The sequence below is a fragment of the Streptococcus oriscaviae genome, assembly GCF_018137985.1.
Taxonomy (GTDB): Bacteria; Bacillota; Bacilli; order Lactobacillales; family Streptococcaceae; genus Streptococcus; species Streptococcus oriscaviae.
This window is the reverse complement of the sequence record NZ_CP073084.1, coordinates 1,903,161-1,960,831: the sequence shown is the minus strand read 5'-3', so window position 1 is coordinate 1,960,831 and position 57,671 is coordinate 1,903,161. Positions and strand designations below refer to the sequence as shown.

Annotated in this window: 57 protein-coding genes (2 of these 57 cut by a window edge); 12 read left to right on the top strand and 45 right to left on the bottom strand. The window is 45.4% G+C overall.

The window, feature by feature from the left end; genetic code table 11:
• Window positions 1–563: the 5' portion of a TrmH family RNA methyltransferase gene (locus INT76_RS09835; RefSeq protein WP_212570361.1), read on the bottom strand. It extends 178 nt beyond the left edge of the window; the window shows 563 of its 741 coding nt (coding positions 1–563); the start codon lies at window positions 561–563; the stop codon falls past the left edge of the window.
• A gap of 95 nt (window positions 564–658) precedes the next feature.
• Between INT76_RS09835 and INT76_RS09830 the strand changes: the two genes are divergently transcribed.
• Window positions 659–940: an acylphosphatase gene (locus INT76_RS09830; RefSeq protein WP_212570359.1), complete on the top strand. Its 282-nt coding sequence runs from the start codon at window positions 659–661 to the stop codon at window positions 938–940.
• 65 nt (window positions 941–1,005) lie between these two features.
• Window positions 1,006–1,917, top strand: a complete 912-nt coding sequence (gene yidC / locus INT76_RS09825) for a membrane protein insertase YidC (protein WP_249116149.1) — start codon at window positions 1,006–1,008, stop codon at window positions 1,915–1,917.
• 153 nt (window positions 1,918–2,070) lie between these two features.
• On the opposite strand, the gene greA is transcribed toward yidC, so the two are convergent.
• From greA to rsmH, 25 genes are all read right to left on the bottom strand, one after another.
• Window positions 2,071–2,553, bottom strand: a complete 483-nt coding sequence (gene greA, locus INT76_RS09820) for a transcription elongation factor GreA (RefSeq protein WP_212570355.1) — start codon at window positions 2,551–2,553, stop codon at window positions 2,071–2,073.
• 82 nt (window positions 2,554–2,635) lie between these two features.
• The gene (gene mltG / locus INT76_RS09815) at window positions 2,636–4,477 is read right to left on the bottom strand and encodes an endolytic transglycosylase MltG (protein WP_212570353.1); all 1,842 of its coding nucleotides are present in this window, start codon (window positions 4,475–4,477) and stop codon (window positions 2,636–2,638) included.
• Between the two features lie 71 nt (window positions 4,478–4,548).
• Window positions 4,549–5,034, bottom strand: coding sequence for a GNAT family N-acetyltransferase (locus INT76_RS09810; RefSeq protein WP_212570351.1), 486 nt, complete (start codon window positions 5,032–5,034; stop codon window positions 4,549–4,551).
• Between the two features lie 66 nt (window positions 5,035–5,100).
• Window positions 5,101–6,432, bottom strand: a complete 1,332-nt coding sequence (gene murC / locus INT76_RS09805; RefSeq protein ID WP_212570349.1) for a UDP-N-acetylmuramate--L-alanine ligase — start codon at window positions 6,430–6,432, stop codon at window positions 5,101–5,103.
• A complete protein-coding gene (gene zapJ / locus INT76_RS09800) occupies window positions 6,432–7,127 on the bottom strand; it encodes a divisome accessory protein ZapJ (protein WP_212570347.1) in 696 nt (231 codons plus the stop codon). The genes murC and zapJ overlap by 1 nt, the downstream gene beginning before the upstream one ends.
• A 108-nt stretch (window positions 7,128–7,235) precedes the next feature.
• The gene (locus tag INT76_RS09795) at window positions 7,236–7,940 is read right to left on the bottom strand and encodes a B3/B4 domain-containing protein (RefSeq protein ID WP_212570345.1); all 705 of its coding nucleotides are present in this window, start codon (window positions 7,938–7,940) and stop codon (window positions 7,236–7,238) included.
• A gap of 140 nt (window positions 7,941–8,080) precedes the next feature.
• Window positions 8,081–11,188, bottom strand: coding sequence for a pilus expression-regulating Snf2 family helicase (locus INT76_RS09790; protein ID WP_212570343.1), 3,108 nt, complete (start codon window positions 11,186–11,188; stop codon window positions 8,081–8,083).
• Window positions 11,189–11,384: 196 nt separating this feature from the next.
• A complete protein-coding gene (locus INT76_RS09785) occupies window positions 11,385–11,705 on the bottom strand; it encodes a hypothetical protein (protein ID WP_212570341.1) in 321 nt (106 codons plus the stop codon).
• Between the two features lie 164 nt (window positions 11,706–11,869).
• Window positions 11,870–13,180, bottom strand: a complete 1,311-nt coding sequence (gene der, locus INT76_RS09780; RefSeq protein ID WP_212570339.1) for a ribosome biogenesis GTPase Der — start codon at window positions 13,178–13,180, stop codon at window positions 11,870–11,872.
• A 16-nt stretch (window positions 13,181–13,196) separates the two neighbouring features.
• On the bottom strand, window positions 13,197–13,910 hold the full coding sequence (locus tag INT76_RS09775; RefSeq protein WP_212570330.1) for a nitroreductase family protein: 714 nt from the start codon (window positions 13,908–13,910) through the stop codon (window positions 13,197–13,199).
• On the bottom strand, window positions 13,907–14,803 hold the full coding sequence (gene dnaI / locus INT76_RS09770; RefSeq protein WP_212570328.1) for a primosomal protein DnaI: 897 nt from the start codon (window positions 14,801–14,803) through the stop codon (window positions 13,907–13,909). Before dnaI ends, INT76_RS09775 begins: the two co-directional genes overlap by 4 nt.
• On the bottom strand, window positions 14,800–15,963 hold the full coding sequence (locus INT76_RS09765) for a replication initiation and membrane attachment family protein (protein WP_212570326.1): 1,164 nt from the start codon (window positions 15,961–15,963) through the stop codon (window positions 14,800–14,802). Before INT76_RS09765 ends, dnaI begins: the two co-directional genes overlap by 4 nt.
• A gap of 3 nt (window positions 15,964–15,966) precedes the next feature.
• On the bottom strand, window positions 15,967–16,440 hold the full coding sequence (nrdR, locus tag INT76_RS09760; protein WP_212570318.1) for a transcriptional regulator NrdR: 474 nt from the start codon (window positions 16,438–16,440) through the stop codon (window positions 15,967–15,969).
• A 93-nt stretch (window positions 16,441–16,533) separates the two neighbouring features.
• Window positions 16,534–18,066 carry a hypothetical protein gene (locus INT76_RS09755; RefSeq protein WP_212570316.1) on the bottom strand — a complete coding sequence of 511 codons (1,533 nt, stop codon included), beginning with the start codon at window positions 18,064–18,066 and terminating at the stop codon, window positions 16,534–16,536.
• A 157-nt stretch (window positions 18,067–18,223) separates the two neighbouring features.
• Window positions 18,224–19,336: an AI-2E family transporter gene (locus INT76_RS09750; protein ID WP_212570314.1), complete on the bottom strand. Its 1,113-nt coding sequence runs from the start codon at window positions 19,334–19,336 to the stop codon at window positions 18,224–18,226.
• A gap of 87 nt (window positions 19,337–19,423) precedes the next feature.
• Complete coding sequence (locus tag INT76_RS09745) at window positions 19,424–20,113, bottom strand: response regulator transcription factor (RefSeq protein WP_212570312.1); 690 nt, start codon at window positions 20,111–20,113, stop codon at window positions 19,424–19,426.
• Window positions 20,114–20,116: 3 nt separating this feature from the next.
• On the bottom strand, window positions 20,117–21,541 hold the full coding sequence (gndA, locus tag INT76_RS09740) for an NADP-dependent phosphogluconate dehydrogenase (RefSeq protein WP_212570310.1): 1,425 nt from the start codon (window positions 21,539–21,541) through the stop codon (window positions 20,117–20,119).
• A 115-nt stretch (window positions 21,542–21,656) separates the two neighbouring features.
• Window positions 21,657–22,199: a YceD family protein gene (locus INT76_RS09735; protein WP_212570307.1), complete on the bottom strand. Its 543-nt coding sequence runs from the start codon at window positions 22,197–22,199 to the stop codon at window positions 21,657–21,659.
• Between the two features lie 10 nt (window positions 22,200–22,209).
• Complete coding sequence (gene trxB, locus INT76_RS09730; protein WP_212570305.1) at window positions 22,210–23,127, bottom strand: thioredoxin-disulfide reductase; 918 nt, start codon at window positions 23,125–23,127, stop codon at window positions 22,210–22,212.
• A 13-nt stretch (window positions 23,128–23,140) separates the two neighbouring features.
• The gene (locus tag INT76_RS09725) at window positions 23,141–23,365 is read right to left on the bottom strand and encodes a DUF4059 family protein (RefSeq protein ID WP_212570303.1); all 225 of its coding nucleotides are present in this window, start codon (window positions 23,363–23,365) and stop codon (window positions 23,141–23,143) included.
• Between the two features lie 15 nt (window positions 23,366–23,380).
• The gene (locus tag INT76_RS09720; protein ID WP_212570301.1) at window positions 23,381–24,724 is read right to left on the bottom strand and encodes a DEAD/DEAH box helicase; all 1,344 of its coding nucleotides are present in this window, start codon (window positions 24,722–24,724) and stop codon (window positions 23,381–23,383) included.
• Window positions 24,725–24,936: 212 nt separating this feature from the next.
• Window positions 24,937–25,935 (bottom strand): phospho-N-acetylmuramoyl-pentapeptide-transferase, encoded by a 999-nt coding sequence (mraY, locus tag INT76_RS09715; protein ID WP_212570299.1) that lies wholly within the window; start codon window positions 25,933–25,935, stop codon window positions 24,937–24,939.
• A gap of 1 nt (window position 25,936) precedes the next feature.
• The gene (gene pbp2x / locus INT76_RS09710; protein ID WP_212570297.1) at window positions 25,937–28,186 is read right to left on the bottom strand and encodes a penicillin-binding protein PBP2X; all 2,250 of its coding nucleotides are present in this window, start codon (window positions 28,184–28,186) and stop codon (window positions 25,937–25,939) included.
• On the bottom strand, window positions 28,186–28,509 hold the full coding sequence (gene ftsL / locus INT76_RS09705) for a cell division protein FtsL (RefSeq protein WP_212570295.1): 324 nt from the start codon (window positions 28,507–28,509) through the stop codon (window positions 28,186–28,188). Before ftsL ends, pbp2x begins: the two co-directional genes overlap by 1 nt.
• Window positions 28,510–28,519: 10 nt before the next feature.
• The gene (gene rsmH, locus INT76_RS09700) at window positions 28,520–29,470 is read right to left on the bottom strand and encodes a 16S rRNA (cytosine(1402)-N(4))-methyltransferase RsmH (protein ID WP_212570293.1); all 951 of its coding nucleotides are present in this window, start codon (window positions 29,468–29,470) and stop codon (window positions 28,520–28,522) included.
• 205 nt (window positions 29,471–29,675) lie between these two features.
• Between rsmH and INT76_RS09695 the strand changes: the two genes are divergently transcribed.
• From INT76_RS09695 to INT76_RS09675, 5 genes are all read left to right on the top strand, one after another.
• Window positions 29,676–29,864 carry a helix-turn-helix transcriptional regulator gene (locus INT76_RS09695; protein WP_212570291.1) on the top strand — a complete coding sequence of 63 codons (189 nt, stop codon included), beginning with the start codon at window positions 29,676–29,678 and terminating at the stop codon, window positions 29,862–29,864.
• Window positions 29,865–29,879: 15 nt separating this feature from the next.
• Window positions 29,880–30,080: a hypothetical protein gene (locus INT76_RS09690; RefSeq protein WP_212570289.1), complete on the top strand. Its 201-nt coding sequence runs from the start codon at window positions 29,880–29,882 to the stop codon at window positions 30,078–30,080.
• 12 nt (window positions 30,081–30,092) lie between these two features.
• Window positions 30,093–30,614, top strand: a complete 522-nt coding sequence (locus INT76_RS09685; protein WP_212570287.1) for a DUF3278 domain-containing protein — start codon at window positions 30,093–30,095, stop codon at window positions 30,612–30,614.
• Window positions 30,615–30,623: 9 nt separating this feature from the next.
• Window positions 30,624–31,133, top strand: coding sequence for a DUF3278 domain-containing protein (locus INT76_RS09680; RefSeq protein WP_212570285.1), 510 nt, complete (start codon window positions 30,624–30,626; stop codon window positions 31,131–31,133).
• Between the two features lie 76 nt (window positions 31,134–31,209).
• Window positions 31,210–31,629: a NusG domain II-containing protein gene (locus tag INT76_RS09675; RefSeq protein WP_212570283.1), complete on the top strand. Its 420-nt coding sequence runs from the start codon at window positions 31,210–31,212 to the stop codon at window positions 31,627–31,629.
• A gap of 36 nt (window positions 31,630–31,665) precedes the next feature.
• On the opposite strand, the gene INT76_RS09670 is transcribed toward INT76_RS09675, so the two are convergent.
• From INT76_RS09670 to INT76_RS09650, 5 genes are all read right to left on the bottom strand, one after another.
• Entirely contained in the window at window positions 31,666–32,643 is a 978-nt protein-coding gene (locus INT76_RS09670; protein WP_212570281.1) for a 1,4-dihydroxy-2-naphthoate polyprenyltransferase, read from the bottom strand.
• The gene (locus INT76_RS09665) at window positions 32,606–33,664 is read right to left on the bottom strand and encodes an FAD:protein FMN transferase (protein WP_212573060.1); all 1,059 of its coding nucleotides are present in this window, start codon (window positions 33,662–33,664) and stop codon (window positions 32,606–32,608) included. The genes INT76_RS09670 and INT76_RS09665 overlap by 38 nt, the downstream gene beginning before the upstream one ends.
• A gap of 107 nt (window positions 33,665–33,771) precedes the next feature.
• Window positions 33,772–34,251: an FMN-binding protein gene (locus INT76_RS09660; protein ID WP_212570278.1), complete on the bottom strand. Its 480-nt coding sequence runs from the start codon at window positions 34,249–34,251 to the stop codon at window positions 33,772–33,774.
• A gap of 143 nt (window positions 34,252–34,394) precedes the next feature.
• A complete protein-coding gene (locus tag INT76_RS09655) occupies window positions 34,395–35,390 on the bottom strand; it encodes a polyprenyl synthetase family protein (RefSeq protein ID WP_212570276.1) in 996 nt (331 codons plus the stop codon).
• Between the two features lie 47 nt (window positions 35,391–35,437).
• The gene (locus tag INT76_RS09650) at window positions 35,438–37,318 is read right to left on the bottom strand and encodes an NAD(P)/FAD-dependent oxidoreductase (RefSeq protein WP_212570274.1); all 1,881 of its coding nucleotides are present in this window, start codon (window positions 37,316–37,318) and stop codon (window positions 35,438–35,440) included.
• 166 nt (window positions 37,319–37,484) lie between these two features.
• Between INT76_RS09650 and INT76_RS09645 the strand changes: the two genes are divergently transcribed.
• From INT76_RS09645 to INT76_RS09630, 4 genes are all read left to right on the top strand, one after another.
• A complete protein-coding gene (locus INT76_RS09645) occupies window positions 37,485–38,030 on the top strand; it encodes a Gx transporter family protein (RefSeq protein ID WP_212570272.1) in 546 nt (181 codons plus the stop codon).
• 144 nt (window positions 38,031–38,174) lie between these two features.
• Window positions 38,175–39,524 carry a TrkH family potassium uptake protein gene (locus INT76_RS09640; RefSeq protein ID WP_212570270.1) on the top strand — a complete coding sequence of 450 codons (1,350 nt, stop codon included), beginning with the start codon at window positions 38,175–38,177 and terminating at the stop codon, window positions 39,522–39,524.
• 11 nt (window positions 39,525–39,535) lie between these two features.
• Window positions 39,536–40,204: a potassium channel family protein gene (locus INT76_RS09635; RefSeq protein ID WP_212570268.1), complete on the top strand. Its 669-nt coding sequence runs from the start codon at window positions 39,536–39,538 to the stop codon at window positions 40,202–40,204.
• 102 nt (window positions 40,205–40,306) lie between these two features.
• Window positions 40,307–41,644 carry an MATE family efflux transporter gene (locus INT76_RS09630; RefSeq protein WP_212570266.1) on the top strand — a complete coding sequence of 446 codons (1,338 nt, stop codon included), beginning with the start codon at window positions 40,307–40,309 and terminating at the stop codon, window positions 41,642–41,644.
• Window positions 41,645–41,665: 21 nt separating this feature from the next.
• Here INT76_RS09630 and INT76_RS09625 read toward each other — a convergent pair whose 3' ends face one another.
• The 14 genes from INT76_RS09625 to INT76_RS09560 all read right to left on the bottom strand — a co-directional run bounded on the left by INT76_RS09625 (window position 41,666) and on the right by INT76_RS09560 (window position 55,648).
• Window positions 41,666–42,022 carry a hypothetical protein gene (locus tag INT76_RS09625; protein WP_212570264.1) on the bottom strand — a complete coding sequence of 119 codons (357 nt, stop codon included), beginning with the start codon at window positions 42,020–42,022 and terminating at the stop codon, window positions 41,666–41,668.
• A gap of 80 nt (window positions 42,023–42,102) precedes the next feature.
• Window positions 42,103–43,176 (bottom strand): site-2 protease family protein, encoded by a 1,074-nt coding sequence (locus tag INT76_RS09620; protein ID WP_212570262.1) that lies wholly within the window; start codon window positions 43,174–43,176, stop codon window positions 42,103–42,105.
• 79 nt (window positions 43,177–43,255) lie between these two features.
• A complete protein-coding gene (locus INT76_RS09615; RefSeq protein WP_212570260.1) occupies window positions 43,256–43,513 on the bottom strand; it encodes a DUF896 family protein in 258 nt (85 codons plus the stop codon).
• 9 nt (window positions 43,514–43,522) lie between these two features.
• Window positions 43,523–45,559 carry a glycine--tRNA ligase subunit beta gene (glyS, locus tag INT76_RS09610; protein WP_212570258.1) on the bottom strand — a complete coding sequence of 679 codons (2,037 nt, stop codon included), beginning with the start codon at window positions 45,557–45,559 and terminating at the stop codon, window positions 43,523–43,525.
• Window positions 45,559–46,476, bottom strand: coding sequence for a glycine--tRNA ligase subunit alpha (glyQ, locus tag INT76_RS09605; protein ID WP_044687729.1), 918 nt, complete (start codon window positions 46,474–46,476; stop codon window positions 45,559–45,561). The genes glyS and glyQ overlap by 1 nt, the downstream gene beginning before the upstream one ends.
• Before the next feature lie 515 nt (window positions 46,477–46,991).
• The gene (locus INT76_RS09600) at window positions 46,992–47,636 is read right to left on the bottom strand and encodes a hypothetical protein (RefSeq protein WP_212570257.1); all 645 of its coding nucleotides are present in this window, start codon (window positions 47,634–47,636) and stop codon (window positions 46,992–46,994) included.
• 377 nt (window positions 47,637–48,013) lie between these two features.
• Window positions 48,014–48,568 carry a ClbS/DfsB family four-helix bundle protein gene (locus INT76_RS09595; RefSeq protein ID WP_212570255.1) on the bottom strand — a complete coding sequence of 185 codons (555 nt, stop codon included), beginning with the start codon at window positions 48,566–48,568 and terminating at the stop codon, window positions 48,014–48,016.
• Between the two features lie 220 nt (window positions 48,569–48,788).
• Complete coding sequence (locus tag INT76_RS09590) at window positions 48,789–49,688, bottom strand: helix-turn-helix transcriptional regulator (protein WP_212570253.1); 900 nt, start codon at window positions 49,686–49,688, stop codon at window positions 48,789–48,791.
• Between the two features lie 102 nt (window positions 49,689–49,790).
• A complete protein-coding gene (locus tag INT76_RS09585) occupies window positions 49,791–50,627 on the bottom strand; it encodes an aldo/keto reductase (RefSeq protein ID WP_212570251.1) in 837 nt (278 codons plus the stop codon).
• A gap of 68 nt (window positions 50,628–50,695) precedes the next feature.
• Window positions 50,696–51,388 carry a methionine ABC transporter permease gene (locus tag INT76_RS09580; protein WP_212570249.1) on the bottom strand — a complete coding sequence of 231 codons (693 nt, stop codon included), beginning with the start codon at window positions 51,386–51,388 and terminating at the stop codon, window positions 50,696–50,698.
• Window positions 51,389–52,453 (bottom strand): methionine ABC transporter ATP-binding protein, encoded by a 1,065-nt coding sequence (locus INT76_RS09575; RefSeq protein WP_212570247.1) that lies wholly within the window; start codon window positions 52,451–52,453, stop codon window positions 51,389–51,391.
• Entirely contained in the window at window positions 52,446–53,813 is a 1,368-nt protein-coding gene (locus INT76_RS09570) for a M20/M25/M40 family metallo-hydrolase (protein WP_212570245.1), read from the bottom strand. The genes INT76_RS09575 and INT76_RS09570 overlap by 8 nt, the downstream gene beginning before the upstream one ends.
• A 138-nt stretch (window positions 53,814–53,951) precedes the next feature.
• The gene (locus tag INT76_RS09565; RefSeq protein ID WP_212570242.1) at window positions 53,952–54,806 is read right to left on the bottom strand and encodes a MetQ/NlpA family ABC transporter substrate-binding protein; all 855 of its coding nucleotides are present in this window, start codon (window positions 54,804–54,806) and stop codon (window positions 53,952–53,954) included.
• Between the two features lie 152 nt (window positions 54,807–54,958).
• Window positions 54,959–55,648, bottom strand: coding sequence for a gamma-glutamyl-gamma-aminobutyrate hydrolase family protein (locus INT76_RS09560; protein ID WP_212570240.1), 690 nt, complete (start codon window positions 55,646–55,648; stop codon window positions 54,959–54,961).
• Between the two features lie 298 nt (window positions 55,649–55,946).
• Here INT76_RS09560 and metE point away from each other — a divergent pair, with 298 nt between their 5' ends.
• A protein-coding gene (gene metE / locus INT76_RS09555; RefSeq protein ID WP_212570238.1) for a 5-methyltetrahydropteroyltriglutamate--homocysteine S-methyltransferase crosses the window boundary here: on the top strand, window positions 55,947–57,671 show its 5' portion. The gene runs 525 nt beyond the window's last position; the window shows 1,725 of its 2,250 coding nt (coding positions 1–1,725); its start codon is at window positions 55,947–55,949; its stop codon lies beyond the right edge, outside the window.

The following is a 57,671-nucleotide window of genomic DNA, read 5'->3' as shown; positions in this document are numbered from 1 at the left end:
TCAACTGATTGTTTTGACAAACTGGTAGCTAATATAGGAATCTGATTGTTCTTTAATAGGTAGAGAATCTCCTCTGTCGGAAAACGGTAGATTGGTAGATGAAAATGACTCCCTTGCATTGAACGAAGAACCTTGGCGTTATAAATATCAGCTGATTTATCAGATAGAAAAACTCCATCGCAGCCGGCAGCATCCGCTGTTCGAATCATGGTCCCTACATTACCCGGATCCTGAACATCTTCTAAAATCAGGTATTTTCCTATCAGTTTTTCAGGAAGAACCTGTTTCGGAAGAGCCAATTGCGCAACAACTCCTTGCGGGCTCTTGCTATCTGTCAAATCCTGAAGAATATCTGGACTAACCATGGAAACAGGAAGATTGTCTGGTAGGCGCTCAGCCTGTTCTGCCAAGACAAAAATATGCTCCACTTGCGCTCCTGATTGAAGAGCTTCTTCCAGTAAATGCCAACCTTCTATGAGATAAGAAGAATGCCGGTGTTTTTTCTGCTGAAGTTTCTTGGCCTGCTTGATTGTTTTATTGGTTTTAGAGCGGATTATTTCCATGTGTTCCTCGTTTTCTTTCAATACCAACCATGATATAATAAAGTTAGATTCTTGTCAAAATGAACGCTGGAAAATGGGTGAAAAAGGAGTTTACCATGAGAAAAGTACGCATGATTGCCTCTGGTCGAGTACAAGGTGTCGGTTTTCGGTGGTCTGTTCAGTTTTTAGCTGCCGAAATTGGAGATATTTATGGCCGGGTTTGGAACAACGAAGATGGGACTGTGACGATTTTGGCTAATTCTGACTCCTCTGAAAAACTGAGTCAGTTTATCCACGAGATTCGTAAGGGCCCATCGCGGGCAGCCAAGGTGTCCTACTTGGATGTTACCCTAGGAAGTTTTGAACCCTTTACTGATTTTCAGGTCAAACATATGTAAGACTTGTATATTTCCTTTAAAAAAAGTAAAATAGAATGTATCATGTAAAAAGGAATTTAGTAAACGTGAAAATCAAAAAACCTATTGTATTATCTACTCTTGCTCTTTCTGCCTTACTATTTTTGTCCGGATGTGTGGAAACAAAAAATGGTGTTCCTACTGGTGAAGGTTGGGTCTACCAATGGTTGGTGCAGCCGATGGGCAACCTTATCCAATACTTTGCCGAGAATCAAGGTTTGGGATTCGGTGTAGCCATTATTATCGTAACCTTGCTGGTTCGCTTCATCATCCTACCACTAGGAATCTACCAAACTCGTAAGACAACCTATCAATCTGAGAAAATGCACTATCTCAAGCCGATTCTTGCTCCGATTCAGGAACGGATGAAGAATGCAAGTTCTCAGGAAGAGCAACTAGCTGCCCAGCAAGAACTTTTTGCAGCCCAAAAGGCTTACGGTGTTAGTATGTTTGGCGGTCTTGGTTGCTTGCCTCTCTTGGCCCAAATGCCTTTCTTTACGGCTCTCTTCTATGCAGCTCGCTATACAGAAGGAATTGCAGAAGCTAGTTTCCTGGGAATTGATCTGGGTTCTCCAAGCTTGATTCTAACCGCTCTTGCGGGTATTCTCTACTTCTTCCAATCTCTCTTTATGCAGGTCGGTATGGAAGAAGAACAAAAGAAACAGATGCGCTCAATGATGCTGATGAACCCCTTGATGATTGTTTTCTTCTCTTGGAGTTCTCCTGCAGGGGTAACCCTTTACTGGGTTGTCGGAGGTTTCTTTGGAATTATCCAACAAGCCATTACAACCTTTATCATTAAGCCAAAAGTCCGCAAGCAGATTGAAGAAGAATTCAAAAACAATCCGCCAAAAGCGTGGAAATCAACTGCCAAGGATGTTACACCAACAGCGTCGGCTATTATTGAGGAAAAACCTAAGAAAAAGAACCGTAATGCTGGCAAACAGCGTTCTCGTTAATTTACTAACAATTGGGAACACCTTCCCATTCACAAAAGACTCCAAACCATTGTTCTTAATAAGACGGTTTGGAGTCTTTCTTTTTACTGACAAAAAGAACCTCTCCTTATAGAGCAGGTTAGACTGCCTATTCTAGGGAGGTTCGTTTGGATTTTATTTGGTCTTTTCAACCTTCAAAATTTTGACATCGTAGCTACCGACTGGTGTTTGAACAGTTGCTACATCACCTGTTTTCTTGCCGATAAGAGCTTGGCCAATCGGGCTTTCGTTGGAAACTTTGTTAGCAAAAGCGTCAGCTCCTGCTGCCCCAACAATGATGTAGACTTCTTCTTCACTTTCACCCACTTCTTGGATGGTAACTGTTTTTCCGATAGCCACTTCATCAGCTGCTACTGCATCGCTATTCACAATTTCTGCATAGCGGATTTTGGTTTCGATGGTTGAAATCTGGCCTTCAACAAAGGCTTGTTCATCTTTAGCCGCCTCATACTCGGAGTTCTCAGACAAGTCACCGTATGAACGCGCAATTTTGATGCGCTCGACAATTTCAGGACGACGAACTAATTTTAGTTCTTCTAATTCTTTCTCCAATTTCTCTTTTTCTTCGATGGTCATTGGATATGTTTTTTCTGCCATTTTTTAATTCATTCCTCTATGTTCATTTTTAATGAAAACAAAATTATGTGGAAAACCACATAATTTTGCCTCGGGTATTCCCCTAGTTGTTTATTTTACTATTAACGTATTTCTCAACGTTTTCATTGTGTTCTTCTATTGTTGTGGAGAAGTAGACCGTTCCAGTTGTTACATCTGCTACAAAGTAGAAGTATTCTGTTTTGTTTGCATTAAAAGTTGCTTCAATAGCGGCAAGACTCGGGCTGTCTACCGGACCTGGCATCAAACCAGTATTTTGATAAATATTGTAAGGTGAAGCGATTGATGTATCGATTGCTGCATCTTCTGCCAGGGTTGTTTCTTGACCCAGTTTGCCCATAGCGTAAAGAATTGCAATGTTAGACTGAAGCGGCATACCGTTGTTGATGCGGTTGTAGAAGACACTTGCAATGTTGCGACGGTCTTCATCGGTCGAACCTTCTTTTTCAACCAAGGAAGCCAAGGTTAGGAGTTCGTTGACGTTTAGGCCTTTTGCTTCTAGTTGTGAGTAGTAGGGTTGAAGGCGATTGTCCATGGTCGCAATCATCTGCTCAACCAAATCTTCGATAGTTGTTTCTTTGGTGTAGTCGTATACCGCTGGGAAGAGATAGCCTTCCAATTGGTAGAGAACACCGCTGTCTGCTGCCGGTAGGGTAGCAAAGAGATTTGGATAAGTCGCAACCATTCGATTGATGAATTCCGGATTCTTCACTGTTGCCAAGAAATCCTCTGCCTTAAATGGTGTTTTGTCATTCTTGTCCGTTGTGTTGGAATTCAGGGTGATTGCTTCTGCAATTTGGTTAATGGTATAGCCTTCCACAATCAAGACTTTTCCTGCAATTGGGTCAACTGCCGTAGCTGTACCTGCTTCTTGAAGTGTTTTTGCAATATCATCAAGCGACATGGATTGGTTAAGATTGTAGAAACCGCTTTGGTAGTTGTTGTAACTCTTTAATTTGGAATAATAGTTAAAAACTGTTGCATTTTTTATCAACTTGTTATCAACCAATATCTGACCGATTTCCAAGGTAGAAGAACCTTCTGGTATCTCAACTTGAACATTCTCAGTAGACTGAGCATTGATTGGATCCAGGCAAGATTTTACATAGGTGTAACCAACAAAGCCTGTAACAGACAGTGCTATGATCACGATAGCTACTACCACCGCAACAATTCGCTTGGCTGTTTTGTCTTGTTTCTTGCGACTGTGTTTTTTCCCTGAACGCCTTCTCGGTACTGATGAACCGGTTGCTTCCTGCTTATCGCTCGTTGTTTGCGGTGCGATAATCGTATCATCCAGCACTTCTTGACTCTCTTCTTCAGGTGTCAAGATCAACTCTGGAAGATCCTCTTCAGCCACTTCTTGCTCCACAGCCTCTTCAACCGGAGTTTCCTCAAGCGGCAGCTTCTCGACAAGCATGGTTTGTTCTTCAGAAGACTCTTCAAACGGTGTGGATTCCACAGGTGGAAGGGCAGCTTCGGCTGCTGCTGCGAGGTTACGCAACTCAGCTAAATTCCGCTCAACTGTATTGTCAAATTCTTCTTCAATCTGCGGTTCAACCTGCTGAACCACGGGTTCTTCAGAAAATTGGGAAGAACTGTCAAGATGAGATGCTTCTTGCTCCTCGACAGAAGCTGTTGTTTCTTCTGCTAGGTACTCTCCTGGAAAGTCTAGTCCATCAATTTTTAGGGTTTGTTTGGGAATAGCGAAGCTTTCATCAACTGTTGACGACGGCGCTGTTCCCTCTGCTTCTTCCATAGCCTTTAAGCTGGCTCGGATTTCTTCATTTGTTTCTGCAAGTGGTTCTTCTTGTAAGCGTTGATTTTTCAACTCTTCCAAATCTCGAAGAATCTGATCGCGAAAACTCGAAGATTGTGTGTCTTTTTCATTCGAATCTTTTGTCACGATTAAACTCCTTTCACACAATTACTAACTATTATATCTTAAAGCGCTTTAAAAAGCAAGTTTTTCCTTATTTATAAGGCTTTCCAGTACATATCATACCATACTTGCCCGCCAAATTGGGATTGTGAAACTCCCAAATCCGTAAATTGGTTCATTTGGTAGTAGGAAAGCAGGTAGTCTTTGCAGGTTAGACTGATGCCCTGATAGCAGTCGGCTGTCGCTATTTCCTTGAGAGCGGCCAGTAATAATGTCCCGATTCCCTGGCCTTGGTAGCTGTCTGAAATAGACAAGCTGGCGATGGCCAAATGGGTCTGCTGTCCGCTTGCAGGCTTTGTCCGGCTAAAGATTTCATCTGTTACCACACCACTGCTACTAGGAAGGGCTAGGAGAAAGCCTGCTATGGTTCCTGCGTCTTCCATGACCAAACAGGTACGCCACTCCTCCGCTACATAGTAGGCTAATACCTCTTCTGCAATCTGTTCTTCGAGTTGAAAATTTGCCTGCTCCAACGCTACAATACTGGCTAAATCTTCTAGATTGGGATGTCGAATTTGCATGGTATTCTCCTTGATATGAAAGGAAAGATAGCACACGAGGCGCTATCTCTCTTGTAGATGTATGATTTATTGAACATTGCTAGAAAGTCTGGAGAGGAGGTGCTCAAATGAGTACTCATACGACTGAATATCTCCTGCTCCCATGAACACATAAACGGCATTGCTGTGGTCAAGAAGAGGTGACGTGTTCTCCACTGTAATGATTCCGCCTTTTTTCTCAATCTTGGCAGCTAAATCTTCTACTTTGACCTCGCCATTGTCAGTTTCACGAGCCGAGCCATAGATTTGTGCAAGGTAGACCGCGTCCGCACCGTTGAGGGCTTCTGCAAATTCATCCAAGAGGGCAATGGTACGGGTAAAGGTGTGGGGTTGGAAAATAGCCACCAGCTCCTTGCTTGGATATTTCTGTCTTGCAGCATCGATCGTTGCGATAATTTCTGTCGGATGATGGGCAAAGTCATCAATGATGACTGTATCGTTGACAATTTTTTCTGTGAAACGACGCTTCACTCCGGCAAAGGTTTTGAGGTGTTCTGCAGCCAGTTTCAAATCGAAACCTGCCACATATAGGTTGGCAATAACTGCGGTTGCATTCATCACATTGTGACGGCCGAAGGTTGGAATTTGGAAAGAGCCAAGCTCTTCTTCGCCATGACGAACCTTAAATTGCGAGCCGGTTGTAGATGGTTTGAGATCGTAGGCCACAAAATCGTTTGTATCGCTAAAACCATAGTAATAGATTGGAGCATTGGCCGTGATGCGACGTAGTTGCTCATCTTCCCCATAAAGGAAAAGACCTTTTGTCACCTGTTTGGCATAGTCATTGAAGGCATTGAAAACATCTTCTAGACCGGTAAAGTAGTCTGGATGGTCAAAGTCAATGTTGGTAATGATGCTGTATTCTGGATGGTAGGGCATAAAATGGCGCTCGTATTCATCCGATTCAAAGACAAAGTATTGGGCATGGGCTGAACCACGACCTGTTCCATCTCCAATCAGGAAACTGGTATCCGTAATGTTGCGCATAACGTGAGCTAAAAGTCCTGTTGTTGAGGTTTTCCCGTGGGCACCTGCCACTCCCATACTGGTGAAATCCTTCATAAATTCCCCAAGAAATTCATGGTAGCGCTTATAGGAGAGGCCTTTGGCATCAGCGTAGGCAATCTCTACGTTATTATCCGGACGAAAGGCATTTCCTGCGATGAGTTCGACATCTGCTGAAATGTTCTTTTCATCAAAGGGAAGGATAGGAATCCCTGCCTGTTCCAAACCACGCTGCGTGAAGTAATATTTTTCAACATCGCTTCCTTGCACCTTGTGTCCCATTTGGTGCAACATCAGTGCGAGGGCACTCATACCTGAGCCTTTGATTCCGATAAAATGATAGGTTTTTGTCATTAAATGTCCTCTTCTATATGTGTCAAATTTAATTCTTGTGCCATTTGGCGCTCCCGTTGAACCTTGCGTTCGGGATAGTTATAGACCTGACTTTTGCGCAAGAAATCATAAGAATTCTTTTGCTGGGCTTGGCCTTGTTGTCGGTCTTCTTTCTTTAGCGAGTAAACCGCTGGCAACTCTGCCAAGATATAGTGGTCTTGCCGTAAACGATTGGCCAGTCGGTTCATCCGCGCTGCTTCCCCAGCAGGCTGTTGAGTCACTGTTTTAGCACTTGGTGCAGCTGCCAAAACCGGCCGTTTATATACCTGAGCCGGTGTAGGTTTTTCATCTCTCAAATAAGCGGCAGAACGCTTGCGTTTCAAATCTTCACGAGCCGCCTCGCGAGCCAGTTGCCCCTGTGTTTTTATCTCTGGATGATGAACCTGGGCTGGCGGTTTACGCAGACGCTCCCTACGAGAATACGGACTAACCGTCGGCTCAAAAAGAGGCGGAAGCAGGTCTTCTGCTAAATCGTGTTTGGCCTGTTCATCAAAGTGAAGGTCACTTGGTTCAGTATCGCCATAATCCTTGTCCTGATAAGGCCCTTGGATATTGCTGATAAGATCTGACTCTTCATATAAGTTCATTCTCGGGATTTTTCCAATGATTGTTTCATTGTCTGCCACAAGGGGAAATCGGGTGTGCTTTCTCATCATAAAGATAATCCTTTCAACAGCCTATTATACCATACCTTCTTTTCTTTGACTATTCCTTACCCCTATTAGCGCAAGAAGGCACTGGTTGACCAGCACCTTCTCCGTAGTTTATAAGTCAAGGCAAGGCTGATTGACATCCAAAATAAATTGGCTGGTTTTAGCTTGCAGGTAGTCTTGAGCGTGTTGCTCAATAAAATCAAGTGCTTCCTTGAGAGCAGGCAGGCGATTCGTATCTAACAATTCAATAACCAGAAAGGCATTTTTTGTCTGATCGGTAATCATGGTGCGCTCCCCGTCCCTCCAGTTAAAGCAGCGGCAGACAGCGCCTTTTTCATCCTTATAACAGAGTTCTCCTGCCAAGGTTGGCTGATTGGTATCGTCGCCAATCAAGTAAAACTCATCTCCTCCATCAGTGATGGTCAGGCGTAAATCACCAACAAAGGTATCGATGTCTTCTGCACCAACAGGCAGGGCATAGCGAAGACTGGCAGCGTTGTAAATGTCTACTAGAGGATTGATACTTCTGACTGGATTGTTGCTGGTTGAGCGCTTGAGCAAGGCTTCAATACTGGAACGCGCCCCTTTTTTCGTTTTAAACTGCTGATAAGCCTTGCGATAGATTTGGATAACCTCATTTTCACTAAAAACATCTTCTGTCAGATGACCTTGCGCCAAAGGAATACTGTCTTCTAGCAATTGCACGACAGCTGCTGGCGACTCTGGGCTATTAACATAGTCCTTGAGCAACAGGACACCGATTTTAGCATCTGGAAAAAGATTCCAGAAGGACGAATCAACGATAAATTGGCTCATAGCTTTCTCCTTTTTGGTTAAAAACTGGCCCCTATCAGCGGGGTGCTAGTATGAAAGAACAAAATGAAACACGGAAACGACCTTAAGGAAGAACCTAACAGTTTCTCGTTATTTTATTCTACCGCGCAAGAACAGGTTTGTCAATTGACAGTTGGCTGAGCAATCCCCAAGATTTCGCGGATTTCTTGAACAGTCATGCTAGCTCGGCTTTCATTGCCATCTAAGACAGTCGTTACGAGATTTTTCTTGCTTTCCTGTAGGCTTTGAATTTTTTCCTCGATAGTTCCTCTGGTGATAAGACGGTAGCATTCCACTTTTTCCGTCTGGCCCATGCGGTGAGCTCTGCTGATGGCTTGGGCTTCAACGGCAGGATTCCACCAAAGGTCAACCAAAATAACCGTGTCCGCCCCGGTCAAATTGAGTCCAACACCACCGGCTTTAAGGGAAATGAGGAAGGCATCTCGACTGCCTGCGTTAAAGGCTTGGGTCATCTCTTGACGAGCGTTGGTCGGTGTTGAGCCTGTCAATTTGTAACTGGTCAAGCCTGCCGCTGCTACATCTTGTTCAATCAAATCCAACATGGTACGGAATTGAGAGAAGATAAGAACCCGATGTCCTCCTTCTTTAAGCTGATTTAAGAGCTCTCTCAAACTCTCCAGTTTTCCACTTTGACCTTGGTAGGCATCCATGAACAAACTCGGGGTATCACAAATCTGCCTTAAACGAGTAATGCCTGATAGAATTTCAATTTTCTTGCGGTTGATTTCTGCATCACTTGCCCCCAGAACACTGGTTTGCATTTGCTGGAGCTGGGCAAGGTAGATAGCTTTTTGTTCATCTGTCAATTCGTTGAGAACATTTACCTCTATTAGATCTGGCAACTCTAACAGGACTTCTTCCTTTCGACGTCTAAGGACAAAGGGTTTGATAATACGAGCCACTTCTTGAGCAGATAGTTTGGCAAAGTCGTTCTTAGATGGGAGAAGACCAGGAAGGACAATCTGAAAGATGGACCAGAGTTCGGCCAGATGGTTTTCAATCGGTGTACCCGACAGGGCAAAACAAGCTCCTACCTCAAATTCTCTCAACTGCTGCGCAATCTTCGTTTGAGCATTTTTCATAACCTGAGCTTCATCCAAAATCAGGTAATCATAATGTTTGCTGCGATACAGTTCTGCATCCTGACGGAAGGATGGGTAGCTGGTAACAAGAATTTGATGATCTTCTTGTATGATGCTTGTCCGTTTTTCCTTAGAACCATAGACCACAGCCATGTCCAGATGAGGGGTGAATTTTTTACATTCTTCCTGCCAGTTGTAAATAAGACTAGACGGTGCAAGAATCAATACCCTCGATTTACTGTCCAAGCGCCCCGACAAAAAAGCCAAGCTCTGCAAGGTTTTTCCCAGTCCCATATCATCTGCTAAAATACCTCCGAAACCATAGTAGTCCAACATGGATAACCAGCGAATCCCTTGTAGCTGGTAATCGCGCAAGTCTGTTTGGACAGTGAGGGGAGGCAAGGAAAACTCTTCTGGATGAGCCAAATCATATGCGAGCCGTTGAAAATCTTCTGAGTAAGAAACGGACTTTTCTCCGGCAAGTGCTTGATTCAACTGGAAAGAAGCAAATCTATCCAAGCTCAACTGCCCCTCCTGATTAAATCGAGCCCGAAGATCTAAGAGGGTTCGGCTAATGCGCATGCTGTCTTCATCAAATACAAAGATGCGGCCTGACTGACTGGTATAATAACTTTCTTCGTTGAGAAGGGCCTGCAAAGCCAAGCTAATCTCCTCCGAGTCAATTCCCTGAAAATCAAAAGAAATGTCCAACAGAGAGCCCTGACTTGCCACTGACAGGTGGGGGCTTGCGGTAACAAATAAGTTCTCCACTTCTGGCGCCAACTCAACCTGCCCCATGCTGCGAAAGCGAGGTAAATCTTGAGTGAAAAACGCATACCAGTCCGCCTGATGCAAACCAGAGCGAGTTGCCTTAAAATCTCCTGCAAAGCCAACTTCCTTCATTAGATGGTAGACAGCCTCTAAATGTCGATAGTGCAGGGCGAAGGGAAGGTAAGCCAAATCCTCTTTCTTTTCTACTCTGGCTCTCGAAAATTCAAGAGAAAGGGCCAGTGATAAATCGCCGGCTTCTGTCAGGCTAAATCGAAATCGAGGCTTGAAATCCTCAATCAAGAAACGCTTGGGCGCTGTCACTTTACCGATAGTCTGCAAATCCAAGAGGCTTGCTGCCAAACGGTCTTGGTCTTGAAAATCAACCTGCACTTTTTTTAGTCCAGACTCAGTTGGTACCAATTCTCCAATAACCTCTAAGAGGCGTTCTTGTCTGCGATCCACGACATAAAGGTTGTGGTCTTTGAGAAAATACCGACCATTAAAAAGACTGCGACAAGGAACTTCTTCAATCACCAGCTCGATGACTCGGGTATCTACCCGAACGTGAAACTCAAAGAGACCCACTTCCGCTGTCAGAGGCTGAAGAATCAAGTCCTTGTAAGTCTGCATATCATAGGACACTTGAAACGAATGCAGCTCTTTGAATAAGTCAAGCCCTTCTTCAAAGTAGGCCAAAGGCAAGCGGAGATGACGGCCAAAATGGGGTAACACATCCGAATCTAGGGATGGTTTTTCAGGTACAAGCCGAAAGAGAAACTCCAAAAGCTCCTGACTGGCTGCGTCAAAATTGTCAAAATTGACAACCTCATAGTAGTTTTTACCAATTTGGTAATACTCGCTTTTTTTAACCAGCTTTAAAAAGGCCCCGATGTCACGGATGATGTAGGAACGATCATCCGGCAGCCGTCTGATTTTCAAGGTCCAATCAATATTGCTGTCAAAGGGCAGAAGCTGCCCTTCAACCGATAGTTGGTAGCGAAGCCCTGCTGCTGTATCAGGACTGAGCAAATCATCTAAAAAAAGTCCCCCAAAATAGGTTCGTCTAGTCACTTCCTGATGAATGGCCCCCTCATCCTGTAAGGTCTGAACCAGTTCTATCCCTTTGGCATCATTTTTCAAAAAATACTCAGTGGCTGCCAAGTGCTGGCAATAGCCTTTCTGTCCAAATAGAGGGCAAGAACAATCTAAAGCTTCATCCTCTATGGCATAACAAAACGTTGCCTCTCCTATCTTGAGATAGAGTCGGCGGTCTTCCACCTTCTCTACTTGTAGCTGTCCTCTATCGTAGAGGTCAATCCCTTCCTGGCGAATCCGCCCTGGCATCAATCTACCCATACTATCTCCTTAATCTTATCTCTCCATTATAGCATAATCCTAGTGAGAAAAAAAGATTTTCGCCTAAAAACTTATAGGTGTTCCTGCTCGGTTTAGTAGCTCTTGGCATGCTCCAAAAATAGGGAGGATACTGAAGCCTTACCCTTTCAAAAAAACAAAAAATAGTAGGTTTTGCTCTCAGACAAAATCCTACTTTTTACTGATGTTCTGAATCAATCGGTTTATAATAACGTGTCAGGCGCCACATTTTCCTAATCAGACTTCCTGTCTTCCAAAGCCAAAAGAGAACAACGGGCAACAGAAAGAAGGTCACAAGCACCGTAGACTGAGACTTCATTTTCAAGAAAGCAATAACAGAGAATACAAGCACAAAAACAAGCAGAGCAAGCATTAAAAGATTGATGAAAATCCCTAACCAACCAAGCCAATAGCGCAGCCCAAAAGGAGGAACCTTCTTTTCATCAAAATCAGCCAGCCCTGTCAAATATTCAACAATCAGTTCACCTATACATTCCATCCCGAACCTCTTATAATCCCTACGAACACTGGCAAACACAGCCTACTCAAATCAGTTCCAGACCGTGATGACGGCTCCAAGTCTTATTTTAGCAGTCTTTTACTTGTTTACAAAGAAAAGGAGGTGGATAACCACTATCTCCTCCTTAGAACCCAAATCCGGCTCTATTTCCGTTTTCTGGCAATCAAATGAATCGGTGTTCCTTCAAAGACAAAGGCCTTGCGGATTTGATTTTCCAAGAAACGCATGTAAGAAAAGTGCATGAGTTCTTCTTCATTGACAAAGACCACAAAGGTCGGTGGCTTGGTTGCGACCTGAGTAGCGTAGAAGATTTTGAGTCGCTTGCCCTTGTCCGTTGGAGTTGGATTGATGGCGATGGCATCCATGATGACGTCATTGAGAACGGCTGATGGTATGCGGGTATTCTGACTCTCGCTAATAGTCTTAATCATTTCTGGCAACTTGTGAAGGCGTTGTTTGGTCAAGGCGGACACAAAGATAATCGGTGCATAAGACAGGTACTGGAACTGGTCACGAATATCATCTTCCCATTTTTTCATGGTGTGGTTGTCTTTTTCCAGAGTATCCCACTTATTGACCACGATGATAATCCCTTTTCCTGCTTCATGGGCAAATCCAGCAATCCGCTTGTCGTACTCACGAATGCCTTCTTCGGCATTGATGACCATCAAAACGACATCAGAGCGATCAATAGCCCGCATGGCCCGCATGACAGAGTATTTCTCTGTATTTTCATAGACCTTACCGGACTTGCGCATCCCTGCCGTATCGATCATAGTAAATTCTTGACCGGTACTGTCGGTAAAGTGGGTATCGATGGCATCACGGGTCGTTCCTGCAACCGGAGAGGCAATCACGCGCTCCTCCCCCAAAATAGCATTGATAAGACTGGACTTGCCGACATTAGGGCGACCGATTAAACTGAACTTGATGAGGTCAGGATTTTCCTTAGCTTCCGCTGTCGGCAGGTTGTCTACAATGGCATCAAGGACATCCCCCGTTCCAATACCATGGACTGAAGACACCGGGTAGGGATCTCCTAGACCCAGTGAATAGAAATCATAGATGTCGTTGCGCATCTCAGGATTGTCCACCTTGTTGACCACCAAAATGACCGGTTTATTGGTCTTGTAGAGGATGCGGGAAACGTACTCATCGGCATCCGTTACTCCTTCTTTGCCAGATACGACAAAGACGATGACGTCTGCTTCATCCATGGCGATTTCAGCCTGGTGCTTGATCTGTTCCATGAATGGGGCATCTACATCATCGATTCCTCCCGTATCAATAAGTGAAAACTTGCGGTTAAGCCATTCACCTGTCGCATAAATGCGGTCGCGGGTCACCCCTTCCACATCTTCGACAATCGAAATCCGCTCACCTGCAATACGATTAAATAGGGTTGATTTTCCAACGTTGGGACGGCCAACGATGGCAATAGTTGGTAGAGCCATACTACTCTCTTTCTAATTACAATAATTGATGTTCTTCCAGCAAAGCCTTGGTTTCAGGCTGCTCTGGCTGGCTAAATTGTGCAACCATGCGCTGGGACCATTTTTCCGTTTGACGACTGCCTGCGTAGTCTGTTTGAACTTGGTCGTAAGCCTGAATGGCCTCAGGCCCTTGTTCTTGATAAACTTCTGAAAATACGACAGCTTTCTCAGCCAAGCGTGGCTTAACAGGATGTTGCTCTGCTGGTTTTCCCAAGGCGATACAAAAGATCGGATAGGTGTAGGCTGGCAACTGGAAAAGTTCTGCTACGGGCCTTGCTTTATGGCGAATCATGCCGATAAAAACACCCCCATAGCCCAAACTTTCTGCCGCAAGCAGGGCATTCTGTCCAGCTAAAGCCGCATCCACAGATGAAATCAGGAGATTTTCCACTCCCTTGGCATCAAAAGGCATCTCGTGGAGCTGTGCTGCCTTGCTGGCACGATTATGATCGCCAACAAAGACAAGAATGGCCTGAGCCTGCAAAATGGCAGGTTGGGAAACCAAGTCATAAAGAGCCTGTTTTTTCTCCTCGGACTGGACCAGGATAATCGAATAGGACTGGAAATTCTTCCAGCTTGAAGCTGCACGTCCTGCACTGATAATAGCTTTCAACTCATCATCTGAAATGGGTTGGTCGGTAAAACGGCGAACCGAGGTGTGCGCAAGCATCAAATCAATTGTTTCGTTCATCGGCGGTTCACTCCTTGCAAATGAATCTCAGTGGCTAAGAAACGAATTCTTTCCATGACCCGCTTGGCCTGCCAGGTTTCATCACCTGTCCGACCTGCCGCAAAGTGGCGCTCCAAATCGGCAAAAGAGAAATTGGAGGTAAAGAAGGTCGGCAGGTTTTCCTGCATCCGGTATTGGAGAATGACCTGCAAGACATCGTCTCGAACCCACGGACTGTGCTGTTCTGCCCCAATATCATCTAAAACCAAGACTTCCGCGGTCTTAATCTGGTCTATTTTTTCCTTGACGGAAGCATCCTTAATGGCATTTTTAATGTCCACAACAAAGGTTGGGTAGTGCAGCATGGTCGTAGATAGTTGACGAGCAATAGAAAGACGGTGGGCCAAATAGGCCATCAGATAGCTCTTCCCTATCCCAAAATTACCATAGAGGTAAAGCCCTTTGTTATTGTGCCCGACTTGTTCTACAAAATCATCCAAGGCCTTGTAGACTTCAAAGCGATAGTCATCATCAAAATCCAAGTCATCGATGGTCACCTGACGGAGAGAGGCGGGCAGGTTAATCAATTGGATGCGATTTTTTATAGTTTCTAATCTGCGGTGCTCAACCAGCTCTGCGGTTTCCAGATAGGACACGTCCGCATAGCCTTGATTCATGACAAGAACCGGTTGGTAGCCAACTGCGATATAGGAGGCATCCTTAGATAAAAATTTATCTCGCTGGCTAACAAATTCAAAGAATTTGGAAATGGAGCGGTTGATTTCATCCTGATTGAGCCCCTCTTGACGAATGAAGGCCGCAACATCCTCGTCTGCCAGTATTTCCTGATAGACTTCCTGATAAGACTTCCGACTCTTGTGACCTTGGGTCAACTTGTCTTGAACGGATTTCATGAGCCACCTCCTTTGTTTTCATTGGCTAACATTTGACGCCGAAGAGCATCCATCTTGGCTTTTCCTTCGGCACTGGTTTTCGTTTTGACTTCTTTTTTGCTCCATTCTGGAACATTGCTGACAGCTTCCTGAGCAGGTTTTTGGAGCTTACTGCTTGTTCGCTGTTCTCTGAGATAAAGAATGGCTGCTTCTGCGCTGGCAATTCCCTTATAAGAAAAATCATTGGCTAACTTGAGAGCATACTTTTCATTGAGATTGGCCGAGTCTAGCTTGTTGAGACTGTAAAGAACCAAGACATTGATGACTTCATCTAAAAGCCCCAGAACCGCCATATCTTTCAAACATTTGCGCTCCGAGGCAGTCACTGCCGCCTTGCGACTTTCCTTGAGAAAGGCTAGAAATTCAAGGGCTGTCATGGCCTTACTTTCCCGAGCCAGAGCAGCTTCTCGCTCCGTCAAACTTCCTTTCGGAGCTTGGTGATACCCTTGGATTTTTTGGGCCAGGCGCTTGGTTGAAATCATTTGGTCAAGAGCTGTTTCCTTGGCCTTCTGATAGAGTTCCAACCAGTTCCAGCCTTCTTGTTCGGCCAGATATTCCAAGGCAATCATATCATCGGTTTCCTGCTGAAAACGCAGTTTATCCCGAGCCATCATGGATTTGAAAGCTTGCCAGTCCAAGCCACTGGTTGCTGAACCTTGCACTTGCACCTCCACTTTCCCTTCAATCGTGAAGACATCTGAGAAGCGTTTGGTGATGTTTTGCTCTTGATTCGGTCGCAACAGTCTGAGCTGTTCCAGAGCAGACTCCCCAATCTTCTTGGTCAATAGTTGGCGATACAGAGGCTTATGCAAAAAGGCCTGAGTAGACAAAGGCGGCTTGATGAGAAGACCGTAGGCACCATCCATCTGGTAGCGCTCCAACAAATCCACGGCTTCAAGCACATCTAAAGTCCGCTCAAGACGGGGCATACCAAAGTCTAAGTGGTTGAGAATGCGGCTAAATTTATAACGGCCCTGTCCATAATCCACAAATGCATGGAGGTAATGGTAGAGTGCAAAGCCATCCAAACCGATAATCGGCTGGTAACATTGACTCAAGCTAGACCAGTCTGCTGTAAAAGGGGTGGTTCTCACATAACAATAGAGATCGTTTGGTTTCATCTACTAATCCTGTCTTCTGTGTCTGCTGCCCTTGGTAATTTGTTTGAGCAAATTTTCCAACTCACCTACGTCCTTGAAGGAGCGGTAAACGGAGGCAAAACGAACATAGGTAATTTCATCCAGCTCAGCTAGTTCTTCCATAACCAGATTGCCAATCACATCGCTTTCAATTTCACTGTCACTCTGTGCGCGAACCTGCTGCTCAATGCGGTTGACCACTTCCTCGATTTCCGCGCTGGTTACAGGGCGTTTTTGGGCAGAACGGATGATGCCGTTAAAGATTTTCTCGCGGGAAAATTGTTCGCGGGTGCCATCCTTCTTGACAACGACTAGGGTTTTTTCTTCTACTCGCTCATAGGTTGTAAACCGATGGCCGCATTGTTCACATTCTCTGCGACGGCGAATGGTGTTGCCGTCTTCTGCTTGGCGACTATCCACAACACTTGATTTCAAACTATTACATTTTGGGCAACGCATACTCTTTCTCCATTATCTCATTATCACTTCATTGTATCATATTTTGCAAGAGAATAAAAGAAAGCAAGAAGCAAAGGCTCCTTGCTGAGCAAACTATGAGGAAGTTTTCTCTTTTCTGCTCTGCCATTTTTCCCAAAAAATCACATAGGCTGCTGCTGCAAAGGGAATCAGAAGGTAGACATGAGGAGAAACATATTGGCTCTTGGTTTCCCACAAAAGGTGGAAGACCAGCCCGCCTGCTAAAAAGAGGTAGGGGTAGAGGTGAATAACCTCCTCTTCTTTTGGTTTCCTGAGCCAGAGGAAGAGGGCAGCTCCTCCGTAGATTAGCATCAGAACCGGATGGAACCACTGGTACAGAAGGATATAGGAGTTCCCTCCCTGATAGAGATCCTTGAGAAGGTCCGTCCTATGCGGTTGCATCCGCCATTTACTAGGGCCCGAAAAGATGGACTCAAAACTAGCTTCTGTCCAGGTGGTTAGCAGCTTGATCCGGAAAAAATCTAGGGCATAGAGTGGATCCTTGGCAAAGACGGCCAGCCTTTCTGCAAGACTGGTTTTGGCCGCCGCTTCGATGGCAGCATAATCTCCGTCTGTTTCCTTGTAAATATCGCGGACATAATAATTGTACCAGCCGGGTTGGCGGATGTCGTTTGGAACATCCTGTAAGCCCATGGCCAACCAAGAAATCTTGGGCATTCCTTGCAAATCTTGGCCGCTGACCGAGCTATAATAGGCTGTTGTTGCCTTGTTCAGACCAAAAGCTAAACTGATGATAGCCAGAAGGAGCAAGAGGTGCTGCTTGATTCCTTTTTTTAGAAATTCTAGGCAGAGAATCAGTGCTACTGCTACCAGAAGGATGATGTAGTTATTGCGAATCCAGTAGGATACAACCAAGAAAATGGTCGCCCAAGCCGCATCTCTCACCCTCTGTTTGTGCAGGTAATCTACCAGAAAGAGCAGACCGAAGCTGGCAAAGAAGAGCCCAAAAATCAGACCATAGACAAACAGGATATTAAAGAGCTGCGGCAAAAAAGCAAAGGAGAGCAACAAGGTATAGCGACTGATAGACCGATTGGCAAACAAGCGGTCGGCAAGCTGCCAACTAGCCCAGTTAATCCCAAGAACCATAGCCAGATTGAGAACAAAAAACACCGTAGCATTTGGTATGGGGATGATGGTCAGAACCAAGCGCTCAAAACTAACCAATCCGAGTTGATGGGGATAACGATAGAGATAGCCTCCCACCTCTAAACTCTGATAATCTCCTGCATTCATCTCCACAGCCGAACGAAATACAGCCGCAGCGTCATAGCGGGTCACATCTGTTGTGAAGAAAATCAAGCCGAGTCCAGCCAGCAAATAGAGCAAGCAGCCTGCTATAAAAATCTGCCGATTGCTAAAACGCTTTAGCCAACCTCGACTCAGGTAAGTCACCGCAAGCAGTCCAATCAACACCAAGAAGGACCAAACAGTATTGGGCAACACATCAGCCCACTCTCCCTTGGGCAGCCTCAAAACGGTCTGAACAACCACCGTGCACAAAAAGAGAAGACCAAACAAGAACCGGCCTCCATAACCTATCAAGCCCTGCAAGGCAGCAGCAACTGTCACTCCGATTTTTCTCACAAGTTCACCATTCCTTCTTCCGCCCAAGAACAGCCAAACTAGCGGGCAGAATCTAGTATATACTGTCCAGTATAACACACTTGGAAAGGAGAAACCAGAAGAAGGCAGGCATCCCCACTTCTGCATCCAAAAAACCTGCACTGGGCAGGTTTTTTAGCTATTCTTCAATGACAATCTGTTTGTCCTTGAGGCGGATATTGACCCACTCTCGAACAAGGCGGTAGATGACCGCAAAGATTGGAGTGAAAAAGACCATCCCCAAAAGACCAAAGAGGTTTCCGCCGATAAGGGCTGCAGATAAGGTAAAGAGGGTCGGCAAACCAACAGACTGTCCTACAACCCGTGGGTAGATGATATTTCCTTCAATCAGCTGGAGGATTTGGAAAAGGACAATCGACCAGAGGGCCAGCCAAGGGTTTTCCACCGCCACAAAGAGGGCACTAATCATGCAGGCAGTGAATGGGCCGATATAAGGCACAAAGGAAAGAACCCCTGACAGAATCCCCGCCATGCTGGCATAAGGAATCCCAGATAGTGAATAAGAAATAAAGACCAGACTGCCGATAATCACAGCTTCCACAATTTGGCTCATCAGGAACCGATCATAGGTATCCACAATCACTTCACCGATATAGGTAAGGACGCCAACAATCTTTTTAGGCAAAAAGGCATGGAGCAGTTTTAGAGACATGGTTTGGAGGTGTTCCTTACTGCCCAGAATACTGATGGTAAAGAAGAAAGCCATAACCAGGGACATGGTATTTGAGAAAATGCCACTAACATTGTTGACCAGACCGTAAAGGAAGTTGGTAGCTAGGCTGGATAGATTGGAAATATTGGTAAATTGAGATAAGTACTCATTGATCTGACTTCCAAGTTGGCTGGACAAAAAGCCGCTTTCTTGGAGGTTTTTAATCCATTTTGGTATTTCTTCACTGATGACATTAACCAGCTGAGCAACTGTTGCCACCAAGGTCGGCAGCACAATCACCACAATAGCTGTTACAATCAAGATAAAGCAGATAAAAACACTGGTGATGGCCAATGGACGCTTCACCTTGTTTAAAAAAGAAACTTTTTCAAAGAGAGTTTCCAGCTTTTTCATCGGAACATTAAGGATAAAGGCAATCAGGGCACCGATAAACAGAGAGTGGACACTGGATAAAACGACTTGTAAGCCCTCGTGCAGAGAGGAATAATTCAGAACAGCCAGTAGCACAAGGGCTGCAAAGGCAATCAGCAATAGTTTTTCTTTAAATGTTGATTTCATAGATAGTTCCCTTAATCAATTACTGTTTTTTTATTCTACCATAGGACAGATAAAAAAGAAAGACTGGCATTTGCCAATCTCTCTTGCTTAATCCCGCATGGCATAGCCAACTCCACGGACAGTCTTGATATAGGACTCCTGCCCTGGCAGATCCAGCTTGCCTCTTAGGTAACGGATATAGACGTCCACAACATTTGTTTCTGCTGCCGACTCATATTTCCAAACCCGATCCAAGAGCTGTTCGCGGCTCATGGTTTCAGGACTGTTCATCAGCGTCGCCAAGAGATCATATTCCCTTCGGGTTAGGTTGATGAGCTCATCTCCGCGCGACACCGTGCGGTTTTGGAAATCAATTTTCAAATCACGGTAGGCCGCGTGAAGCTTGACCTGTTTGCAATTTTCGTCGATAAAATCCCGCCCGCGAAAGATGGCTGTCACTTGCTCAACCAAATCACTAATCACGAAAGGTTTGATAACATAAGAAACAGCATAGGTCAATATGTCCTGACCATGGGCAGCAACATCTGCACTATCCACAGCCACGATGATAACAGAAGCGGGTTTGAGTTTGAGCAACTCTTTAGACAGTTCCTTGCTGGACATGTCCGACAGTTGAAAACTCATCAATATCAAATCAAAGTCCGTTTCATGTGCTAGTAAGAGAGCTTCCTTTCCTGTTGAAGCATAGTCAACGAGATAGTCCTTCTTCTGCAATTCCATGGAAACGAAGTGAGACAGGTTACGCTCTCTACCTGCAATTAGAATCTTTTTGGCCATAGGTTATTTTTCATCATACCATGAGTAATGGAAGATGCCTTCCTTATCTTTGCGCTCATAAGTGTGGGCACCAAAGTAGTCCCGTTGAGCCTGAATCAAGTTTGCTGGCAAGTTCTCAGCACGGTAGCTATCGAAGTAGGTGATCGCTGCTGAGAAGGTTGGTACAGGTACGCCTGCTTGAACAGCAAGGCAGACTACCTCGCGAACCGCTTGTTGGTACTTAGCTGTGACATCCAAGAAGTACTCATCCAAGAGGAGGTTGGCCAAGTCTTCGTCACGTCCGTAGGCATCTGTAATCTTTTGCAAGAAGCGAGCGCGGATGATGCATCCTGCACGCCAGATTTTAGCGATTTCGCCAAACGGCAAGTTCCAATTGTTTTCTTTAGAGGCAACGCGCAATTGAGCAAAGCCTTGTGCGTAAGACATAATTTTTGAGAAATAGAGGGCTTGACGGATTTTTTCCACCAATTCAGCCTTGTCGCCTGCATAAGCAAACGGTGCTGGTTTTGGAAGAACCTTGCTTGCTGCCACACGCTCTTCTTTGTAAGTTGAGATATAGCGAGCAAATACGGATTCTGTAATCAATGACAGTGGCACTCCCAAGTCAAGTGAAGATTGGCTGGTCCATTTTCCAGTACCCTTGTTTCCTGCAGCGTCCAGGATGTAGTCCACAACTGGGCCATCTTGACCTTGGTCGTCCTTGCGTTTTAGGATGTCAGCTGTGATTTCAATCAGATAGCTATCCAACTCGCCCTTGTTCCACTCAGTAAAGATGTCTGCCATTTCCTCAACAGACAAGCCAAGCAGGTGTTGCATGAGGTCATATGACTCGGCAATCAACTGCATATCACCATACTCGATACCATTGTGGACTATTTTCACATAGTGACCTGCTCCGTCTGGGCCAATGTAAGTGACACATGGCGCGCCGTCTTCTGGGGCTTTTGCAGAAATTTCTTCCAAGACATCTGCCACCAATTCATAGGCTTCTTTTTGACCACCTGGCATGATGGATGGGCCTTCAAGGGCACCTTTTTCACCACCAGATACACCTGTTCCGATGAAGTTGATACCTGAGTTAGCCAACTCAGCAGAGCGACGGATGGTATCTTCGTAGAAGGTATTTCCACCGTCAATCAAGATGTCCCCTTTATCTAAGTGTGGCAGAAGAGCTTGAATCGTCGCATCTGTACCTGGTCCTGCTTGAACCATGAGCATGATACGGCGTGGTTTTTCAATAGAAGCTACAAAGCTCTCTACATCGTAGCTTGGTACCAGTTTCTTGCCTGGATTGCTAGCTACTACATCTTCTGTTTTATCTGCTGAACGGTTATAAATTGCTACGGTGTAACCGCGTGACTCTACGTTGAGGGCCAAGTTGCGGCCCATAACTGCCATACCGACAACACCAAAGTTTGCTTTTGTCATGAGTTCTTACTCCTCTAATTAGTATCTTCTTCATTATACACTGAAATAGACGTATTGACAAGAATTTTCAGATAATTTAATCGCAAGGTCAAAGCTTTCGCCCTTCCCTTTTCCTCTACTTGTCTTCTTCGTCAAACAATCCCTGCAACTGAGCAAAGGGGCTGTTGGCTTCTTTTTTAGCTTGAGCGTTCGACTGGTAGCCGGCCTCGGTCATCACGGTCCAGTTGGTTCCTGATGGCAGGTCTGCACCAGCTTCTTCTTCTGGAGTCAAGACCTTGATTGGAATCGCGAGCAAAATATTATCCGCTACGCTCTCTGCTAGATTGATCTGGTCATCCTCTACTACCAATACCAAGTCTTCATCGACCAAATCCTGCTCCTTGAGCGCTGCCTCACTTGCGACAAAGAGTTCGTTAACGGACTGGTTTTCATCAAGATGAACAGGCTCCATTGACCGGCTGGAAGCTAGCGTAATGGTGTAGGTCATTTGGTAATCTAAAAAGAAAAACCCGGATTCAAATCGAACCTTTCCTGTAACAGCGACAGGAGAGAGTCCTAGAATTTCTTTGTTGCGCTCCTGAAGCTCCTTTTCTAGGTCAAAAACCTTATCAAAGGCAATGCCGTCAGGGCTTTTTTGAATGTCATAGATATGAAACATAAAAACCTCTCTACTTGGTGTGTTCTAGTAGGTAATTGTAGACTTGCTGGCCTGCGATGGCGCCGTCGCCAACGGCTGTCGTAATCTGGCGCAGGTGTTTCTTACGAATGTCACCGACCGCAAAGACGCCCGCTTGCTTGGTTTCCATGAGGTCGTTGGTTTCAATCCAGCCTGCCTCATCTGTAATCCCTAGGTCGCTGACAGACTCGCTCATCGGATCCAATCCAACGTAAATAAAGACGCCACCAAAGGCATGTTCACTGACCTGACTGGTTTTCACGTTTCGAATGCGGACACTTTGAACTTTTAATTCGTCACCTTGGATTTCCTCTACCACGCTATCCCAGATAAAGCTGATTTTTTCATTGGCAAAAGCGCGGTCCTGAATAATCTTCTGGGCACGCAATTCATCCCGACGGTGAACAATGGTCACGCTTTTTGCAAACTGGGTCAGGAAAATCGCTTCTTCAACGGCGGAATCGCCGCCCCCAACCACCAGTAAATCTTGGTCGCGAAAGAAAGCTCCGTCACAAACCGCACAATAGGAAACGCCGCGGCTGTTGTAGGTTTCTTCTCCCGGAACCCCTAACAGGCGGTGTTGGGCTCCCATTGCAAGCACAACCGTAGAAGCTTCCAAAACCTCATCTTCTGTGATGACCTTTTTCACCTCACCGTCCAACTCAATCTTGACTAACTGACCGAACAGGTGTTCAACACCAAATTTTTCTAAGGGTTCAAACATTTTTTCCGCCAATTCTGGTCCAGAAATGGCTGCATATCCAGGGTAATTTTCAATATCAGCTGTATTGTTCATCTGGCCGCCGTAAATACCACGCTCCAAGAGGGCAACCTTGAGGTTGCTTCGGGCTGCATAGAGGGCTGCGGTCATTCCAGCAGGGCCGGCACCGATGATGATTGTATCGTACATAAGTTCATTCTTCCTAAGCTTTTAACATCAGTAAAATGCCGACAATCCCAAAGGAAATAATGGGGATGGTCATAACATTTATAATCAACAAATCGTAAAGTACCTCTTGCCGGGCTTGGAGGGTCTTATCTGTCCGCTTTATCATCCGAGCAAAAAACCAGATGAGGCTAACAAAAATGACCGCAACTGCCGCAAGAAGCAAGCTCTGCAAATAAAGACTTAAAATCGTTTGTAACATGGTCTATCCTATCAATTAAAAGGTCTGGCGTTTGGCCTTGCGCTCGGCACGCCCCTTGGCTCTTGCTTCCACTCGTTTGGTCTTGCGGCGTTTTTCATCCACAGCCCACTTGATTTTCTTCTTGTAGCCTGGCTTGATTTTTTTCTTTTTCTTCTTAACCAGACCAAGCATTTCCAAGTCCAGTTTTTCACGGGATTTTTCACGATTGACCCGACGGTCGCGGTCGTAGGTATCGACAAACTCCCCGTTCTTCATTTCCTTTGGAAGAAACTGGATGTTGAGTTTTTCTAGTTCTCGAATGTCCGCATCATCACTCGGCTGGTAAAGGGTGATGGCAATACCAGACAAGCTATTTCGGCCTGTCCGTCCGACACGGTGAACAAAGAAGGACAAATCCTGTGGGATGGCATCGTTGATGACATGGCTGACCCCTTCGATGTCGATTCCACGCGCCGCCAAATCCGTCGCCACGATATATTCAAAATCCAAGTTCTTGACCTGATTCATGATACGCTTGCGCTCCCGCGGAGGAATATCTCCATGGATTTTAGCAACTCGCAAACCATTGGCTGTCAGGTAGCTGTGGAGTTCATCTGCCCGCGTCTTGGTATTGACAAAAATCATGGCCAAGTAGGGCTGCATGAGCTGGGTCATCTCTAAAATTTGGGCATTCTTGTCCCGACCTTTGGTAGAAATCAACCAGTTTTCAATGGTATCTGAAATGACAGTCCTAGTCTTGATTTGCTCGATGACGGGCCTAGACAAGTATTTCTTCAAAAAGGGTTGTAATTTTTGCGGAATAGTCGCTGAAAAGACAAGAAATTGCAGGTCCTTAGGCAGGCTGCCGGCAATCTTGTCCACCGTTTCCAAAAAGCCCATATCTAGCGTCATATCGGCCTCATCGACCACAAAAATCCCTGCCTTGTGGATGGCCAGATCGCCAGATTTGACCAAATCATAGATGCGGCCCGGAGTTCCGATAACGATATGGGGCTGACTGGATTGGAGCTTGTCGATTTGGCGCTTCTTATCCGTTCCGCCCACATAGTTGCTGACGCGAACCTCTGTTTCGCAGTGGCTGGCCAATTGACAGGCTGCCTGATAAATCTGCGTCGCCAGCTCCCGTGATGGCGCTGTGATGACCGCCTGAACCTGATCCAACTCCTCATTCAACTTTTGGAAAATCGGAATCAAAAAGGTATGGGTCTTGCCCGAACCGGTCTTGGATTCACCAACCAAGTCACGACCTGATAAAACAATTGGAATCAACTTTTCCTGCACCTCTGTGGCCTCAACAAAGTTGATCTCCGCTAGGGCTTTTTGAATGTAGCCCTTTAATGGTAAGTCTGTAAATTTCATAGTTTCCTCTTTTTTTCTGCTTCTTACCATTATAGCATTTATCAGAAAGACAAGCAAAAAGGACGGATGCCCCGTCCTCAGTATTTTTAAGAAGTCTCTTCGACAAATTCAGCTTCAATAACACCCAGCTCTTTTTTAACCAGAGGGTACCAAGCGGTTTTAGTCAAGGTAAAAATACAAAAAAACAAGGGCAACCCCTTGTTTCTAATCATTTATAGATAAAGAATGGCCAAGGTCAATAGACTCATAACAAGCCCGATTCCCCAAAGGAAGAAGTCTACCTTCCACTCGCTCCATTTGGCACCATTGCCTGTCAAGCCACCCAGCTCTAGGTGGTGGTGGAGGGGGGTCATGCGGAAGATTCTTCTGCCTTCACCAAACTTCTTCTTGGTGTACTTGAAGTAGCTGACCTGCAGCATGACGGAAGAAGTTTCAAGAACATAGACCAAACCTACAAGAAGCAGAGTCCACTCAACTCGAAGGGCGATGGAAATGGTGGCGAGCATTCCGCCCAGAGCTAGGCTACCCACATCTCCCATGAAAATTTTGGCTGGTTTCCGGTTGAAGACAAAGAAACCGAGGAGCCCACCAATCATGGTCACACAAACCAGAAGGATATCATATTTTCGTTCTGTGTAGGCAATGATGGCATAGGTCAGCAGGCTGATAACGACTGAAATAGAAGCCAGTCCATCAATCCCGTCTGTCAGATTGACCGCATTGGAAAAACCAATCAGCCAAAAAAGGACAAAGGCAAAGTAGAAAATTCCAATATTGATGATATGCCCAAAAAGATTGATTTCGCCTCCGCCGGCACCATGAACATGAACAAAGTAGAAGACTACTCCTCCCAAGAACTGCAGAGCTAGTTTCTGTTTGGGATTGAGCCCCTCGTTAATCTTGCGGAAGATTTTTAAAAAGTCATCCAAAAATCCAACTAAGCCATAAAGAGCTAGGATAAAAAGAATAGCCAAGACACCACCCGTCAGCATTTTAAAGTAGCTGGCAAAGAGGAAGGTTACTACAATCGCAACGACCAAAAAGACGGTTCCTCCCATTGTGGGAGTTCCAGCCTTAAACTGATGCTGTTTTACATCTTCGTGCATCTGTTGGCCTTCAATACGTTTGGCTTGATAAAATGTTATAAATTGAGGAATCAGGAGAACCGTCGCCACAAAGGCGACGATTCCTGATACTAGGGTAAAGAGCATATTATTCTCCTAATGTCACTGTGATTTTTTTGGTATCTTTGAGGCTGCTGCCGGTATTTACATTTTGTGCGATAACCTTGGAACCTTCCTTCTTATACTTCACCTCAATCCCCGTCCATTCTGAAAAGATGTCTACATTTTCCTTGGTCCAGCCATACATATCCGGCATTTCGGTCAGATTGCTGGTTAGAAGGAGGATTTGCTGGTTGGCGATGAGGTTGGTTCCTTTTTCGACAGATACCTTCTCGATTTCTGAGCCATTTCCGAGGATAACCGGCTGAACGAGTTGGCGGCGCAATTCTTCTGCGCTGGTACCTGGATCCTTGCCGACCAAGTTTTTCATCTTATATTCCGTTTCGGTTGTAATGGCTTTAAGAGCAGGGGCGGGTTCCGTCAAGTTCAGACTGTCCTTGAGCAACATTGCTTCCTTTAAGGTTGGATTGATAATTTCCTGCCAAGAAAGCATGGTAAAGACCTCTGGCTGACGGATGGTCACATACATGATAAATTCTGGATCTTCTGCAGGCACCATGGCTACCACAGAGTTGATATAAGCTCCCTTGATATAACCGCCACCTGTTTCACTCGCGATTTCGGCCGTTCCCGACTTCACAGCTACATCATAACCTTCCACCTGAATGGCAGGCGCTGCAATGTCATGGGAATAAAGAGTCCCAAAATAAGGATCCGTTCCGACATCAATCATGAGCTTGAGAGTCTGATCAGCCGCTTTTTCAGAAACAGGTTTTCCCATAACCTCTGGCTGCGATAGGCGAGCAGAGTCTGTATTGGGATCATAAAGGGCGGATATGAACTTGGGCTGCAACATCACTCCGTTATTGCCGATTGCTGAGAAAGCCCGCAACATCTGAGTTTGCGTAACAGAAATTCCCTGTCCGAAGGATGACATGGCAATGGTTACAATGTTGTCATCAGGAACCAAGCCAGGTGCCTCTCCTCCCATTCCGAAACGAGTTGGGTAGCCAAAGCGGAACTTAGACATATAATTGAGCCACTTTTCATCCCCCATCGTTTGTTGGAGGATGGTCATTCCTACGTTACTGGAGAGGGAGAAGCCTTGCGCGAAGTTAAGGGTTACGGCAGAGCCACCGGCATTCAAGGTCCAGTCATTGATTTTCGCATCAGCAATAACATATTCATTATTGGTATAGGTTGCATTGGCATTGAAGGTGCCGTTGTCAATTGAGGTTGCTACGGTCATAACCTTCATCGTCGAACCCGGTTCGTAGGCTTCCTGATAAAGGAGAGAGCGCTCCAAGACACCTTCTTCTCCCAAGCCTTCCTTGGTATCTGAATCATAGCTTGGCCGCTGAGTGGTCGCAAGAATCTCTCCTGTTTTTGCAGAGATGAGAGTGGCGTTTGCGTACTGTCCTCTTGCATTGTTGAAGAAGATGGACATGTTGGTTTCAAGAGACCGCTGCAAGTCCGCTGACAGAGTGGTGTAAACATCTTGTCCATCGACCGTCTTTACCTTAACATCTTCTGTTCCCGGCAAAATCCGACCATAGCTATCCTTTTCATACACCACTTTGCCATCCTGTCCAGCCAAGATGTCATTGAGGTAATACTCCATACCGCTCACACCGTTTAAGCTATGGCTGCCGTCCTCATTTTCGACGAGGTTGGCCAAACCGACAAAGATTGAGGCAAAGGTGCCATTTGGGTACATCCGACCTGGACTGGCATTAAAAGAAATCCCCTTAATCCCTGCTGCTGTCATTTCCTGCTGGATGGTTGTCATGGTACTGTAAGAAATATTTTTCCCCAAAGTACCAAAATACACCTGATTTAACTCTGGTTGATTCAGCTGTTTGAGAACGTAATCCGTTTCCATCCCCAAATGCTTCTTGAAAATCTCAGCCACTTGGTTGAACTGTTGGGACTGAACATAGAGAATCTCTTTTAGTTCTGAAACGTAATTTTTATCAATAATTGCGAAAACTGTGTAGGTGGTAGAATCTTCCGCAATCGGAACCCCAGTTCGGTCATAGATGGTACCACGCCGAGCCTGAACGGTCACCTCTTTTTGGTGAACATTTTTTGCCCCTTCAGATAAGTCAACTCCAAACTTGGTATCTGTACCGATGATGATGGCAAAGTTGATTAAAAAGACAAAAAAGATGAAAACCGTCAGAAGGATGAGGCTCTGCCCAACCCTCCGACGATTTTGTGACGGGATGTATCGATTTTTCAAGACATACCGCAAAAGCTTATTCTTTTTACTGGACATTATTCTGCTACTCCAATATTGTCATTGTTAAAGGTCAGACCAGCTTTTTCAGCAATTTCCATAAGACGAGCGCTGCGGGTCAATTCATTGACCGCCTGCTTGGCATCGTCAATTTCAACTTGCTTGGCATTGATTTCCTGATTGACATCTGCCATCTGGGATTGTATCTGTAAAAGACGGGTCTGCATAAAAATGATGCCAATAGCCAAGATCAAACCAGATAGGACGATGCTTCCATAGAAAGCCTTCTCCACTCGGCTGAAGGTCTTAATTTTATCGCCAATAACGCGCATCGTAGCGTCTCTTCGTCTATCTTGTAACATGACTTTCCCCTTATTTGTGTACTTTTTTGGCCACTCTTAACTTGGCTGAATGCGCCCGGTTATTAGCCACAAGTTCATCTGCGCTCGGCAAAATTGGCTTGCGGTTGACCAACTCCAAAGGTGCCTTTAGGTCATCTGGGATGAAGGGCAGCCCCTTTGGTACATGAATGGTGCTTGCTTCTTTAAATAGTTGCTTGGTTAGGCGATCTTCCAAGGAATGAAAGGTGATCACTGAAATTCGACCCTCTAGGGCCAACAGCTCAATGGCCTGCTGAATGGATTCATCAGCGGCCCCTAATTCGTCATTGACTTCAATCCGGATAGCCTGAAAAATCTGTTTGGCCGGATGGCCTTTTTTCTTGAGTTCTTTAGCTGGCTTGGCAGACTTGATAATCTCTGCCAACTCAGTTGTTGTTTCAATCGGCTTAAGCGCACGCGCCTGTTCAATCTTACGGGCAATTTGTTTGGAAAACTTGTCTTCTCCGTACTTGAAGAAAATCCGTACCAAATCCTGATAATCATAGGTATTGACCACATCATAGGCTGTGAGGCTTCCCTCACGGTTCATCCGCATATCCAGCGGTGCGTCCTGCTTATAGGAAAAGCCTCGCTCCCGCTCATCCAGCTGCGGACTGGACACACCCAAATCGTAACAAATTCCATCAATCTCTGTCACGCCAAGCTCAGCCAAGCGCAGTTTCAGATTGCGGAAATTATCCTTGATAAAGGTCACTTGCCCCTTTTCAATATAGGGGGCCAAACGGTGTTGGGCATGGTCAATGGCCGTCTGATCCTGATCAAAGGCATAGAGATGCCCTCCATCGGTCAACTGACTGAGCAGGTACTCACTGTGACCTGCCCCACCCAGTGTCGCGTCTACATAAATTCCATTTGGCTTGATGTCCAACATGTCCACTGTTTCATGCAAGAGGACAGTTGTGTGATTAAATTCCTTGGTCATATCCTAACTATTGTACCACATTTTAAATCAAAACATTGTTGCAAACTTTTTACAAAAAATATGTCAAATATAGTTGACAAGATTAGGAGAGAGGTATATAATAAAAATGTGAATAGGTGTCAGATATAATTGACACCCACTGGGAAACTTCCCCTATTTTTTTAGACAGATATGTCAGATATAGTTGACATAGAAAGGAGGGCACATGAACCGTGTCAAAGACCACCGACTCATACTAGGCCTGTCTCAATTAGAACTTGCCAAGGCCATCGGCGTATCTCGCCAAACCATCAATATGATTGAAAACAATAAATACAACCCATCGCTAGACCTTTGTATCAACCTAGCCAAAGCCTTACAAACCGATCTCAACAGTCTCTTTTGGAATGAATAGAAAGGAATGAACACCATGAAAAAGAATACACGCAAAGCCCTTATCTCTACTCTCATTTTTATCCTCCTCTTTGTCCTCTTTCAGCTTTGGGGCAATAGCAGAGCAGACATCTGGCATACCATCAACCAAGCGAAATTCTGGGTGAAAGTACTGATTGCTGGAACTGTCTACTTCCTAGGAGTATCTTACCTGCCAATCATTTTTCGTCGTAAGTAAAAGGAGTATCGTATGAAAAAGGAAACCTTTCAAGACAAACTCATCAAACGCTTTTATGGGATTGTCGGCCCACTCGACGAATACAAGCGCAGAGAGGCCAATCGCATTGGCAATATCTGTTTCATGTTTAGTCTTCCATTTCTTCTGGTAGCCAGCTGGCTTGCTCTCTTGCTCGCAGATAAATCTCCAAAGCTGTTGGCCACCTACTTTCCTTTGGCCATTCTAGCCTTCTTCTTTGTGGTGTCAGGCTTCATCATGTTGAGAGGCCGACAAGCTGGACTGGCTTCCTATGACCCAGACGAGTTGTCCGCCAAAGAAAGAAAACAGGTAGAGCGAGCAGGGCTACGGGCAGGAATCTATTTCGCTTCTTGGTTCTACCTATGGAATGCAGCTTTGGCTATCTGGCTAGACAAACTGCCCCCTGTTGCGGCCTTTAGCTCCCTCAAAACGCTCTGCTCCGCCCTCTTTGCCGGCTGCCTCTTTGGTCTATTTAGCCACTTTATCGTCCGCAAGCGCCAGTTGGACACAGAATAAGGAGGAAATATGAAACAACAACCTTTCTTCCGTCGGTTCATCAAGTTCTTCTACGGCATTATAGGCCCTTTAGATGAATACAAGCAAGAGGAAGCCAATCAGATTGGAGGGCTGGGTTTTATCTATCTCTGGTATTTGATAGTGCCTTCCTCCCTTTTCGCCCTCTTGGCTTCCCATGACTACCCACACTTGGTGGCCTATGCCTATCCGATTGCCCTCATCATCCTGACCATAGTCTTTGCCATCTATGTCACTGTTCAAAGTCTTCATAAACAAGTTACCAGTCTTGATCAAGAAATAGAAGAGTATGCCGCCCCAGTTTCAAACATTCGGCGAAACAGTACCATTCTCTGCACCAGCATTCTCTTTATCAGCCAAGTTCTGACGAGCGACTGGTCTGATGCAGGCTCTCTGTTGGCCCAATTGGTCAATCCCAAACGACTGTTGATGATGTTGGTACAAGGGATTATCTTTTGGTTTATTTTTTCTGCACTTTACCGCTCGAAAAAGCACCGCTAAGCTACTTCAAACAGGAGCATTTACAAAGTGAGTCTTTTCCTTTACAATAGAGCATAAAGGAAAGTATGAGTAACCTATGAAATCCATTTTACAGCAATTCAAACCCTTTGACTTTATCCTAATCGGCCTGGCACTGCTGCTCTCTTTTCTGCCTGCCTTATGGACCTATACCAGTGTCCAGCAGGAAGAAACAGCCGCGAACCCCATCGCCCTCGTCAAAATCAATGGAGAAGTCGTTGATCAGTTTGAACTATCCGAAACAACTCCCCACCAAGAAATCACCTACTATCCCAATCCCGGCCAGTACAACATCGTTGAGATTGATGGCAACCGTATCCGTGTGAAAGAGGATAACAGTCCCGACCAAATCGCGGTTCAAACTAGCTGGATTAGCCAACCGGGTCAACTCTCTGTCTGTCTCCCTCACAACCTGCTGATTGAAATTCAGGCACCTGACCAAGAAGAGGAAGAAGATAAGCTGATTCTCCCATTATAAAAACAACTCCCCTTTAAACAGCGGGAGTTGTTTTTATCAAAAGAAAAGTGCGACCAATAAGGTCAGACTGTAAAGCAGGCTGTAAAGTACAAAACTCTTCACTGCCTCAATAAAGGTTTCTCTTTTAATCTGTTTTTTGAGAAAGCGACGTAGGCTCTTGTAGGCTGGATAGGCACAGACAAGACCCAACAAAGACCAAAGCGGCAAAAAGCCCGTCAAACCGTAAAGAAGCCAACATACCCAAGGAAAAAATGCCAAGGCAGCATACAGGAGCAAGGAGTCTTTTTGACCAATGTAAGAAACCAACGTGCGGCGTTTATTGCGCAAATCTTCCTCCAGATCGCAGATGTTGTTGGCCAGCATGATATTGGCAATCAGACAGACCAAGGGCAGGCTCATAAACAATACTTCTAAACAGTGCTTCCAAGCAAGATGCAGGCTAAATATATCCTTCGACCATTGACTGGTCACCAACAAAGCAGGTTCTTGCACAAAAACAGCCAAGAAGAAAATCCCAAATCCCATAGTCAAACCAGAGAAAACCTCCCCCAGAGGCAGACGCGATAGAGGCAAGGGGCCAAAGGTATAAAAAATTCCAATTAAGAAACAGACAATTCCCATCGGCAAAAGGACTAAATCTGTCTGCCAAACGAGACCCAAGGACACCAAGATAGAAAACAAGAGCAAGCCAACAATGATTTCAACCACTCTTTTGGCTTTCAGCTGGTACTTGCCTACGACGTTTGCTGTTTCACGATAGGTCATGTCGTGAGCCTTATAGTAGTCCATCGTATTGTTGATAGCCGTCGTACACATATCAAAACTAAGGACTGCCAAAGCAAAGAGACTGGTTGAGAGCCAATCAATCTTTTGGTAACGGTAAAGCGACCACAAGATACCAATCATCATAGGAAAAAAACTGGCAACCTTGGTCTTGATTTCAACAAATTCTAAAAAAACTGGAAGGCTAAAGCCCTTATTCTGTTTGGTTTTCAACAAGATGATACTCCTCATTGCTCAGTTCAAAGCGGTCTTTCAAACCATCGCTCAGATGAACGCCGGCGTCTTTATCAATAAAGACAGCCTCTACACCATCCAACTGATTCACAAAGGCCAAGCCGTCTTCCAACCCTAACAAGAATAGGGTAGTTGACAGACCATCTCCCTGAACGGACGTTTTAGAAAAGACCGTAACGCCTGAAATGCTATTTTCCACTGGATAACCCGTTGACGGATCCAAAATATGGTGGTAGCGAACACCGTCTACTTCCAAGTAACGCTCATAAATCCCTGATGTAACAATCGAGCCATCTGTTACACGAACCGACCCGACAGTCGTTCCACGAACTTCATCAGGATCTTGGACACCTACATTCCAACCTTCTTCATTGGTAGGCGAAGTGCCCATGACCACCACATTACCTCCTAGATTGATGATAGCTGTTGTGATGCCTTTACTTGCAAAAAGCTCTTGTAGCTTGTCTGCGATATAGCCCTTGGAAATGGCCCCCAACTCCAGAGTCATGCCGGCTTTTATAGCAACGGTCTGCTTGGCTTCGTCTAGGGTAATATCCTGATAGTTGATGAAAGGAAGAGCTGCTTGAATTTCTGTATCACTCGGTTTGCGGGCATCCTCCGAACCGATCTTCCAAAGATTGCTGACGGCTCCGATAGAAATATCAAACCTTCCTTGGCTCAACTGGCTTACAGCCAAAGCCTCCTTGATTACATCTATCGTACGAGGATCTACGGAAACAGCCTCTTTTCCTGCTGCCTGATTGATGCGATAAATATCTGAGCCTTCCAGATTGGTAGAAAGCAAGGCCTCCATCTCTTTCACATAGGCGATGGCTTCTTCCATCACTTCCTCTTGACCATCATGGTAAATGCTCAACTGCACCACCGTATGGAGCAGATTTTCGCTACGAGTCAAGGGCTTTTTAACGATTGTCAGACTTTCTGAGTGAGATGCCTGGGGTTGGCAGGCTGGTAGAATCAAAGCAAGCCCTAAAAGCAAGAAACACCACCAGACCATCTGTTTTATCCTATTTTTCACTGATTCTCCTTCCAAAAAAGAAAAGGGCAAAGGCTAGGACAATCCGTCCCAGCCTCATACCTTCCTTGAATCAATTCATCATGTGATTATTTCAATGTAATCAGGGCTGTGTCCCCTTTTTCAGCTGCAGCAAGCAGAGCTTCCGTACTCTTCTTAAAGTCTTCAGATGTATGGGTTGCCCCTGTTACGACATCCACGTCTGAAAGTGCTTGAGTTTCCACCAACTCGGCATTCAGCTGGTCAATAGCTTCTTTAGCAGAAACACCAGCTTTTTCCTTCATGCTCGTATTGTACTCTGCATTTTCAGATTTGAGTCCGCCATCCTTGTCTGCATAGTCAAAGGTTGACTCTGTAATCTTGCCATCCTTGATGGTAATGCTGTGAACAATCTTGTAGCCGTAGTCATCTACACCTGATTCAGCGGTATAGGTTCCGTCTTGCCATGTTGCTGTGGCAGTTGAACTTGAGCTTGAGCTACTCGTTGTACTTGATGAACCACAAGCAGCCAAGGCTACTGTTGCACCGAAAAGGACTAAACCTTTAAGTAATAATTTTTTTGTTTTCATTCCCATGAAACTCCTTTTTTTGATTTTATTTTATTTTTTGTTTGTTAAACCGTTTTCTTACTACTTAATGATACCTCATTTTTCAGCATTTGTCCAGTTTTTCAAGAAAAAAAGTGAAGAAATCAACATATCTATAAGGTGAACTAATAGTAGCTTCCCATGACTCCTTTGATAAGCTCCGTCAAGTTTTGACTTACTTCTGGCTGAATCATTCTGAAGAGGTGGGTTTCCATTCTATTTAGATAGGCAGCGATGAGAGTTTCTGTTTCTTCAAGGGCTGATGTCTGACAGACCCTTTCCAGAATGAGCTGGGCCAGCTCCGGATCCGCAGGATGTTTTTCCAATTGTTGAAGCGCATCTCTCAATCCCTTATCCGTGCGTAGAGCCAAGAGAAGAGGGGCTGTATAGATACCATTTTGTAGATCTTGATGGGCTGGTTTGCCGGACTGATCAGGTGTCAGCCTGTAATCAATCAAATCATCTCGTAGCTGGAAGGCCATCCCTATGGCTTGACCAGCCCTGAAGGCTTCTTGGTGGATTTTCTTGTCGCCGCCTACGGTAAAGGCTCCGACTTGACAGGCCAAACCAAAGAGAAGGGCTGTTTTCCCTTGGATTTGCTTCAAATAGGCCTTCATGGTCATCTGGGAATTGTATTGGTTCATGAGTTGAGAAAGCTCTCCGACCAGTATGCGCTCCAAAACACCTTCTTTGACCCCATCCATATCCTCTTCAGTGGCTCCGAGTTGCCGAAGGCCCTTACTGGCCAACCTCCCAGCGTAAACAAGGAGATAATCACCTGCGTAGATAGCAATGCGGTTGGAAAATTGTTTGTGGGCAGCAAGGATGCCCCTGCGGCTGTCCGCCTCATCAATAACATCATCGTGAATCAAGGTAGCTAGATGAAGAACTTCAATAGCAGCTGCAAAATAGCACTTGGCCGGACTAATTTGTCCTTCCACCATGTTAGACATCATCAGGCAGAGTCCGGACCGGATGTACTTTCCAGGAGCATCCATATACTGACGGATTTTTTCATGGACAGCAGGATGCAAGAGAGGCATCTCAGCCTTCATCAATTCTTTGACCTTTTCCAAGTGTACCTTTACTTCTGGATAGGCTTCCCAAATCCTATGTACCATTTCATCTTCCTTCTCTGACTAGGCTACCCTAGTTTTTTCCTAATTTTTTACTTCTGACCATAAATGTGTCGCGGCCTACCGTATACCTTCTTATCAAGGAAACGGCCTAGCCATGGCATGATCCAGTAGTCCAAACCAAAGCTGCGTCCTGCACCGTTCATCAAAGCAATTGCAACTGGAACAAACCAGATATTCACCCAGTAGAACATACCTGACAGACTGAACATAGCTACCAGAGCCACTGTTGCCGCGCTGACAATCCAGACAAAGGCACCGACGATAAGGGCTAGACCGATAGCAATTTCAGCAATGGTCATAAATTTTTGCATAAAGAGAGCAACATCCTGATTCGGCATGATAAACTGCATAATGGCTTCAAACCAGTCAGGCATCTCACTTAAGACTGTCATCGGCTGCTCTCCGTAGGCATAGCTTAGACCAAAGATAGGCTCTGCCACCTCTGTTACCGCCTGAGAGGCACTAGAAGTAGCCTCTGCTGCAGAAGCCCCACTAACAGGATCTGCCAACCACTCAAATGGAAAGACAACATCATCTCCCAGCCAAGAGGTCGTTCCAAACAGACCAAAGGCCTTTTTAATCCCCTCGTAAAGCCAAACTGAACCATAGAAGACTCGAAGCGGTACCGACCAGAGTAGATTGCCTTTGCCTGATGTATGGCCGCCAAAGATATTTCGTTTGTTCTTAATGTCAAAAAATTCGTGACGAACATAGGCACCCATATAGAAGAAGCTGCGAATGGTGAAGAAGTAGAGAAGATTAACCATATGTTTGACAGCCATTGCCATGAAGCCTGACAGATGGTATTTGTCCATCAAAAAGGCTACTCCATACTTGGAACCAATCGACACCATGAAGCCATCGTATTTGCCTTTAAAGCTATGCTTTTTGCCGCCAGTAATGGCCGCAATGATGTTTTGGGCAGCCGTATGACCGGTTTGCTCCGCGGCCTGCACGATTTGAGGTGTTGGTTTTCCGTCCTGGTTCGGGTCTTCATAGTAGACCAAATCACCTGCCACATAGACCTGCTCCTTGCCCTTGGCTTCCATGTACTCGTTGGCTACCAAGCGCTGGGCACGACCCGTTTCAATGCCAAAATCAGCCGCATCACTATTGGCTTGAACGCCGGCAGTCCAGATAGAGGTATAGGTCGGAATGATGCGACCAGAACTCAAGGTCAGGCTCGCTTCTTCGACACTGGCAACGCCATCTGCCAAGATTAGCTCTACCCCTTTTTTCTCTAGATATTTCCGAGCCTTAACCTGCTCCTTCTCAGTGACCATGGCTAAAATCTGCGGTGTCGCCTCAACAACCTTGAGAGAAAATTCGTCTGGGTCTAGCTTAAATTCTCTTGCCAAAACAGGAACCCAGTCAATCAGCTCACCGATCATCTCAATCCCTGTAAAACCAGCTCCAATCACGGTAAAGGTCAGCAGAGCACATCGTTTTTCTTCATCATGCTCTCGCATAGCACGGTAACAAGCATCAATAATATGGTCATGCAGCCTCTCTGCTGCTTCAATAGACCAGAGGGTAAAACCGTGTTCCTTCACACCCTTGACGCCAAAATCATTGGCCTCTCCACCCATGGCCAGTAGCAAGTAATCAAAAGGCAGTTTTTGGTGCTCTGCAATCACCTGCTTTTGCTCATAGTCAATTTCTAATACTTTGTCTGTAACCAGACGAACCTTAGGGTATTTTTTAAAAATCCGCTGAAGGTCGTATTTGATGGCATTGGCCTCAACACGTCCTGCCGCTACCTCGTGAAGCTCCGTCATATAAGTATGGAAGGAGTTCTTATCAATTAAGGTAACCGTTACATCGTCCTGTTTCTTAAAGGTTTTCCCGAGTAAGCGAGCCGCAGCAATTCCTGCATAGCCCGCGCCAACTATTACAATATGTTTTGTCACAAGCGTTCCTCCTCTTGCTTTCACCGATTTTTTATATTTACATTATACACCAATATCCACTGTCAGACAAGGAGTTTTCTTTAATTAGTAATATCAAAACAAAAAACACTTGCATATCTTTCTCAAAACAGGTAGTATGGCTATATAAAGAAAAAAGGTGCTTGCCATGCCACATCAATCCAAACATCAAACCTTACTGTTTATCACCATGTTGGCAGCACAAGCTGTTGTCATTTCCTTAATTGAACGCATCATTCCTACCCCCTTTTCGTTTGCACCAGGTGCAAAATTGGGGCTGGGCAATCTAATTACCCTCATCGCTATCTTTACCCTGCCTGCCAAAGACAGCCTGAAAGTCGTCGCTATCCGCCTGCTTATCTCGACTCTCTTAGGTGGTACTTTTTCTACTTTTTTGTATGGACTTTCTGGAGTCACCCTCAGCTACCTTACCATGCTGGCAGCCAAACAACTCGGTCCAAAGCGGGTCAGTGCTATTGGCATCTCCATTTTGGGTGGCATGATGCACAATATGGGGCAACTTCTCGTCTTTGCAAGCATTGCCCAATCCCTTCTCGTTCTCAACTACCTGCCTATCCTCTCTGTTAGCGGTATTCTATCGGGTTTTCTGGTCGGTTTGACCGGAAACTTCCTCCTCAAAAAAATCCCCATTCTCCGCCACTACAATCGAGAAATTCTCGCTGAGTGGAAATAAGCAAACGGCCTCAGGGCCGTTTTTTTATGTAACATCTGGTTGAAAGAAGAGAATTTTTTGCGTCAGGGGCCTTTTTTCCTTTCTTTTTCAGCATTTTGTGCTACAATATCATATATTTCCTATTTATATATAAGAAGGGTTATTATGTCTTTTTTTAAGATTCGCTTAACACCCAGCCAGCGGATTGTGGTGAGTTTCTTAGGAGTCATTCTGACAGGTTCACTCTTGCTGCACCTGCCTATCTCCCAGCTTCCCACTTCATCAGCAACATACTGGGACAACCTTTTTACGACAGTTTCTATGGTCTGTGTAACCGGGCTCTTTACGGTGCCGGTATCAGAAACCTACACAACTTTCGGTCAGATTATCTGCATGCTGCTCATCCAAATCGGTGGTTTGAGTCTGATTAGCTTCATTGGGCTATTTGCCTTGCGGGGTGGGCGAAAGATTAGTTTTGTCAACATGACCACCTTGCAAGAAAGTCTCAACCGAACGGATACCAAACACTTCAGACGATTTACCAAGTCGGTCTTTGCCTTTACCTTTGGGGCAGAGGCTCTGGGAGCCTTGCTGTTATCCTTTCATTTCGTTCCCGAATTTGGTTGGTCCAAAGGGTTATTTACATCGGCCTTTGTAGCAGTTTCTGCCTTTTGTAATGCAGGGTTTGACAACTTCGGTTCAACTAGCTTGTTGCGCTATATTGACAATCCCCTCATTAACCTGACTCTAGCTGCTCTCATTATCATGGGAGGTTTGGGCTTTTCTGTCTGGTTCGACTTTCAAACCCAGATTCGCAAGAAAGGCAGTTTTCGTAAACTTCGCTTCCACACCCGAGTAGTACTGGGGCTGACTCTGACTATCCTTAGTTTAGGAACCTTGCTGACTCTTATTACTGAATACAATAACCCTGCCACCATCGGACATCTTTCTTTTGGCAACAAGGTTTTGGCCAGCTTCTTCCAGACTGTTACCATGCGGACGGCAGGCTTTGCCACCATTGACTACACCAAGGCCAATCCCATCACCCTCTTGCTTTACATCTTTCAAATGATGCTGGGTGGAGCCCCAGGCGGAACGGCAGGGGGTGTCAAAATAACAGCCTTTTTGACCCTCATTCTCTATGCTAGAAGTGAGATTATGGGACTCCCCCATACCAATTTCAAGTATCGCACGATTGATAACCTGACCATCCGTAAGGCTTTTGCGACCTTCAGTGTCTTTATCTCTGTCTTCTTGTTGGGCCTTTTGGCCATCAGCGTGACAGATGCTAAACAGCCCTTGATTTACCTCAGTTTTGAGGTAATGTCCGCTCTGGCAACTGTCGGGGTAACTGCCAACCTAACACCAAGTCTGACACAGGCGGGACAACTGATTATCATGGCTCTTATGTTCTTCGGACGGATCGGGCCCATGTCTTTCCTTATCAGCCTTTCTACGCGGAAACCGTCCAAGAAGGAAACTCTACACTATTCAAAATCATCCATGCTTGTTTAAAAGGAGAAACTATGTCATCAGCTATTGGAATTTTGGGTCTTGGGGTTTTTGGAACCACCATCGCAAAGACCCTTCACAAATATGATTGCAGCATTATTGCAGTCGATAACCATGAAAGTCAGATTAACCAGCTTGAGTCATTTCTTACTCGCGGTATCGTGGGCGACATTACAGACAAAGATCTTCTGCGAGCTGCAGGGATTGACAACTGTGATACTGTTGTCGTCGCAACTGGCCGCAACTTAGAGTCAAGTGTCTTGGCAGTTCTTCACTGCAAGGCTCTGGGAATACCTAAGGTCATCGCCAAGGTGAAAAGCAAGACTGCTAAGGAAGTCCTCCTCAAAATTGGGGCTGACAAGGTTATCTCTCCAGAGCGAGAAACAGGTATTTCTCTGGCCAAGCATATCTTGCACAGAGATACGACAGACTTGATTGAGCTAGAAGGCAATGTCAGCCTCATCGAATTTCATCCGCCAGCAAAATGGATTGGCAAGAGCCTAGCCCAGCTCAAGCTCCGCCAAAACTACAAGATGAACATCATCGGCTACCGCAGCAAACACAGTAAAGAACTCAATATCCAGTTCACTCCTGACTATGTATTTAACGAAGATGAGCTCATCATGGCTGTCGCGGACAACAATACCGTGGACCACTTTGAAGAGTACACCAATAAAATGTAGTTTCAGACCTGCCTTGGCTAGCCTCGGTAGGTTTTCCCATGTCCATATCGATTGCTTTTCTAGTTTTTAGCTCACTCGACAACCATATTACAAGGAGATTCTATGAATGACTTAACCAAGGGCAAGCCCATTAGCGTGATTCTCCGCTTTGCCCTTCCGCTTTTACTGGGCTCTTTCTTCCAGCTAGCCTATAATTTTGCAGACAGCATGATTGTAGGGCACACTCTTGGAAAAACAGCCTTTGCCAGTGTCGGCTCAACCGCCAGTCTGGTGTTTTTGATTATCGGTTTCGCTCAAGGTTTAACCAATGGACTCGCTATTGTGGCAGCCCAGCGCTTCGGAGCAGAAGACTTGGAGGGACTGAAAAAATCCTTCGTCCACGGACTCTTTTATGCTGCCGCAATCAGCCTAGTCCTGACCATCCTATCCTTGGTGTTTCTTAGGCCTATTTTAGAAATTATGCAGACACCTCCTGCTATCATTGACCACTCTCAAGCCTTTCTAACAGCTATGTTTGGTGGACTGACCTTCACCGTTTTTTACAACTACCTTTCTAGTGCTATCCGTAGCTTAGGAAATTCTGTCACACCGCTCATCGCTCTGGTCATTGCCTGTTTTATCAACATTGGATTGGACTTTTTCTTTATCCTCACCATGGGATGGGGTGTATTTGGAGCTGGTTTTGCGACCATTACTGCCCAAGCCTTTTCGGTTCTCTATCTCGTCGTTTACATCCACCGCAAGGTTCCCCATTACCATATCAGCTGGGCCGACCTTCGTCTGGACAAGGAAAATTTAAAAAAGCATGCCCAGCTTGGTTTTCCCATGGGCTTTCAGGCCAGCATCATAGCCATTGGGGCTCTGACCTTCCAAGTCATGATTAACCAACTGGGAACGGATGCTATTGCTGCCCAGTCTATCGCCCTTCGAACCGACCAGTTGGCAATGCTGCCAATGGTCAACCTGGGACTGGCCATTGCTACCTTCACTGCGCAAAATTATGGCGCTAAACTCTATGACCGCATCTTAGAGGGACTAAAAAAGACCCTCCTTCTTAGCCTTGCTTGGTCGGTGGTCTTTGCTGTCCTTCTCATCTTGGGGAACCGCTTCTTCTCAGGCCTATTTCTAGCCAATGCCAATCAGGAAGTACTGGATTTGGCTCTGATTTACTACGTTATCAACGGTTCCTGTTACTGGATTGTTGCTGCCCTTTTTGTCCTGCGGAGTTTTATCCAAGGCTTAGGAAAAGGATTTATTCCAACGCTGGCTGGTTTTGGGGAATTGATTATGCGTGCTAGCGTAGCCATTCTAGGCATGATGTATTTTGGTTTCTATGGAGTAGCTGCCGCAAACCCTGCAGCCTGGATAGGGAGCGTCCTAGTTCTAATTCCTAGCAGCATCATTTTTACCAACAAGTTAAAAAACGGGGAAGATATTTAATTAGCAGAAAAACGCATGATGTCATGCGTTTTTAAAATAATATTTTCGTAAGAATTGAATTTGTAAGATTTGCCAGAAAAAAGCAACCATCAGACAAATGATAAACGTCAAAAAAGTTTCCAAACTTTTATCCGACATTAAAAATGCAAACACTAAAATCCCCAAGGCTACCGGCCACCTTTCTTTCACCTTGAAATAATCAGCTAGCAACTTGTCCTTATCTTTCTTGACTTCCTCATGAAGCCTCCAGCTAAAGCCAAGTACAATACTCACCGTAATCATGATGGCAAGATAGAATCGATAGGGCAAAAAGAAAATCGTGGAAAAGGCTACCGCAAGATAAGCAAGAATCAACAGAGCATAAGAAATTTTTTTCATATCTAAACCTTCTGGTACGTTTGCTTTCATCTACATTCTAACATACTTTTATTTTCAACTGCAAGTCTGTCCAAAAAATATTACAACTGGCTTTCTCGCTCAAGCTCCGCCAACAAACTCCCATAGAAAGCCTGTTCATCTGCTAAGAGAGGACTATTGGGTAAGGATTTTTTAGCCAAAGCCAGAGACTTTTTCAGAGCCTTGCTATCCTTGCTAATCCGCTGATGATAGAGGGCGACAATGACTTGGTAATTTCCCGCGGGGTATTTGAGCAAGGACTTGATCTGTTTGTCCTGCCCTAACCTTCTTGCTTCTTCCTCCAAGCCCCGCAAAATATAGACTTCCAACAGAACAAGTTTTGCCAACTTTACGATATAGTCATTGTCAGATACCGCAATCAATTTCTCCAAGCGCTCTTGGGCTTCTGGGTATTCTCCCTTAAAAATCAAGACTTCCGTCCAGTTGAGGTAATGCGTTTGTGGCAAATGCCCTGGTAAGATTGGAATATCCAAGACAAAATCACTCAAGTTAGCTGCAGTTGGATCCACCATAACTTGAGCTGTATGACGAAGGGCATGATAGGTCAGCCGACTGTAGTCAGGATGAGCACGCAACTCTTGTATCTTGGCACCATCCACCATACCAGACGGATTGGCATTAAGGACAAATAAAGATAAATTGAGGAAAATTTGCGAGAGTGGGAGCCCCCACTTACCTGTCACAAAACCAATCAGAGCAGAAATAACAATAAGGCTGAGGTGAACAATCAAGCCACCTGCAAACATCAGAATCGCCCGCGGATCATTCTCATCTTTTTTGACTCCGATATACTGAGCTGCTGCCCCCTGCACAATCACTGTTTCCTTCCATTTCCAGCCTTGATCAGTCTTGACCAACAAGTGATTGCCCAAGCCAAGCGCCACCAAATCAAAACCTGTCAGCCAACCAAAGAAGGCATGCCCCAGTTCATGGAGTATGATGGTCAGATAAAAACTTCCCATAAACCAGAGATAGCCTAGACCAAACACAAAAACTTCCCAATACATCATGTTATCTGGTAAAAGCTGAGCCATCCCATAGGTCGAATACATAGCGCTCGCTAAACCAAAGAGAATCGAAAAACCAAGCACAAACCAATTCCCAACTTTTTTCATACAAACCTCCTTTTTCATAGTATAACAGAAAAAGACTAGAACCTCTAGTCTTTTACATGTTTTTCTAAGTTATATTATCTTACGATTCTGGATCATCCAAACTGCGGCCATGCAAGCCTTTTTCACGTTGGACTTGGCGGAGTTTCTCTGGCGTCACATCGTTGCCCTCTTCATCAACAATCTTGATGCCTTCGACATGGGCACGCACACTACGGCGGTAGCCCTCGATATACTCCTCACGAAGAGCTGCTTGCTCCTGCAACTCCTCTTCCGTCAAACCTTCCGCCTTTTTCTTGCGGGCCAGTTCATTGATGCGATCGATTTTTGCTTGTTCCATGTCCACCTCCTACTTACTATTCAAGAGATTGAAGACCGCTACCGCACTTGCCTTATCCGCCAAGGCTTTCAAAAGTGCCAAGCGGTTGGCTTTGATCGCCTCATCTTCCACCATAACCATGGTGTTGTCGAAGAAGGCAGCGATGACTGGGCTGAGAGCAAAGAGTTTGTCCAAGTTGCCCGCCATGTCTTCTGTCAACTCCAAGCTAGATACTGCCGCAGCAAGGGCTTTTTCCTGGTCATTTTCAAAGAGGGCCTGGTCAATGACAGTCGCTTCCGCCTTTTCAGCCAGGTTGAAGACCCGCGATAAGTTTTCCACGGCTTCCTTGTAGTCAGCCTCTTTTGCTTTTTGGAAAATAGCAGAGCTGGCTGCCAGTTGCAGTCTGACCACGAAGGTTGAGCTAGCCAGCACAGCCTCACGGATGTCTTTCGGAATCGCCTTATCCATCATCTTCTCCACACGGGCACGGATAAAGTCCATAACAGCTGGCTGGTTGTCATAGGTCAAGCTAGCAAAGTTCAAGCTGTAGAGCTCCGCAATCAGCTGATCCAATGGAATTTCCCAACCAAAGGCTTCCAAAATCCGCACGATCCCCTGTGTTGCACGACGAAGGGCGTATGGGTCGTTGGAACCAGATGGAATGAGACCTACTGAGAAGAAGGATAGGAGGGTGTCAAATTTATCAGCCAGTGCCAAGACCGCACCGACCTTGCTTTCAGGCAATTCGCCTTCTGCTGAGTTCGGCAGGTAATGCTCACGGATAGCTGCTGCCACCGCAGGTTTTTCCCCTGCAAGAAGGGCATACTTCTCGCCCATGATTCCTTGCAGTTCATCAAACTCACCGACCATCCCTGTCAAGAGATCAAACTTGTAGATGTCTGCCGCACGCGCCACATCAGCCTTTTCATCCGCAGACAAACCTGCCAAGTCAGCCAATTTTGCTGCGATGACCTTGGTGCGCTCCATGTGCTCGTAAAGGGAGCCGATTTTCTCATGGAAGGTCACGACTTTGAGGCGTTCAACCAAGTCGGCAATCTTGAGTTTTTGGTCTTCACGCCAGAAGAACTCGCCGTCTTCCAAACGGGCCACCAAGACTTTTTCATTTCCTTTGATGACATTGTCAAGGTACTGGTCATTTCCGTTGCGGACAGAGATGAAGTTTGGCAAGAGTTTGCCAGCCTTGTCCCGCACCACAAAGTATCGCTGGTGGTTTTTCATGGAAGTCACCAAGACTTCTTCTGGTACTTCCAGGTATTTGGTGTCAAAGGAGCCCATGAAGGCAGTTGGGTACTCGACCAAGTTGAGAACTTCATTGAGGAGGTCTTGGTCAATCTCAACGCTCACATTCTCTTTGTCCTCGATAGCCTTGATTTGCTCGACGATCATATTTTGACGCTCAGCGGGATCGGTGATGACAAACTGCCCACGCAGGTCTGCCTCGTAAGAATCTGCACTTGCAATTTCAGTTTCATTTCCAAGGAAACGATGACCACGGCTGGTGCGACCTGATGAAATGTCCAAGAAGTCCATGTCTAGTGCCTCGTCGTCCAAGAGAACAGTCAGGGTGTGGACAGGGCGGATGTAAGCGAACTTGTTAGAGCCCCAGGTCATGCTGACAGGGAAGGTCATGGCCTTCAAGACCTCTGGAATGCCGGCCAAGACTGCCTTGGCTGGCTGACCAGCCTCGTGTTTGGTCACGTAAACATATTCTTCGCCCTTAATCTCGCGGAATTCGATGTCAGCAGTTGTCAGGCCTTTGCCACGGACAAAGCCCTCTGCCGCCTTGGTGAAGTTGCCATCTGCGTCCAAGGCAATCTTCTTAGCAGGACCCTTGAAATCTTCTGTCAGGTCAGTCTGCTGGTCCGCTAAACCACGGACACGAACTGCCAAACGGCGTGGTGTAGAAAAGACATCCATGCTGTCAAAAGCCAAACGGTTGTCTGTCAAAAAGCTGGCCATGCGGTCCCGCAATTGCTGCATGGCAGGGGTTACGATATAGGCAGGGATTTCTTCCAAGCCCAGTTCAACAAGTAAGTTCTTTGTCATTATTCTGCATCCTCCTTCAACAATTCCGCTCGTGTTGCTTCATCCAAGAGTGGGAAGCCCAGTTTCTTGCGCTCTGCCACAAAGGTCTTGGCAACGACACGGGCAAGGTTTCGGATACGGGCGATATAGCCTGCACGCTCAGTTACAGACACAGCTCCACGCGCATCCAGCAGGTTAAAGGTATGAGAGCATTTGAGCACATAGTCAAAGGCTGGGTGAACCAAGCCCTCTTCCAAAGCCCGCTCTGCTTCTTTTTCAAACTTGGTAAAGTTTTCAAGGAGCATATCCTGGTCTGATACTTCAAAAGAATACTTGGAATGCTCATACTCTGGCTGGATAAAGATTTCACCGTATTTAACACCGTCTGCCCACTCAATGTCATAGACCGAGTCCACTTCTTGGATGTAGGACGCCAAACGCTCCAAACCATAGGTTACCTCAGCTGTGACAGGGCCAGTTGCCAAGCCTCCGACCTGTTGGAAGTAGGTAAACTGCGTGATTTCCATCCCGTCCAGCCAAACTTCCCAACCCAGACCTGCTGAACCTGTTGATGGGTTTTCCCAGTTGTCCTCAACGAAGCGAATGTCATGCTCCAAAGGATTGATGCCCAAACGCTCCAAAGATTCCAAGTAGAGCTCTTGGATATTGGCAGGAGATGGTTTCATCACCACTTGGAATTGGTGGTGCTGGTACAAACGGTTTGGGTTTTCCCCGTAACGACCATCCGCAGGACGACGAGATGGCTCCACATAGGCCGCATTCCAGGGCTCAGGCCCGATAGCACGCAAGAAAGTGTAGGGACTCATAGTACCCGCCCCCTTCTCCGTATCATAGGCCTGCATGAGCAAGCAGCCCTGCTCATTCCAAAATTGTTGTAAGGTCAAGATAATCTCTTGAAATGTTAACTTCTTTGACATATTTGTCCTTCTTTCTATTCATTTAATGATTGAGGTGTCAGTAAAACAGAAAAAGAACCACATTCTCCTCCCCTGTCCACAGACATAGGGGCGTTGAGAACGCGGTTCCACCCTAATTTATTACTTCATTATTGTTTGATTGTGACCGAAAGCGCCTGTTACTTCTATCCACCGCTCGGCTTGCACCCTCCCGAACTCGCTAAGGCTTCATCAAAATAACCTTCTTTCATGGTCAATAGTATAGCAGAAAAATCAAGCTTTGTCTACTTTTTTAATATGTTATAGATTGTATTGAAGGTGGTCATTTTCTGGATTTGTTCAGTCTGCTGGAGTGCGGCTTCTTGTCGTTGCAATAGTTGATTGTATTGGCTTTCTTGATGATAGAGATTTAGGGCCTCTTGAAGCGTCCTAGCCCGTCCCTCATTAACATACATCCGCATGGTATCAAAAAAGAAGGAGGAACTGTTTTGAGCTTGTTGCTGAATAAGAGGGTGTTCCCCGGCCTTTTGAAAATGTCAATCTAGACAGCCTTGAGCTTCCTGTTTTTCTTTTTGAATATGAGATAGTTCTACTTTCTTTCGTTCTTGGCTATTTTTAATAAAATACCCTAGACCCAACATCAATACTATGTAAATTAGAAGCATGTGGGCATTCTTTAAGCCATAGGACAGTAACTCACCTGCAAATAAGAATAGAAGGAAACCTAAAATCCACCATAAGTAGTTGCCTTTTTTTCGCCTCTCAACTTCAGAAAGTTCCAACGTATGAAACCACCTATTTGCTCCCTCTAATTTACTCATCAAGATAGCCGCATCATAGAGGTACCAGCTCAATTCATTCATGTTAAATTGTTCAAAAAATCCAATTCCATAAACCGATTGATACCACTCTTCAGATGACATTACTTGACTGGTCAGATGTCGAACCCTTTCAAAATTTCCTGCTTTCACGCCTAATTTATCAATGGCCTTCTCATCTTCCGGCGACAACTCAATCTTATTCATAAGGTAGAGCTCATAGGTCGGTGCTTCCTTAGCACGATCATTCTTATAGACATTTGGAATATCGTAATGCCGATATTCTTCCGCAATTCTATTTTTTTGTTGTAAATTTTCAGCATTAAATTGCTCGATTAGTTGCAAATCCTCTTGGTCTAGCATTTTTACCTCCAAAACCTATCTATGTTCAATCCATTTATGATAGCAATTTTTACACCGATAATACGTTTCAGCCTGCTTGCCACTTGAAAATATTAAACCTGAGTGATTATCTCCAATTTTAACAACCTGATGACTTCCACATTTCGGACACATATGTTTCTCCTTTTTTTGCTTTTTAGGAAGGCTTGGCTGGAAAGTCAAGCCTTGTTATACTAGTATAACAAGCGATTTATCAAGTAATAGGCTTTCTTTTTTGATAAAAATCACACTGGTCAACCTTATCATACAGGCGATATAGACCGTTTATTCGCTCCTCAAGCCATATCAGCACAGCATAAAAATAGGAACCGCCTGAATAAAAAGCGATTCCTATCCTTCTACCTTTCTCGGATTATATTCCCACACTTTTTCCTATGAGCCTTAAGCTTTTTAATGGCCCAGTCGTAGTGGCTGGCTGTGGCACTGACAAAATAAGAACCTAGACTAGTTCCTCCTACCCAGTCAAAGACATTCTTGTTAAAGAGCTGCTCATTGCTAAAGGATGCTGCTAGATCAAGAACCGCCTGATGGGATTCTTCAAAAAGCGCCCTGGCTTCCTCCAAGGGAGTTGTTTGGTGCTTTTCCCAGAAAGCCATGTTCATCTGCCCGTAGGTTCTCCAGTTATAAGGTGCGGGAAGAAAGGTCTGACTCTGACCGCCTTGATTGGCAGCAACCCATTTGAGCAGGAGTTGGTGCCATTCATAAAGGTGAATGAGGACATCTCTGAGATTCTTATCTCTGGCCCAATGGGCTTCTTTTTTCTTACTATCTCCGGAAAAATCAAAGGGGCTTGTCAATTCAATATCTGTCAAACTTGCCATTAAATTTTGCAGTTGTTCATACTGACTGCTGGCTGCTTCTAGTAAATCTGTCTTGCTGCTTGGTCTAGCCATGGAAATCCTCCTTTACGAGATTGTAACGTAGAATAGTTTTAAATTGTTTAGGGTCTGTCTGGTGACTGCTGTTTCGATAAACTTCTCTGCGACTATACCTCCAGTAGTTCTGGCTTGGTTTTGCTCCAAAGAACACCTTTTCTTCCTTTTTCCAGTTGTATTCCCTGACGAATCCCTCCTTTCTGACTTTAGTATAACACATCAAACCTGTCAGCTCTTGTCAGCTTTTATATTTTTCTGCCATTTTTTCAATCATCTCTTTGACCTGATGGCGGACAGACTCCGGCTTCAGTACCTCTACGCCCTCTCCGAAGGAAAAAATGTATTGATACAGATTATAATCTGCTGGTAAATGAACAGTTGCATAAAGGTTACCTGCCTGATCCTCACTGACAAGCTGACCCAGTTCATCATAAACACGAAAAGCCTGATTCCTGTCAAATTTCAGACAAACTGCGATAGTATCTTGCTGTGGCAACTCTGTTTTCAAACGAAAATCTCCAAAATCCTCCTCAAACTGAATATTTTCTGTTTTCAATTGGCGGATGCGAGAGAGTTTAAAATAGCGAAAGTCCTTTCGTAACAAGCAATAGGCGTAGAGATACCAATCCTGTCCCTTAAAAAGAAGGCGGATAGGTTTGACTCGACGTCTACTTTCTTCCTCCCTGCTTGAAAAATAGGTAAAAGCAAGGATTTTCTTATCTAGAATAGCTTCTTTTATATCCTGAAAAAGAGAGTCGTAAGCCTGATCTTTCTGCCAGAAACTAAAATCAATCTCAATCCATTTGGTTTGCTTGAGCCGAAAAAGTGCGGACAACTTGGTCAGAAGTTGATCTTCATCCCCCTTTCCGGCAGCAGATAAACCATGGAGGGATGATAGTATCTGCTCTCTCTCATCAACCGTTAAGAGTGACTTGCTGAGGACAAATTCTTCTGCTATTGCAATCCCGCCTGTTCTCCCCTTTTGGGTATAGACTGGAATGCCGCTGGCACTGAGAGCGTCCAAATCTCGATAAATGGTTCGGATAGATACCTCGAATTTTTCTGCCAATTCTTTGGCAGTTACTCTTTTTCGCTCTAAAATCGTATAAAGCAGTCCAAATAGACGACTCTCTTTCATTTGGCTCACCTCCTAATGCTATTATAGCACGATAAACTGACAGCAGGTGTCCTATTTTGAACCAAAAAAGTCATTCGGTTCACCCGAATGACTTCACAATCTTTAAAATCCAACTTCATTTGGATTGTAGGCACCTGTTACGCCAGTAATAGCGGTAATTTGAGCTAAATCTTCATCTGATAACTGGATGTCTTGGAATTGGATATTCTCCACAATCCGCTTATCAGTTACAGATTTTGGTAGTGGAAGAAAATCATGTGCCCAAGACCAGGCAAGAGCTATCTGGGCAACTGTCTTACCATACTTTTCAGCCAAGGCGAGCATGGTCGGATGTTCAAAGAGTTCTCCCCTGCCCAGTGGACTCCAGGCTTCGAGGATAATGCCCTTTTCCTTACAGTAGGCGACAATCTCCTCTTGATAGACTCCCGGTGCCAGACGAATTTGGTTGACAGCAGGTACTATGGTCGCTGTCTTTAAGAGTTCTTCCATGTGGTGAACCATGAAATTGCTGACACCAATTGAGCGGATTTTCCCTTCTTCTACCAATTCTTCCATGGCTCTCCAGGCAGCCGCATTAGCCATTTGCCAACGATCGCGGATAGCAAGCGGATTTGGCCAATGAATGAGATAGAGATCCAAATAATCTAGCTGCAATTTTTCCATGGATTTGGCAAAAGCAGCCTTTGCTTCCTCATAGCCGTGGGCATCATTCCAGAGTTTGGTAGTAATGAATAACCCCTCACGCGGAATGCCGGAATCCTTGATAGCACGGCCTATGCTGGCCTCATTGCCGTAAATGGCTGCTGTATCAATATGGCGATAACCCGCCTTGAGAGCTGTCAGTACAGCATTGTAGACCTCTTCACCATCTTTGGATAGGAAGGTCCCAAAACCGATAGCAGGAATGGTCAAGCCATTGTTCATTGTAAAGTGTTTCATGTCTATGCTCCTTTCTCCAACTTACTTACAGTATAGCAAAAACTAGGCAGATTTGCCTAGTTTTACACTTATTTATGACTCAGTTTTCTGGTTAGGAAATCCCCTATAAACTGGATAAGGAAAATAATAACCAAAATCAAGAAGGTCGCCAAGAAGGTCACATCATCATTGTAGCGCAGATAACCATAAGACAGAGCTACCTGGCCCAGACCTCCGCCTCCAATGGCTCCTGCCATAGCTGTATACCCAACCAGTGAAATCAAGGTCAGCGTGGTCACACGAATCAAATCAGGCAGGCCTTCGCGCAGGTAAACCATAACGATGTCCCAGAAGGTAGCGCCTGACGCCTGAGCTGCTTCAATAACCCCCCGATCCAATTCTGACAAGACCACTTGCACCTGACGGGCAAAGAAAGGAAAGACCGACAAAGCTAAAGGTACCAAGGCAGCTGTTGTCCCAATCGTGGTGCCCACAAGCAATTTGGTAAACGGCGCAATAGCAGCAAGAAGAATAATGAACGGAATGGCCCGAAAGATGGACGCAATTTTGTCCAAAATCCAAAAAACTGTCTTGTTCTCAATCACACCACGCGGACCGGTCAAGACCAAGAGAAGACCAGATACCAAGCCCATGAATCCACCAACCGCAAAAGAAGCAAAGGTCATGTAAAGAGTCAGGTAGGTATGGGTCAACCAGCCAGTATCACCATCCCAACCCAATTTGTATACATCTGGAAAGTTTGCTTGAATCCATTCTAGCATTTAGTTTGCTCCTTTCAAAATGGTCACTTGAACCTTGGCTTCGGTTACAGCTTCCAAGGCTTGGTGTAGCTGATTAGGCTCACCGGATAGGATAACGACCATCTCACCGACTGGGACATGATCCAAAATCTCGATATTCCCATAGAGAATATTGGCAGACACTTGGTAAAACTTATAGAGGTCATTGATTATGGCTGTGTCTGTACTTGAACCTGCATACTTAAGCTGAACTAGCAGACTGTCACTTGGCAGGTTGCGAACGATGTCTTGCTGGTAGATTTTCACCAAGGCTTCATCAATACCTGTTGCTGTCTTGATGAAATCCTGAGTCAAAGCCTGCTGTGGGTGTGAAAAAATTTCAAGAACAGAACCTTCTTCGATTAAACGTCCGTCCTGCATCACCGCCACACGATTACAGATGTCTTTAACAATCTGCATTTCATGCGTAATCATGACAATGGTTAGACCTAATTTCTCGTTTAGCTCCTGCAACAAAGCCAAAATCTGCTTGGTCGTCTTGGGATCAAGGGCAGAAGTAGATTCATCTGAAATCAGAATCTTAGGATCATTGGCTAAGGCACGCGCAATCGCAACCCGCTGCTTTTGACCACCGGACAACTGGGCCGGATAGTTCTCCGCCCGATCCGACAGACCGACCAACTCCAATAACTTGGCAACCTTGGCCTTTTTTTCTTCCTTGGAAAGACCAGAGTGCTTGAGAGCAAAGGCCACATTTTCTTCAGCTGTCATCTGGGCCATCAGGTTGAAATGCTGGAAGATCATCCCGATTTCACGGCGCTTGCTCCGCAATTGTTCAGGAGTCAGGGTTACTTTTCCCCCTTCAAAAATGACGTCCTCGTCAATAGTGATTTTGCCTGCTGTCGGTACCTGTAACAGGTTGATAACCCGCACCAAGGTAGACTTGCCGGCACCTGAATAACCAACGATACCGTAAATATCCCCTTGGTTGATATGGATAGTGACATCCTTGACTGCTTCGATGGTCTTCTTTTTCTGATGGAAGGTAACATCGATTTGGTCTAATTTGATTATTTCCTTAGTCATAACTTGCAATTAACTCCTCGATTAGTTCAATATGGCTGTAATAGTCGGCAATGCTGACATTCTCATCACCTGCATGATCCCGGCTGTTGGCGTTTCCAATCCCAAAACCGGCAATCGGCACACCTAGGGCATGAAAGACTGTATGCATAGGCCCTGTTCCAGGCGAAGTCGGCAGTACCGCCACTCCTTCTGGAGTCAGCCGTTTCGCCAAATCAATCACCTTAACAATAGCTGGCGCTGACATGTCGCTTCGGTAGCTCATCTCGCCAAGCGTAAAGACAACCTCAACCTGACCAAAACCATGCCGGTCTAGGTGCTGACGAATTTTATCCAATACATCATTTGGCTCAAGACCCGGTACCAATCGCACCTCCATCTTGGCACTAGCCTGTGCAGGGATAATCGTCTTAACTCCTTGACCTAGATAACCTGTTGATAACCCTTCGATAGTGATGGATGGTTCAAAGAAAAGACGCTTCAGAAAAGCCTTGCGGTCTTCTACCAAGGTCGGCAAGGTTAGTCCATAGATTTCAGTCACAGACTGACTGCTTGCCAGAGCAAATTCCTCTACCAAGGCCATTTCTCGCTCGTTTGGTTCGATAACCTGTTCATAAATACCATCTATCAGGATACGACCATTGGCGTCCCGCATGGTTTGAAGAGCTGCAAGCAAGTACCAGCTAGCTGAATCAATAACCCCACCGTAGGACGAGTGAATGTCCAAGGCGGCAGATTGAACCGTCAAATCAAAGGTGACAATCCCCTTATTTCCACCGGCAATTTCCAGCTGGCCCAGGGTATTGCGATGCCCCTGTTCCCAGACCAGTAAATCTGCTCCTGCTAAGTCCGCCTGATATTTGACCAAATACTTGTCCAAATCAACAGAGGCAGACTCTTCCGCCCCTTCCATGATAAAGATGATGTTGACAGGAAGTTGTTGATGCTGGCTCAGATATTTTTCAACCGCTGTCAGGCGAGCAATAATATGCCCCTTGTCATCATCGACACCCCGACCATAAAAATGTCCATCTCGAATGGTCAATTCAAAGGCGGGGCTGGACCACAGCTGGTCGCCGTCTGCCGGTACTGTATCGTAGTGATTATAGAAGATGAGGCTTGGAGCATCTGGTCTTGGACTTGCGAATTTGGCCATGACAAACGGGGCCGCAAATGAAGTGTCCAAGGTTATCTGGGCTCCGGCTTCCTCAAAAATCTCCTTGAGATAGCTAGCCACCTCCAAGAGACCCACTTGCTGGGCAAAGATTGATTTTTTTGAAATTAAAACCCGAAACTTCTCCATATAAGCCTGAGCTAAAGCATCCGCTTCAAATTTTCTAATTTGTTCTTCCTGTCTTGACATTCATTACTCCTTGTACTCAATGAAAATCAAGGCCTAGATCAAATGGACATTGTTCCAGACTTCTTCCTTTTGATTTTCACAGAGCGTTAACAGACGAAGAAGGCGTATGCTCTCACACGCCTCTTGTCCTTTTTCTTTTTACCAAACTGGCTCATCCATACCGTCTGAAGTTTCTTCGATTACTTTTTTCACTTCATCTGTGTGGTAAGCTTCGATAATTTTCTTGATGGCTTCCGCCTTATCAGATGATTCCCAATCTTTGCGAGCAGCAATCAGGTTGTACCATTGAGAAGAGTTCTCATCTTTTTGCTCCTTGTAAAGAGCATTCTTGTAGTCCAAACCAGCTTCCAATACGAAGGTGTTGTTTACAACTGCTGCATCCACTGAGCTAAGAGAACTTGCTGTTTGGTTGGCATCCAACTCTGTGATCGTCAAATTCTTTTTGTTTTCAGTGATGTCTGCCTTCGTTGCCAAGGCCGTACCAGAAACACCAACCTTAATCAGACCAGCTGCCTGAAGAAGGTAGAGGGCGCGGCTTTCATTCGTTGGGTCATTTGGAACTGCGATTTCAGCTCCGTCAGGAATTTGGTCAACAGAGGTGTATTTGTTTTTTCCATCTTGTGTGCCAGAATACAGACGGATTGGAGCGATGTAGGTATCAGCAATAGCTACCAAGTCACCGTTGTTTTCTTCATTCCAGTTGTTGAGGAAGTTGTGGTGCTGGAAGGCATTGATGTCCACTTGGTCTTCAGCAAGTGCCTTGTTTGGTTGGGAGTAGTCAGTAAACTGAGTAAACTCCAGCTTCACTTCATCACCAAGCAATTCTTGAATCTTGTCCCAACGTGCCTGCTCTGAGTCACTCAAGCTCATCACACCAACGCGAACCGTTGTTGCATCTGTTGATGCTGAGTCTGTGCTGCTAGCGCAAGCTGCCAAGCCTGCAAATGAGAGTGCAGCTACTGCTGCAAAACTGAATAAGCGTTTCAATTTCATAATTGTAAAATCTCCTTAAAAATAAACTATATTTATCTTAACATAAGTCGGTCTATCTGGCTATTAGAGAATTTTTATGTCCAGATATAGTTAAAAGTTATAACAAAACCCTATCATGTTCTTGCAAAAACTAATAAGCACCTTCGAAGCATCTATAACTGGTGAACCAGATAGTCAAAGAGCAAGCGATTTTGGTCACAATTCTGGCAGAGAAACTCTGGGTGCCACTGGATGCCCAACAAGGCAAGCGCTCCTTGGCTTTCAAATGCTTCAATCGTTCCATCACGAGGATCGTGGGCTGTTGCCACCAAGCCCGGTGCTAGCTGCTTGATGCTCTGATGGTGAAAAGAATTGATTTGGCTTCCTTGACCAAATAATTGACTGACCCGGCTGTGAGGCTTGACCTTGAGACCATGAGAAGTCCCGCGCAAGTCTTTTTGCCAGTGGCCGCTGACTTCCTGACGAAGGCTTCCTCCCAAGGCAACATTGAGCAACTGCATCCCTCGGCAAACAGCAAAAATCGGCTTTTGCTGCCGAATGGCTTCTTTAATAAGAGCAATCTCAAACTCATCCCGGGCCAGCAGGTAGTCATCGCTGTCAATGGTTCTGTCTTCTCCATAGAACCGCGGGTCAACATGTTGTCCACCAGATAGGATTAATTTATCTACCATAGCTACATAATCTTTGGCTAAACTAGGATTTCCCATCGGAATGACGATGGGGAGTCCACCTGCTTTTTTTACACCGTCAGCTAAATCACGAGCTACTGTAACATATTTGAGACCAGACATGGCTGGCAGTTCCTTTTCATTTCCTGTAATTCCAACAATCACCTTGGCCATACTGGCACCTCCTTTCTGGTTTGTTTCATTTTACCGTCTGATGTTTGAACTGTCTAATATAAAAATTTTATGGAGCCATTAGAATTTTATATCAGCTATTTTTGAAGCAGGGCCTATCACTATCATCTGCCTCTTTTTGCCTTTCATTTGTAAAAACTATACCTACATCAAGCTTTTTAAGCCTTTTTCTCCAGTTAGTTATAGCCTGAAACTATATCAATCCCTAATTTTTTTCAATTATACAAGCTATCCATTTTCTGTTAGTATACTGTCATAGCAATTTTTTTGGAGGATACTTATGTCTACAACCATCATCGGCTTCCCTCGTATCGGCGAGCACCGCGAATTGAAATTTATCACTGAAAAATACTTCCGTCAGGAAATTGCCCAAGAAGAGCTCTTGGCTGCAGCCAAAGACCTGCGAGCTAAGCACTGGCAGATCGTCAAAGAAGCTGGTATCACTGAGATTCCAAGCAATGACTTCTCTCATTATGACAATGTTTTGGACGCAGCTGTCCTCTTCAACATTGTTCCCCAATCTATTCAAGCCTTGGACTTAACCGACCTTGAAAAATACTTTGCCCTGGCGCGCGGTTACCAAGGGGAAAAAGGTGATGTCCGTGCAAGACCCATGAAAAAATGGTTCAACACCAACTACCACTACATCGCTCCAGCTATCGAAAAAGATACTGAGATTAAACTAGCTGGCCACAAAATCTTCGATGAATTCCAAGAAGCAAAAGACTTGGGAATCATCACCCGTCCTGTTTTGGTAGGCCCCTTTACCCTCCTTCAACTGACCGAGTTTGAAGATGGGGTGACTGCGGCAGACGTAGCAGCTAGCTTGGTCGCAGCCTATGGACAAGTCTTTGCCAAATTGGCAGAGCTTGGTGCTGAGAAAATCCAGTTGGACGAGCCTAGCCTGGTTAAGGATTTGACCGCAGAAGAAAAATCCCTCTTCCTAAACATCTATCAAACACTCTTGGCAGATAAAAAAGGCCTGCAAGTTCTCATCCAGACCTACTTTGGCGATGTGCGTGATATTTACACAGAATTGACCAAGCTTCCAGTGGATGCCATTGGACTAGATTTTGTTGAAGGCAAGGAAACAGCTGCTCTTGTGGCAACCGGCTTCCCAGCTGATAAAACCCTCTACGCAGGTATCGTCAATGGTAAAAACATCTGGCGGAACAATTATGAGAAGAGTCTGGCTATCCTAGATGCCATTCCAGCCCAAAACCTAGTCTTGACCACCTCTTGCTCCCTCCTTCATGTGCCATTTACAACTGCTAATGAAGAATTTGAGCCTGCCATCCTCAACCACTTTGCCTTTGCTGTTGAAAAATTGAGCGAATTGCGTGATTTGGATGCCATCCGCAAGGGGCAAGGCGATGCAGCCCTAGCAACCAACAAGGCCCTCTTTGCCCTCGAACGGGTTGGCAAAGACAGAGCTTTGGAAGAGCGCCTAGCAGGATTGACAGATGCGGACTATACACGCTTACCTGCCTTTGCTGAGCGCGAAGCCATCCAACGCAAAAAACTCCAGTTACCGCTCTTGCCAACCACCACCATCGGTTCCTTCCCACAAACCAAGGATGTCCGTAGCAAGCGTCTAGCCTTCCGCCGTGGCGAAATCACAGAAGCAGAATACGATGCCTTCCTTGCTGCCCGTACAGATGAATGGATTGCATGGCAGGAAGAAGTGGACTTTGATGTCCTCGTTCACGGTGAATTTGAGCGCAACGACATGGTCGAATACTTCGGTCAAAACCTGTCTGGCTACCTCTTTAGTAAGAACGGATGGGTTCAATCTTACGGTATGCGTGGGGTGAAACCACCAATCATCTGGGGAGATGTCACTCGTCTAAACCCAATTACTGTCAAGTGGTCTAGCTACGCCCAAAGCCGCACAAACAAACCAGTCAAAGGCATGTTGACAGGCCCTGTCACTATCCTCAACTGGTCTTTCCCTCGTGAGGACATTACCATCAAGGAATCTACCCTTCAAATCGCCCTTGCGATT

Bases quoted from the DNA above. Each gene is read 5' to 3' on its own strand.
- INT76_RS09655 (WP_212570276.1), bottom strand. From the start codon at position 35,390: ATGGTACATAGGATTTGGGAAGCCTATCCAGAAGTAAAGGTACACTTG.
- INT76_RS09575 (WP_212570247.1), bottom strand. From the start codon at position 52,453: ATGACTAAGGAAATAATCAAATTAGACCAAATCGATGTTACCTTCCAT.
- dnaI (WP_212570328.1), bottom strand. From the start codon at position 14,803: ATGAAATCCGTTCAAGACAAGTTGACCCAAGGTCACAAGAGTCGGAAG.
- INT76_RS09665 (WP_212573060.1), bottom strand. From the start codon at position 33,664: ATGGTCTGGTGGTGTTTCTTGCTTTTAGGGCTTGCTTTGATTCTACCA.
- INT76_RS09615 (WP_212570260.1), bottom strand. From the start codon at position 43,513: ATGGAACAAGCAAAAATCGATCGCATCAATGAACTGGCCCGCAAGAAA.
- INT76_RS09745 (WP_212570312.1), bottom strand. From the start codon at position 20,113: ATGGCCAAAAAGATTCTAATTGCAGGTAGAGAGCGTAACCTGTCTCAC.
- INT76_RS09565 (WP_212570242.1), bottom strand. From the start codon at position 54,806: ATGAAATTGAAACGCTTATTCAGTTTTGCAGCAGTAGCTGCACTCTCA.
- INT76_RS09810 (WP_212570351.1), bottom strand. From the start codon at position 5,034: ATGCAAATTCGACATCCCAATCTAGAAGATTTAGCCAGTATTGTAGCG.
- gndA (WP_212570310.1), bottom strand. From the start codon at position 21,541: ATGACAAAAGCAAACTTTGGTGTTGTCGGTATGGCAGTTATGGGCCGC.
- INT76_RS09660 (WP_212570278.1), bottom strand. From the start codon at position 34,251: ATGAAAACAAAAAAATTATTACTTAAAGGTTTAGTCCTTTTCGGTGCA.
- murC (WP_212570349.1), bottom strand. From the start codon at position 6,432: ATGACAAAAACCTATCATTTTATCGGAATCAAAGGCTCAGGTATGAGT.
- nrdR (WP_212570318.1), bottom strand. From the start codon at position 16,440: ATGCGTTGCCCAAAATGTAATAGTTTGAAATCAAGTGTTGTGGATAGT.
- trxB (WP_212570305.1), bottom strand. From the start codon at position 23,127: ATGTACGATACAATCATCATCGGTGCCGGCCCTGCTGGAATGACCGCA.
- glyQ (WP_044687729.1), bottom strand. From the start codon at position 46,476: ATGTCAAAGAAGTTAACATTTCAAGAGATTATCTTGACCTTACAACAA.
- INT76_RS09720 (WP_212570301.1), bottom strand. From the start codon at position 24,724: ATGAAATTTACAGACTTACCATTAAAGGGCTACATTCAAAAAGCCCTA.
- INT76_RS09680 (WP_212570285.1), top strand. From the start codon at position 30,624: ATGAAACAACAACCTTTCTTCCGTCGGTTCATCAAGTTCTTCTACGGC.
- INT76_RS09775 (WP_212570330.1), bottom strand. From the start codon at position 13,910: ATGAACGAAACAATTGATTTGATGCTTGCGCACACCTCGGTTCGCCGT.
- INT76_RS09785 (WP_212570341.1), bottom strand. From the start codon at position 11,705: ATGGAATGTATAGGTGAACTGATTGTTGAATATTTGACAGGGCTGGCT.
- INT76_RS09725 (WP_212570303.1), bottom strand. From the start codon at position 23,365: ATGTTACAAACGATTTTAAGTCTTTATTTGCAGAGCTTGCTTCTTGCG.
- rsmH (WP_212570293.1), bottom strand. From the start codon at position 29,470: ATGACCAAGGAATTTAATCACACAACTGTCCTCTTGCATGAAACAGTG.
- INT76_RS09600 (WP_212570257.1), bottom strand. From the start codon at position 47,636: ATGCTAGACCAAGAGGATTTGCAACTAATCGAGCAATTTAATGCTGAA.
- INT76_RS09690 (WP_212570289.1), top strand. From the start codon at position 29,880: ATGAAAAAGAATACACGCAAAGCCCTTATCTCTACTCTCATTTTTATC.
- INT76_RS09830 (WP_212570359.1), top strand. From the start codon at position 659: ATGAGAAAAGTACGCATGATTGCCTCTGGTCGAGTACAAGGTGTCGGT.
- INT76_RS09795 (WP_212570345.1), bottom strand. From the start codon at position 7,940: ATGAGCCAATTTATCGTTGATTCGTCCTTCTGGAATCTTTTTCCAGAT.
- INT76_RS09625 (WP_212570264.1), bottom strand. From the start codon at position 42,022: ATGAAAAAAATTTCTTATGCTCTGTTGATTCTTGCTTATCTTGCGGTA.
- INT76_RS09630 (WP_212570266.1), top strand. From the start codon at position 40,307: ATGAATGACTTAACCAAGGGCAAGCCCATTAGCGTGATTCTCCGCTTT.
- INT76_RS09645 (WP_212570272.1), top strand. From the start codon at position 37,485: ATGCCACATCAATCCAAACATCAAACCTTACTGTTTATCACCATGTTG.
- INT76_RS09620 (WP_212570262.1), bottom strand. From the start codon at position 43,176: ATGAAAAAAGTTGGGAATTGGTTTGTGCTTGGTTTTTCGATTCTCTTT.
- INT76_RS09640 (WP_212570270.1), top strand. From the start codon at position 38,175: ATGTCTTTTTTTAAGATTCGCTTAACACCCAGCCAGCGGATTGTGGTG.
- zapJ (WP_212570347.1), bottom strand. From the start codon at position 7,127: ATGATGAGAAAGCACACCCGATTTCCCCTTGTGGCAGACAATGAAACA.
- INT76_RS09735 (WP_212570307.1), bottom strand. From the start codon at position 22,199: ATGTTTCATATCTATGACATTCAAAAAAGCCCTGACGGCATTGCCTTT.
- greA (WP_212570355.1), bottom strand. From the start codon at position 2,553: ATGGCAGAAAAAACATATCCAATGACCATCGAAGAAAAAGAGAAATTG.
- INT76_RS09570 (WP_212570245.1), bottom strand. From the start codon at position 53,813: ATGTCAAGACAGGAAGAACAAATTAGAAAATTTGAAGCGGATGCTTTA.
- INT76_RS09580 (WP_212570249.1), bottom strand. From the start codon at position 51,388: ATGCTAGAATGGATTCAAGCAAACTTTCCAGATGTATACAAATTGGGT.
- glyS (WP_212570258.1), bottom strand. From the start codon at position 45,559: ATGACAAAGAACTTACTTGTTGAACTGGGCTTGGAAGAAATCCCTGCC.
- INT76_RS09670 (WP_212570281.1), bottom strand. From the start codon at position 32,643: ATGAGGAGTATCATCTTGTTGAAAACCAAACAGAATAAGGGCTTTAGC.
- INT76_RS09695 (WP_212570291.1), top strand. From the start codon at position 29,676: ATGAACCGTGTCAAAGACCACCGACTCATACTAGGCCTGTCTCAATTA.
- INT76_RS09765 (WP_212570326.1), bottom strand. From the start codon at position 15,963: ATGAAACCAAACGATCTCTATTGTTATGTGAGAACCACCCCTTTTACA.
- mraY (WP_212570299.1), bottom strand. From the start codon at position 25,935: ATGCTCTTTACCCTAGTATCAGGAATCGTCGCCTTTGTGGCGACGGTT.
- INT76_RS09635 (WP_212570268.1), top strand. From the start codon at position 39,536: ATGTCATCAGCTATTGGAATTTTGGGTCTTGGGGTTTTTGGAACCACC.
- INT76_RS09595 (WP_212570255.1), bottom strand. From the start codon at position 48,568: ATGGCTAGACCAAGCAGCAAGACAGATTTACTAGAAGCAGCCAGCAGT.
- INT76_RS09585 (WP_212570251.1), bottom strand. From the start codon at position 50,627: ATGAAACACTTTACAATGAACAATGGCTTGACCATTCCTGCTATCGGT.
- ftsL (WP_212570295.1), bottom strand. From the start codon at position 28,509: ATGTTACAAGATAGACGAAGAGACGCTACGATGCGCGTTATTGGCGAT.
- INT76_RS09750 (WP_212570314.1), bottom strand. From the start codon at position 19,336: ATGAAATCAACATTTAAAGAAAAACTATTGCTGATTGCCTTTGCAGCC.
- INT76_RS09685 (WP_212570287.1), top strand. From the start codon at position 30,093: ATGAAAAAGGAAACCTTTCAAGACAAACTCATCAAACGCTTTTATGGG.
- pbp2x (WP_212570297.1), bottom strand. From the start codon at position 28,186: ATGTCCAGTAAAAAGAATAAGCTTTTGCGGTATGTCTTGAAAAATCGA.
- INT76_RS09560 (WP_212570240.1), bottom strand. From the start codon at position 55,648: ATGGCCAAGGTGATTGTTGGAATTACAGGAAATGAAAAGGAACTGCCA.
- INT76_RS09590 (WP_212570253.1), bottom strand. From the start codon at position 49,688: ATGAAAGAGAGTCGTCTATTTGGACTGCTTTATACGATTTTAGAGCGA.
- der (WP_212570339.1), bottom strand. From the start codon at position 13,180: ATGGCTCTACCAACTATTGCCATCGTTGGCCGTCCCAACGTTGGAAAA.
- INT76_RS09790 (WP_212570343.1), bottom strand. From the start codon at position 11,188: ATGGGTAGATTGATGCCAGGGCGGATTCGCCAGGAAGGGATTGACCTC.
- INT76_RS09675 (WP_212570283.1), top strand. From the start codon at position 31,210: ATGAAATCCATTTTACAGCAATTCAAACCCTTTGACTTTATCCTAATC.